This is a genomic window from Nocardia altamirensis NBRC 108246 (assembly GCF_001612685.1).
GTDB classification, from domain to species: Bacteria; Actinomycetota; Actinomycetes; order Mycobacteriales; family Mycobacteriaceae; genus Nocardia; species Nocardia altamirensis.
Window position 1 is genome coordinate 1 of record NZ_BDAY01000069.1, and the last position, 57,671, is coordinate 57,671.

Below are 57,671 nucleotides of genomic sequence, written 5' to 3' on the forward strand. Positions count from 1 at the left end.
GCCCGGCCGCCGCGCCGCCGCGCACGGGCAGTTCCCCGGTAGCCCAGGACATCGCGGGCACCCCCGCCGCGCGGACGCCGGACCGGCGCCCGCCCGCCGAGGACAGCAGGCGCACTCCGCCGCCCGCACGCGCCGAACAGGAGGCGGCCGAAGAGGTCACCGACATCCTGCCGCCGCTCGACGAGACCCCGCGTGCCAAGCGCAAGAAGGACAGCAAGGGCAGCGACGGTGCCGCACCACCCAAATCGGTCGGCGCTGTCCCCCTGTCCCGGCTGGCGGCCAGTAAACAGCGCAGGAACAAGCGCCTGCTCGTCATCGGACGCTCGACCCTGGTGATGTTCGCCGTGCTCTGTCTGCTGTCCACCGGTGGCGGCTGGAGCTATCTGCGCTACACCACCGACGGCTTCACTCAGGTGGAGGCGATCGACGGCAACGACGACGATGTCGTCGACTCGGGCGCGCAGCTCGGTGACGAGAACTTCCTGCTGGTCGGCACCGACACCAGGGTCGGCGCCAACGGCCAGCTCGGCGCAGGCACGCTCGACGACGCCGAAGGTTCGCGCGCGGACACGGTCATGCTGGTGAACATCCCGAAGAACCGCTCGCGGGTCGTCGTCGTCTCCTTCCCCCGCGACCTCGATGTCACCCGCCCGGTGTGCAACGGCTGGGACAACGAAAAGGTCCAGTACACCACCGAATCCTTCCCGTCGGCCATCGGCGACAAGCTCAACGCCGTCTACGCGCTCGGCGGACCGAAGTGCCTGGTGAACGTGATCAAGAAGATGACAGGCCTGACCATCGGGCACTTCATCAGCATCGACTTCGCCGGGTTCGAGCGGATGGTCGATCAGGTCGGCGGCGTTGATATCTGCACGACCAAGCCGATCGTCGACGATGTCCTCGGCACGGTCCTGGAAACCACGGGCCAGCAACACATCTCCGGCGAGACCGCGCTCAACTACGTCCGTGCCAGGCACGTCAAGGGCGAAGAGCGCAGCGACTACGACCGCATCAACCGCCAGCAGCGGTTCCTGGCGTCGCTGCTGCGCGGTGCGCTGTCCGGCAGGGTGCTGTTCGATCCAGGCAAGTTGAATGGCTTCATCGCTGCGTTCACCGAGCACACCTGGGTGGACAAGGTGGATGCGAAAGCACTGCTGACCCTCGGCCGTTCGCTGCAGAAGGTCGACGCGGGCGCGGTGACCTTCCTGACCATCCCGACCGCGGGCACCACCTCCTACGGCAACGAGATCCCGCGCGAGACCGACATCAAGGCCCTCTTCCGCGCGATCATCGACGACCGGCCGCTGCCCGGCGAGAAGAAGGCGCCGCCTGCGCCCGAGTCGAGCACGGCACCGCCGCCCGCCCCGCCGAAGCTGACCGCGGTCAACCCGGGCAGCGTCCCGCTGCTGGTCTCCAACGGCACCGGGACGGCGGGCATGGCGGCGACCGCGGCCACCAAGCTGGCCAACCAGGGTTTCCAGATCAACAGCACCGGCAACTTCTCGGAGGGGTCCTCGAAGACCACCAAGATCCGTTACTCCAGCGGGCACGAGGCCGAGGCGGCGACGGTCGCCACCTCGATCGCCGGAGCAACGTTGGAGATGGCCAACGAGCTCGGCGCCACCGTCGAGGTCGTGCTCGGCGAGAACTACGGCGGGGTGATCAAGCCGCCGACCCCGTTCGGCGACCCGATCACGAACGTGTCGACCACGCCCGCCGCGGACGCGACGCCGGTCGTGCTGCCCTCCGATCTGGAGCACATGAACGCCGCCGACGACACCTGCAAGTAGATACCGCCCCCACCTGCGGCAACACCACCGCTAACCATCGGCACCGGGCATTCACCCTCCGTTGGTGACACCGTCAGCGCCGGGAACTAATGTCTGATTTCATGCGTGTCATCTACAACGAGCAAATGGCCGATCTCGCCCACCTGTTGGGCGAGATGGCCGGCCTGGCGGGGGCGGCCATGGATCGGGCCACCCAGTCATTGCTCCAAGCCGACCTCGCTCTGGCAGAGCAGGTGATCACCGAGTCCGACCGGATCGCCGAGCTGATCCAGGACGCCGAGGAGAAAGCGTTCGCGCTGCTTGCGTTGCAGGCACCGGTCGCTGGCGACCTGCGGCAAGTGGTGAGCGCGATCCAGATCGTTGCCGACGTGAACCGCATGGGCGCACTGGCACTGCACGTCGCCAAGGTGGCGCGCAGGCGGCACCCCAATCACGCGCTACCCGAGGCGGTCAACGGCTACTTCGCCGAGATGGGCCGCATCGCCGTCAACATGGGCGCAGGCGCCAAAGAGGTGCTGGAGACCCGTGATCCGGAGCGCGCCGCGCAGCTCAACGAGGACGACGAGGCGATGGACGATCTGCACCGTCACCTCTTCAGCCTGCTGATGGACCGGGACTGGAAGTACGGCGTCGCCGCTGCGGTCGACGTCACGCTGCTCGGCCGCTACTACGAGCGCTTCGCCGACCACGCCGTCGAAATCGGCCGCCGCGTCATCTTCCTCGTCACCGGCGTGCTTCCGCCGGACCCGGACGTCGAGGCTTGAGAAAGCCTGGTCTTCCCCGAATAGGTTGATACCCAACCTATTCGGTATGCCTTACCCAAAACCTCCGGCAGCGCCCGACATCCCGGCTGCGCTGCCGCCGCCCGAACGCCATAGACGACACACTCGCTCCGGCTGACACACGCAGAAAAGGCCCGCACCTATCCGGTGTGGGCCTTTCTGGTCTTGCGGCGCGGTACTTTTAGCCGAAGCGACCGGAGATGTAGTCTTCCGTCGCCTTCTGGCCGGGGTTGGAGAAGATCTTCTCGGTGTCGTCGATCTCGATCAGCCGACCCGGCTTGCCCTGAGCCTCCAGGTTGAAGAAGCCGGTCTGGTCACTCACACGCGCAGCCTGCTGCATGTTGTGGGTGACGATGACGATCGTGAATTCCTTCTTCAGCTCGGTGATCAGGTCCTCGATCGCGAGCGTGGAGATCGGGTCGAGCGCCGAACACGGCTCGTCCATCAGCAGCACGTCCGGGGACACCGCGATCGCACGGGCGATGCACAGTCGCTGCTGCTGACCGCCGGACAGGCCGCCACCCGGCTTGTCGAGCCGATCCTTGACCTCGTTCCACAGGTTCGCGCCGCGCAGCGAGCGCTCGGCGACCTCGTCGAGCTCCTTCTTGTTGCGCACGCCCTGCAGCTTGAGCCCGGCCACCACATTGTCGCGAATCGACATGGTGGGGAACGGGTTCGGGCGCTGGAACACCATGCCGATGGTGCGCCGCACGCCGACCGGGTCGACAGTCGCACCGTAGATGTCTTCGCCGTCCAGCAGCACCGCACCTTCGACGCGGGCGCCGGGAATCACCTCGTGCATGCGGTTGAGCGAGCGCAGCACCGTGGACTTACCGCAACCCGACGGTCCGATGAAGGCGGTCACACTGCGCGGCAACACGTTCAGCTTCACGTCGGCGACCGCGTGGAACTTGCCGTAGTAGATGTTCAGGTCTTTGACGTCGATCCGCTTGGCCATCTGAGTTTCCTATCGGTTCCGCGTAAGCAGCTTGTTGACGACCGCGGCCGCCGCGTACAGCAGCGCGATGAGCAGGATCAGCGTCAGTGCCGCGCCCCACACGCGCTCCCTGCCTGCGGCCTCCGGGTTCGCCAGCTCTTGGTAGATCAGCAGCGGCAGCGAGGCCATGTTGCCGTCGAAGAGGTTGGTGTTGATCGACTTGGCGTAACCCACGAGGACCAGCACCGGCGCGGTCTCGCCCATGACGCGGGCGAGGGCGAGCAGGATGCCGCTGATCATGCCCGGGGCCGCGGTCGGTACGACGATCCGCACGATCGTCTTCCACTTCGGAATCCCCAATGCGTAGGACGCCTCACGCAACTCGTTCGGAACGAGCTTCAGCATTTCCTCGGTGCTGCGTACCACCACCGGCAGCATCAGCAGCACCAGAGCCAACGACACGGCGAAGGAACTCTGCGGAGCTCCGAAGGTAGCGATCCACAGCGCGAAGATGAACAGCGCCGCGACGATGGACGGCACACCCGCCAGGATGTCCACCATGAACGTTGTGGTCTTCGCGAGCCAGCCGCGTCCGTACTCGACCAGGTAGACGGCGGCCATGATGCCGAGCGGCACCGCGATCACCGCGGCGACGGCCGACTGCACGATGGTGCCGTAGATCGCGTGGTAGACACCGCCTCCGGACTGTTCGGGCAGGATGCCCTTCTGCGACTTCTGCCACCAGTCCAGCGACGCGATCGCGTCGAAGCCCTTGCTCACCACCATGATGAGCACCCAGGCCAGCGGAATCAGCGCGATCGCGAAGCACACCCAGACCACGCCGGTCGCGACGTTGTTGCGGATCCGCCTGCTTGTGCTCACATGCCGGAACGTCGGCGCCTTGATCGGCTTGTCGAGCGTCGTTGTCATCAGTTCACCCTTCCGCCTGCCGCGAGCCGTGCCAGCGCGTTGACGACGAATGTCAGCGCGAATAGCACGAAGCCTGCGGCAATGTAAGCGCCTGTCGGCAGCGGAGAACTGAATTCCGAAGCCGCGGAGGCGATTTTGGAGGCGAACGTGTAGCCGCCGTCGAACACCGACCAGTGCCCCGCCTGCGCCGAAGTACGCAGCACCACCAGTACCGCGATCGTCTCACCGAGCGCACGACCGAGGCCGAGCATGGAGCCGGCGATCACACCGCTGCGACCGTAGGGCAGCACAGTCATCCGCACCATCTCCCACTTCGTAGCGCCCAACGCGTGGGCGGCCTCGATGTGTTCGGCCGGAGTCAGGTTGAAGACCTCACGGGAAACCGAGGTGATGATCGGCAGGATCATCACCGCGAGGACGATGCCCGCCGTGAAGATCGTGCCGCCGCCGCCGATCGACACATTGCCGTCAGAGAACAGGAAGAACCAGCCGAGGTTGTCGTTCAGGAAGGTCTGTACCGGTTCCAGCTGGGGCGCGAGCACCAGGAAGCCCCAGAGACCGAACACGATCGACGGTACCGCGGCCAGCAGGTCGACGAGCATCGCGAACGGACGCGCCAGTATCTTCGGCGAGTAGTGGGTGAGGAACAACGCGATACCCACCCCGATGGGTACCGCGATCACCAGCGCGAAGATCGAACTCAGCACCGTGACCATGAACAGGTCCCTGATACCGAACCGTAGGTGGTCGGCATCGCCGGTGCTGAATTCGGTGCTGGTGACGAAGTTTGCTTCGTTCGCCATGACCGAGGGCACTGCGCGAATCAGCAGGAATATCGCGATCAATGCGATGGCGGCGACAATAGTCGCACCGGCTGCCGTCGCCAATGACCGGAAGATGATCTCGGCGCGCTGGCTGTGGAACTGACGGCCCTTGGCTTTGGCCGGTTCGGTGCTAGGTGTGCTCGGCATTTGCGAAGTATCTCCAGCCGCATGCGGGCCCATCGAGTCCGACGAGCCCGCAGCGGCCACCTCAGGGTGCACGGTCATGGCGATGCGATCAGGAGATGGCGTTGATCGCGGTGTTGAGGCGTGTCTTGAACTTGTCCGGGATCGGGATGTAACCGGCCTCGTCAAGGCCCTTCTGGCCGTTGGTGGTGGCCGAGTTCAGGAACGCCTTGACTGCCTTGGCGGTTTCCGCGTCCTTGTACTTGGAGCACACGATCTCGTAGGTGGCCAGCACGATCGGGTACGCCCCCGCCTCGGTCGGCTTGTAGAACGAGCTGGTGTCGAGCACCAGGTCGTTACCCTCACCCTTGATCTTCACACCGTCGATGGCCTTGCCCGCGGACGCGGTGTCCAGCTTCACCGGGGTCTTGGCGGCCGAGGTGATGATCTGCGCGATGGACAGGTTCTGCGACTTCGCGAACGACCACTCGTTGTAGGTGATGGCGTTCTTGGTGTTCTTGATCGCGGCCGAGGTGCCCTCGTTGCCCTTCGCGCCCTCGCCGACACCGCCGGTGAAGGCCTTGCCCGCGCCCTTGCCCCACGCGCCGTCGGAGGCCGCGTCCAGGTAGAGCTGGAAGTTGTCGGTGGTGCCGGACTCATCGCTGCGGAAGATCACAGCGATCTTGTCGGACGGCAGCTTGGCGTTCGGGTTCAGTGCCTTGATCTCGGGGGCATCCCAGGTGGCGATGGCGCCGTTGAAGACCTTGGCTGCGGTCGGGCCGTCCAGCACCAGATCGGTCACGCCGTCGATGTTGTAGGTGATCGCGATCGGGCCGAACACGGTGGGCAGGTTCCACGCCGGTGCGCCGCATCGCTCCTGCGCCTTGGCAGGCTCTTCCTTCTTCGAGCTCAGCGGTGAGTCGGAGCCACCGAAATCGGTCTGGCCGCCGATGAATTCGTTGACGCCCGCGCCCGAGCCGCTCGAGGTGTAGTTGAGCGTGTAGCCGTCACAGTTCGCCTCGTAGGCGGCGACGAAGCGGTCCATGGCGTTCTTCTGCGCCGTCGCACCGCTGGCCTTGAGCGCCTTCTTACCGCCACAGGCGACGCTGCTGTTGGCTGCGTTCGCGGGGTCCGACGGCGTGTTTTCATCACTGCCGCACGCGACGAGCGTCATGGCACCGACGGCCAGCACACCCGCAAGGGCGCTGCTGCGCTTGAGATTCACTATTCCTCCGTGAAGGCGTCCTACTCGCCCGGTCCCTCACCGGCCCGGACGGGTGATGTGGTGCAGTTCGCGAGAAGCTTGCGCACCAGGCAGCCGTGGGCTCCCCACCAATCAACGTAAAGTCACGTGGTTGACAGCTGGACCGACCTGAGTGAACGGCGGGTGAACAGGCAAGCGCGATTGAGCCCGTTATGTGTGACATTAGCCGCAGTTTTACTCAGGCACCCCCGGAGCGGCCCCTGCTATTCAGTTTCGGCCGCCGAATACGCGACATCGATATGCGCGGGAGCGAACCCGAGTCGGGTGTAAGTGTGTACGGCAGCGGCGTTGTCGGCCTCGGTGTAGAGCAGCACCTCGGCGAGGCCGCGATCGCGCAGGTAGTGCAGACCGGCGAGGGTGAGCAGGCGGCCGAGCCCGCGCCCTTGCGCGGCCGGATCGATGCCGACCACGTACACCTCACCGGTCGGCGGTTTTTCGTCGTAATGCACCTTGGTCCAATGGAATCCGAGGACCCGCTCCGGGTGCGCGGTGTCGGTCGCGAGGAACAGACCTTTCGGGTCGAACCACGGCTCGGCGTGCCGTGCCTCGATGTCGCGTTCGGACCAGCCGCCCTGTTCTGGATGCCACGCGAAGGCGGCGTTGTTCACGCGCAGCAATTCGGCGTTGTCGGCAGGTCCGGAGTAAGTGCGGAGAGTCACTCCACTTCGAACGGGAAGAGCAGGTAGCTCTGGCGTTGCCAGCGCCCTGCGCATTTGCCACAACTCACGCGCGGTATGTAGACCGAGACGAGCCGCGACGGCTTTGGCGGCGGGCCGATCGCCGTGCGCCCAGACCCTGGCACCTGGCCCGCCCTCGGCGAGCGCGGCCGTGACCAGGCCGGTGCCGATGCCATTGCCGCGCGCGGGCGGGTCGACCGCGACCTCGGCCATGGCGGGATGTTCACCATGCGCGGGAACAAGATTCGCGTATCCGGCAATCCGGCCGTCCTGCTCGGCGAGCAGGTGCCTCACCTCGGGTTCGTCGGCCGTCGCCAGCGAAAGAACGGCTTGTTCGGAGATCGGAGCAACCCCGTCGGCGGCGGTCGCCCGGTCGAGCAACTGCCGGACCTCGGCGGCCGCTTCCGCGCCGATGCGCTCGGTCCACCGTGTTGCCGCGCCGGTCATCGGACTCCATTCGTCGCCGGATGTCGGGTCCCCGAGCGGGTTCCCCACCCGGACAACGTCATTCCGTCGCTCAACATTTCGCGGCCGGTCGGCGGCACCAATCGGACGCTTGAACGTCATGCGAACGCATAATGACGCGCCGGTATTTCGGATTATCCGGCGCGGGCGCCGAGCTCACTGCGCAGAGCCGTTGACCGGAGCGAGCGGCACGTCGTCGGTCCCCTCCTGCTCGTCGTCCGCGACAGGCACCGCCTCGCCCTTCGCGGTCCGCGACGGCCGCACCGCCTTGTAGCCGACATTGCGCACGGTGCCGATCAGCGACTCGTACTCGCTGCCGAGCTTGGCGCGCAGCCGTCGGACGTGCACATCGACCGTGCGGGTGCCGCCGAAGAAGTCGTAGCCCCAGACCTCCTGCAGCAGCTGGGCCCTGGTGAACACCCGGCCTGCGTGCTGCGCAAGATACTTGAGCAGTTCGAATTCCTTGTAGGTGAGATCGAGCGGACGCCCGCGCAACCGCGCGGTGTAGGTGCCCTCGTCGATCACCAGCTCACCGAGGGTGATCTTGCCGCTGTTCTCCGGGCTGGCGACGCCGCCGTTGCGGCCGACGAGCAGCCGCAGCCTGGCGTCCAGCTCGGCAGGCCCGGTGCCTGGCAGCAAGATGTCGTCGAGGCCCCAGTCCGCGTTCACCGCGACCAGGCCGCCCTCGGTCAGCACCGCGACGACCGGCACCGACGAACCGGTGCTGCCGAGCAGGCGGCACAGGCCGCGCGCGGCGGCGAGATCGGTGCGCGCGTCGACAAGTGCGACATCCGCGGATCCCGCCTCGAGCAGCGACGAGACCTCGGTGGGCGCCGGACGCACGTTGTGCGCCAGCAAGGCCAACGAGGGCAGCACCGACTCGGGGTTGGGGTCAGAGGTCAGCAGGAGCAGCTCCACAAGCTTCTCCTCCCATCTCGTAGCTCCGAGGACAACAGCCACACTGCCGGGGGCCACGTCGCTGATCACAGGTAATTCGGATGCAAGATTAGCCTGTGAACCCCGATGACCTCGCCATCCGGGTTGCCGACGCACCCCAAGTGATATGTCTGATACCAGAAATGCACCGTAGGCACGGTGCCGATAAGGTTCAGCAATGCGCAAGCTCATCATCGGGCTGCTGATTCTCGCGGGACTGGCAGTGGTCATCGATTTCGGCGTCGCGGCCTATTCGGAATATCGAGTCTCGCGCGCGCTACGCACGGGCGCCGACCTCGCCGCCGACCCCGAGGTGTCCATCGGCAGCTTTCCGTTCCTTGTCGAAGCCGCCAACGGCCGCTACGACAAGGTGCTGATGCGGGCCTACGGCAAGCGCCCCGATATTCCGGGTGAGCTCCCGCTCGAGGCGACGCTGACCGGCGTGCGGCTGCCGATGCGCGAGCTGGTCGACGGCAGCCTGCGCAACGTCCCGGTGGAGCAGATCGACAGCTCGCTGCGGATCAAGCCGACCGAGCTCGGCAGGCTGTTCAACATCCCGAACCTGCAGGTGCACGGCGCCGAGGCAGATAAATCCGACGGCACCGGCGGCTCCGGCGGATCGGGGATGACCACCACCGACGGCAAGCTGTGCCTCACCGGCACCATGCCCGAGCAGTCGGGCGCCCAGTTCGCCGGCGAGAACGTGGCCGTGCAGGCCGACCTGTTCCTCGACGGCGGTCAGGTCAAGATCGTGGCGACCGGCTCGTGCAAGGGCGCGGACGCCACCACCGTCCCGGTCGCGATGCTGCCCGAGCAGCAACGCCCAGCGGTGCTCGCGGCGTTCACCCGTACTATCGACATCAAGGAATTGCCGTTCGGTGTCCAGCCCATGAAAGTCCGTGCAGACGGCGGACAAATCGTGGTGCAGGGCAAGGGCGTGAACGTCACGATCGACCTCGACCGATTGCAGCAACCATGATTGAAATCACAATTCTGGCAGTGATGTTGCTCGCCGCGGTGGCGGTGGGGATCGTGCTGCGCCGCAGGGACGGCAAGGTCCGGGTCGCCGACGTCATCGAAACCCGGTCCGCGCGCGCCGATCTGCTCGCCACCGTCGGCGTCACCGGAACCGGCCCCGCCGTGCTGCACTTCTCCGCCGACTGGTGCGGGCCGTGCGCCGCGGTCCGGCGCGTGGTCGCCGATGTCACCGGCCAGCTGGCCGAGTCGCCGCAGCCGCCGCTGGACATCGAGGTCGACATCGACGCCGAGCCCGCGCTGGCCAAGGAGCTCAACGTGCTCTCGCTGCCGACCACGTTCGTCTTCGATAGTGAAGGCCGCGAACGCTTTCGGATCTCCGGCGTGCCGAAGGTGACCGATCTGCGCACGGCGCTCGAGCCGCTGACCGTGGCCGCGTAGCGCACGAACGCGCCACCCGCATAGCCGCCTTGACAGACCCAATTCGGAACTGTCTGCAACCCGGGCTCCAATTACCCCGCCCAATTGGGTAAACTGCATTCGTGCTTTCCAACCACGAGCTGATGCTCACCCGACGCCGCACAGTGGATCTGTGTCGCCTCGGTGGTTGTTGCTGCCTGTGCCGCTGAGCGGTCGGCCCTCTCAGATTTCCTGACGCCGACCTTTGTTCGCCGCGCGAGTGATCTCTTGATCCCCCGGCGAACTGGCAATTTTCCCGCCACCAGTCGCATCAAGCTCAGGAGTACGCATAATGTCCACTGAGATCCGTAATACTTCGCAGAATCAGCCAAATGCCAACGGACAGGCAGCATCTGATGCGCCGCTCCCGGGTCCCTCCGTGGTGACGCAAGCTACCGCCTCCGGGCCTGCCGCTCACGTCGATGTTCGCGGCCCACGCTTCGCCGCGTGGATCACCACCGCCGTCCTGGTCCTGGTGCTGATCGCCGCCATCTTCTCCCCCGTCGCCGCCGCGGTGCTCATCGCCATCCAAGCCGTCGTCTTCGCGATCGGCGCCGCCTACGGACCGCGCAAGCATCCGTACGGCCGCATCTACGCGAAGTTCGTCGCGCCGCGCGTGGCACCGACCACCGAGACCGAACCCGTGCCGCCGCTGAAGTTCGCGCAGCTGCTCGGCCTCGTCTTCGCGGTGGCCAGCCTGCTGGGCTTCGTGCTCGGCTCCACAGTTGTCGGCGTGGTGTTCGCCGGCTTTGCCCTGTTCGCAGCGTTTTTGAACGCGGCGTTCGGGATTTGCCTGGGCTGCCAGATCTATCCACTGGTCGCCCGCTTCCGTCGGGCCACCCCGTCCCCGGCACCGAACTGACCCTTGCAAGTCATCTGAAAGGAACAACATGGCTCGCTCCGATGTCCTGGTCTCCGTGGACTGGGCCGAAGAGAACCTCAACGCCCCCGGCGTCGTATTCGTCGAGGTCGACGAGGACACCTCCGCCTACGACGGTGGCCACATCGAGGGCGCCGTCCGGCTCGACTGGAAGAAGGACCTGCAGGATCAGGTTCGTCGTGACTTCGTGAACCAGGAGCAGTTCTCCGATCTGCTCTCGGCGCGCGGCATTTCGAACGACGACGAGGTTGTGCTGTACGGCGGCAACAACAACTGGTTCGCCGCCTACGCCTACTGGTACTTCAAGCTGTACGGCCACAACAACGTCAAGCTGCTCGACGGCGGCCGCAAGAAGTGGGAGCTCGACGGCCGTCCGCTGTCCACCGACGGCGTCAGCCGCCCGGCCACCACCTACAAGGCGGCCGCCCCCGACGTGTCGATCCGCGCCTTCCGCGACGAGGTCATCGCCGCGATCGGCACCAAGAACCTGGTCGACGTCCGTTCGCCCGACGAGTTCTCCGGCAAGATCCTGGCCCCCGCGCACCTGCCGCAGGAACAGAGCCAGCGCCCCGGCCACATCCCCGGTGCCATCAACGTGCCGTGGAGCAAGGCCGCGAACGAAGACGGCACCTTCAAGTCCGACGGCGAGCTCGCCGAGCTCTACAAGGAAGCGGGCCTGGACGGCGAGAAGCAGACCATCGCCTACTGCCGGATCGGCGAGCGTTCCTCGCACACCTGGTTCGTGCTGCAGGAGTTGCTCGGCCACAGCAATGTCAAGAACTACGACGGGAGCTGGACCGAGTACGGCTCCCTCGTCGGTGCACCGATCGAGTTGGGAGCATAACCATGTGCGCAGCACCTACCCAGGGTCAGGCCATCCCCGCAGGCGTCGACGTGGAGAAGGAGACGGTCATCACCGGCCGCGTCCTGAGCACCGACGGGCAGCCGGTCGGCGGCGCGTTCGTGCGCCTGCTCGACGGCAACGGTGACTTCACCGCCGAGGTCGTCGCCTCGGGCACCGGCGACTTCCGCTTCTTCGCGGCACCGGGCGCATGGACCGTGCGTGCGCTCTCCTCGGCGGGCAACGGCTCCGCGGAGATCCGTCCCGACGGTGCGGGCATTCACCCCGTCGACGTCGCGGTCGCCAAGTAAAACGGATGTAAGAAACCTCACGCAGCTAACGGCCCCGGGCTTCCCCACTATGACGGGAAGCACCGGGGTCGTTTGTGTACCGGCTCGCTGTTGTCGTTAGACTCCAAATGTGGTCGTCTTCTTCGAGATTCTGCTGGTGGCCGTCGCCATCCTGATCGGCTGGTTCGGTCTGTACGTCTTCTATCGGCTGTTCACCGAGTCATGAGCGAACTCGCGAGCGAAGGTTCCAGCCCAGCCGAGCGAGCGAGTGAACAACTGAACGGCAACGCTGCGGCCGACGTACCCGGCCGTCGCAGCGGCGATCAAGCCGTGTCAGAGGCCGCTGAGCGCGCCAAGGCCACCGGAGCCCGCAACATTCCGGCGCTACCCGATCTGCCGCTGCCCGTCGATACCGCCAATCTGCGCCTCGGGCCGGATCTCAGCGCGTCCATGCTCGCGCTGTTGCCGATGGTCGGCGTGTGGCGTGGTGAGGGCGAAGGCAACAACCCCGACCGTGGCGACTACCGGTTCGGGCAGCAGATCGTCGTCTCGCACGATGGTGGCGACTACCTGTCGTGGGAATCCCGGTCCTGGGTGATCGACGCCAAGGGCGAGTACGGCGGCCCCGATCTGCGTGAGAGCGGATTCTGGCGGGTCGGCATCGACGGCAACGACGAGGTGATCGAGCTGCTGCTCACGCACAGCACCGGCATCGTCGAACTCTTCTACGGCCAGGCACTCACCCAGTCGTCCTGGGAACTCGCCACCGACGTGGTGATCCGCAGCCAGTCCGGCATCGTGGTCGGCGGCGCGAAGCGGTTGTACGGCATCGTCGAAGGCGGCGACCTCGCCTACGTCGAGGAGCGCGTGGTGGCCGACGGCCCGCTGGCCCCCCGCCTATCCGCCCGCCTACAGCGCTACATCGGCTGACTTACCGCTCATCTCTTTCCGTACCGGGACAACAGATCTCGCGAGAACATGGGTAACTCGGAGGGGCGGACGAGAACGACCCCCGAGCCCTACCGGTGCGCGGTTGGGGCGCACGGGTCCTGGTCGGACTCAACCAGGGGCTCGGGGGTCGGGTGACTGCGTGGTTTTCGTCAGCGCTCGCGCGGGCGAATCACCTGCAGCGGTGGCGCTAGCGCGCAGCCACCTCACGTGTCCTTTGAATAACCATTCTTGGAACCACCTCCTTCCTCGCGTACTGATGAATTTAGCGAGGAGTCAGCGGGTCGGCAACGGAATTTCTCCACGGGCGGAAGAGGTCATCGAATGATCGAGAAAATCGACCGTCACCTGCGATGATGCGTCGACTCGCACGATGACGTCCGCGCGGTGGTCCGACGATAATTGATGTGTGACGACCACCACAGTTCGATCAGGCGCCACGAGCCCGCTGTCGGCATCGAGCAACTCGCGCAACAGCTGTGCGCCGGCCTCGGACTCCATGTGCTCGGTGGGCTCGTCGAGCAGCAACACCTGGGCGGGCGCGACAAGAGCACGCGCCAACAGAATTCGGCGACGCTGACCACCCGACACCGCGGCGGCGCCGCCGATCAGATCGGTGTGCACGCCCTCCGGTAGTGCCGCCAGCCAGTCGCCGAGACCCGCTGTGCGCAAAGCGGTTTCCGCCTCGTCCGCGGTGAGGTCACCGCGGGCCACCCGCAGGTTCTCGAGGATCGAGGTACCGAACAGGTGGGCATCCTCCGCGAAGAAGGTGACCCCGGGACGTGGGGTGCCGAACAGCCCGGCCCACACCATCAGCAGCGTGGTCTTCCCAGCCCCGCTCGGCCCGACCACGGCGATGCGACGGCCGCTCGGGAGCTCCGGGAGTTGTTGTGCCGCTACTCGGTCCGCACTCGCACCGTCCCTCGACGCGGAGTGCTCGGCCGCGGTCAGGCGATGCAGTGCTGCGCGTGCGGTGGCGAGCGCCTGCGCTGCGGCAGGCAGGGGGCCGACCGCCTCGAATGCCGACAGCGGGAGCAGGACCAGCACGGCGAGCGCCATGGGTGTCATCGCACCCGGTGCGCCGCCGGACGGACCATAGAGCGTGACGCCGATCAGCAAGGCGCCAAGCACACTTGCACCGATGGCGAGCGGAGTTGCCGCGGCGGACCAGGCGCTGCGCGCGGCGGCCGCATCTTCCGCGGTCACCGCGCGCCGAGATGCCTCGGCGGCAGCGTCGAGTGCCGCATCGAGCCGGCCAGCGACCCGAAGCTCCGCCGCGTGATCGAGCACCGTGAGTGCCTGCGCGGTGAACTCCGCCCGATCCACCCGCACCGCGCGCTCGGCTTCCTGCGCCGCCCGCGCGGACAACCACGGCGCCACTATTCCCGAAAGCGCCAGTGCACCAGCCAGAATCGCGGCGGCGGCGACCGAGATGGCGGCAAGCAGTCCGATCGCAACCGTCGCGAGGACGACCGCGACCGCGACCGGAACGAAGACGCGCACCACGACCGCGCCGAGATCGTCTATGTCGCTGCCGATTCGGACGAGCAGATCCCCGCGCCGCAAGGGGGCGTTACCGCTGGCCCGCGCCGAATCACCAGCACGCCCGGCAACGGTAACAACCCGATCCGCGCGCGCAACCTCCCCGGCCCGATCCGCGCCTGCCGTTGCTCGCAGCCCGGCGCCGGGCCTGCGTAGCCAGACGTCGGACCGCGCCAACGTCCGATAGACCGTCGTCCGTGCCGTCCCCATCGCCCGCAGCGCAACATCGTGCGTAGCAAGCCGTTCCAGATACCGGCACAGCCCCCGGGAAATCCCGAGCGCCCGCACGGTGACCACCGCAATGCTCAGATCCAGCACCGGCGGCATCTCCCACGCCCGAGCGATCAACCACGCGGCCAGCGCCGCAAGCCCGAGGCCGCTGCCGAGCGCGAGCACCCCCCACCCGACCGCAACCACGACCCGCCACCGAGACAACTCGAGCAATGTCCACATGCGTCGCAGATCCCCGACCAGCCCGCCGTCTGCGCTGCGAACTGCCGATCCCGTAGCCCCGCTCATCGGCGGATCACCCCTGACACCCTCGGTCGATCAGCGCCGGTCGGCACGTCGAATCTGCTGTCGCCGAACCGAAATATCCCGTCAACGACCTCGCGCATCGGCCGGTCACCCCCGTATCTCGGTGAGCTCGCCGGTCGTGGCATGCACCTCCACGATGTGGTCGGCGGCGGCGAGAACTGTTGGGCGGTGGCCGATCACGAGGACGGTGGCGCCTGCCCTGGCCCGTTGCGCCAATGCGACGAGTACCGTCGCTTCGCTGTCGGCGTCGAGGTGGGCGGTGGGTTCGTCGAGGAGCAGGATCGGGCGGTCGGTGGCGAGGACTCTGGTGAGGGCCAAGCGCTGGCACTGACCGAGGGAAAGCCCGACACCGCCGGGGCCGACGATGGTGTCCCAGCGGTCGGGCAGCTCGTCCAGGACGGCATCGAATCCGGTAGCCAGACAGGCGGCTTCGAGTTCGTCGACGATTCGGGCCGGTCCTGGTGCGGGGGAAGCACTGGTGTGCGCGCCGAAGAGTTCGAGGTTTTCGCGCAGCGTGCCCGGCACCAGGACCGGTCGCTGCGGCAACCAAGCGACCCGTGCCCACCATTCGTCAGTGGGTAGCGCCCATACGTCGATTCCGTCCACCGTCACCGAGCCGCCGTCGGGCTCGAGCAAACCCAGGATTGCTTGCACTGCCGTCGATTTGCCGCTGCCGTTGGGTCCGGCGAGCACCGTGAGCTCGCCGGGCAGCACCCGCGCCGACAGGTCGGCGGGCGCGAACCCGTCCCGTGCCCGAACGGAAAGTGCACGCAGCTCGAGGACACCCGCGAAGTGGGCAGGCACCGACTCCCTTTCGAGCGCCAGAATGCCGTCGCGGTCGGGATCGGCTGGGGCGGGACTGGATTCGAGCACAGCGAAGGCTCGGTCGGCGGCCGCCATACCGTCCTGTGCGGCATGGAATCGCTCGCCGACCATACGGAGCGGCAGATACACCTCCGGAGCCAGCACGAGGGCAACCAGGCCCGCGTAAAGGCTCATCTCGCCGAAGACGAGGCGCAGGCCGATGGAGACGGCGATCAAAGCGACGCTGAGGGTCGCGAGCATCTCGAGCACCATCGAGGACAGGAACGCGATCCGCAACGCCCGCATGGTTCGCTGCCGCAAGGCATCTCCGAGATCGCGTACCCGATCGGCCATGGTGCTCGGTGCAACGGCCTCGGCCGCCGGCGGATTCGCGCCGGATTCGCGGCCGAGCGCCCGCAGCGTCGGCATGCCTGCGAACAGGTCGAGGAGCTGATCCGAAAGCCGGGTGGTGGCAACGAGGGTCGCCTCGGCACGCCCCTGGGTCAGCAGACCGATCAGGATCATGAAGATCGGGATCAGCGGCAGCGTGACCACCACGATCAGACCGGAGATCGGATCGTGGATCGCGATGACCGCCAACACGATCGGCGGGACCAGGACGGTAAGCAGCAGCGCGGGCAGGTATCCCGTGAGATAGCCGCGCAGCCCGGACAGGCCGGTGCCGACGATGACCGCGAGTTCGGTTCGCCGAGTTTCGAGTTCGCGCGGTGCGAGGCGAGCACCCGCGCCGAGCACCGCGGTTTCCAGCTCCGCGACCACGCTCGCGCCCGCCCGGTGCGCAAGCCGCGATTGCGCCAAGGTGACCAGCACCCGGCAGGCGATGGCCACCGTGAGCACGAGCAGTTCGGTCGTCCACCCGCCGAGCGTGCGCGCGCCGGGATCGGTGACGACCCCGGCGAGCACCCGGCCGAGCATGACCGCCGCGACCACGATCGATCCGGTGATCGCCAGTGACAGTGCGACACTCAGCGCCAGGTAGCGGCGAGCCGAGCGGGCGTACCGCCACAGGCGCGGGTCGACGGGCGGGCGGGCCATAGCTCAGTCCTTCGCCGTACCGAGCGGTAGACCAACGGGCGCGGGGATCTGGTCGACGGTGATCCGCTTACGGAATATCCAATACGTCCAGCCCTGATAGATCAGCACCACCGGCGTGACGATCAGCGCCGCCCAGCTCATCACCTTCAGCGTGTACGGCGTGGACGAGGCGTTGTGGATCGTGAGGTTGAATGCCGCATCGATGGTGGAGGGCAACACATTCGGGAAGAGCGACCCGAACAGGAGCGCGGTGGCCGCCGCCACGGTGAGGGCGGTCCCGGTGAACGCCCATCCGTCACGGTCGGCGTACACCGCGATGCCAGCGCCTGCCAGGCCGATCACCGCAAGCCCCAACGGAATCCAGGTCCATCCGGTGCCGTACGCCAGCTGCGTCCATAGGCCGAAGGCACCGACCACCAGGACGGTGGGCGCCAGCAGCAGCCGCGCCGTGCGTTGCGCGTCGGCACGCACCTCGCCGCCGGTCTTCAGCCCGAGGAAGACCGCGCCGTGCAGCGCGAACAGCAGCCCGGTGGTGAGCCCACCCAGCAAGGCGTAGGGCCCCAACAGCTCCCACGCCGAACCGGCGAACTGCTTCTTCTCGTTCAGCGGCACCCCGCGCACGATGTTCGCGAAGACCCAGCCCCAAGCCAGCGCCGGTATCCAGGAACCGATGCCGATGCCGATATCGCAGCGGGCCCGCCAGCGCGGGTCGTCGATCTTGCCGCGGTATTCGATGGCGCAGATGCGCAGGATCAGCGCGACGAGCAGCACCAGCAGCGCCAGGTAGAAGCCGGAGAACATGCTGGCGTACCACTCGGGAAAGGCCGCGAACATGGCGCCGCCCGCGGTGATCACCCACACCTCGTTGCCGTCCCACACCGGTCCGATGGTGTTGAGCACCACCCGGCGGCGCGTGTCGGAGCCCTTGCCGAGGATCGGCATCAGCATCCCGACGCCGAAGTCGAAACCCTCCAGCACGAAGTACCCGGTGAACAGCACCCCGATCAGCACGAACCAGAACTCTTGCAAACTCATCGCCGGCTCCTAATACGCGAAGGAAAGCTGTTCGACGGCAGGCTCTTCGGCGCTCGCCCGGCCGGGCGGCCCGCCGGTGCCGTCGGGACCGGTGTCGGTCGGCGGCGGCGCGGCTCGGTCGGGACCGTGTATCACGTAGCGCCGCATCAGGTAGAACCACACGATCGCCAGCGCGCCGTACAGCAGCGTGAAGGTGACCAGCGAGATCACCACCGTGGTGACCGAATGGTTGGACACGCCTTCCTGCACGGTCAGCCGCAGATTCGGGTCGCCCGTCGGATTCGGCACGACAACCCAAGGCTGGCGGCCCATTTCGGTGAACACCCAGCCTGCGCTGTTGGCCAGGAACGGCGTCGGAATGGCGAGCAGGCTGAGCCAGGAGAACCACCGCTGGTCCGGCACCCTGCCGCGACGCGTCAGCCAAAGTCCTGCCAGCGCCAGCAATCCGGAGCCCGCCGCGAGCCCGATCATCGCCCGGAAGGACCAGTAGGTGACGAACAGGTTCGGCCGGTAGTCGCCGACGCCGTACTTCGCGTTGTATTCCTGTTGCAGGTCGACGACGCCGGGCAGGGTGACGTCGCTGAACTTGCCCTTGGCCAGGTAGGGCAGCACGCCAGGCACGTCGAGCACGTGGGTCACGCTGTCGCAGTTGTTGTGCGTGCCGACCGTCAGGATCGAGAAGTCGGGGTCGGTCTTGGTGTGGCACAACGATTCCGCCGAGGCCATCTTCATCGGCTGCTGCTCGAACATCAGCTTGCCCTGGGTGTCGCCGGTGAAGAACAGCGCGACCAGCGAGACCAGCATCACCCAGCTGCCCGCGATCGCCGCAGGCCGCCACATGGTGCGCGCCTCAGCGAGCTGGGCGGCATCGCCGCTGCGCGCCTTGCGCACCATCCACCAACCCGCGATGCCTGCCACGAAAGTGCCTGCTGTCACGAAGGATCCGGCGACGACATGCGGAAAGGCCGCCAGCAGTGTGTTGTTGGTGAGCACCGCGACGATGCTGTCGAGCTCGGCGCGGCCGGTCTCCGGATTGAACCGTGCCCCGACCGGATGCTGCATGAACGAGTTCGCGGCGACGATGAAATACGCCGACGCGTTCACGCCGATGGCGACCATCCACATCGCGCCGAGGTGGACGAGTTTCGGCAATCGAGTCCAGCCGAAGATCCACAGCCCGAGGAAGGTCGACTCCATGAAGAAGGCGATCAGGCCTTCCAAGGCGAGCGGCGCCCCGAACACGTCACCGACGAAGCGGGAGTATTCGCTCCAGTTCATCCCGAACTGGAACTCCTGCACGATGCCGGTGGCGACACCGAGCGCGAAGTTGATCAGGAACAGCTTGCCGAAGAACTTGGTCAGTCGCAGCCAGTGGTCTTTGCCGGTGATCACCCACGCGGTCTGCATGGCGGCGACCAACGGCGCGAGTCCGATGGTCAGCGGCACCAGCAGAAAGTGATAGACCGTCGTGATGCCGAACTGCCACCGTGAGACGTCAAGGGCACTCAACGCCGACCTCCTCCTACGTCTACGACGGGACGTAGTAATACTACGTCGGAGGCAGGCTCGAACAATGAGGCCTAGGACACGACACGCCTAGATATTTGGCCGCCACCAGCGCTTTCACCGCGTCCCATCGGCAGCCATGGGACTTAGATCACGCAGCTACAACCGATTTCACGCTCACCAATCGCCGATGGCCCCTGCTCGCTCGATGCCGCGGTCGACCAAGTCGATGATCTCCTCCGCGTTGTCCGGCGCCATCATCCGCAGCCCGTCCAGCGAGTTCACCCTGGCGGCGAGCGAAACGCTCGACAGCATCCAAATGCTGTCGCAGGTAAGGAGATCAGCGGTGAACAGCGACTTGTAGGTACATTCCCAGCCTGCCTTCGCCGCCTCGACGAACAGCGCGCGCTGGGTGACACCGGGCAGAATGCCGTTCTTCGCGGGCGGGGTGATCAGCTGCTTGTCCCGCACGATCACCACCGACGAGCGCGGTCCCTCGAGCACCCGGTTCTCGGTGCTGGTGAAGATCACATCGTCGGCGCCCATCCGCGCCGCGAACCGCAGCGCCGCCATGTTGGAGGCGTAGGACAGTGTCTTGGCGCCGAGCAGCTGCCACGGCGCGGCCTGCGCCAGGTCGATCGAGATGCCGCGGGAAAGGGTCACCACGGCAACGCCTTCGGTGCGCGCCTTCTGCACCCGATCGGGCACGGGTAGCACAAGGACATAGGCGGTCGGCACCGGAACGGCGGCCGCCAGATCACCGGTCGTCACCTTCTCGGTCACCCCGGAGAGCTCCGAATCGCGGCCGCGGGTGAGCACCAGCCGCATCACGCCTTCGCGATCACTCCCCCACTCTTTCGCGGCCCGCTCGACCGCGGTTCGCCATCGCCCCAGCTCGGGCTCCGGCAGATCCAGCGCCTGCGCCGAGCGACGCAGTCTGCCTAGATGAAATTCGATCGCGCATGCGTTGCCCGCACGCACCAGAACCGTTTCGAAAATTCCGTCGCCGCGCAATACGCCGATATCGTCCGCAAACAGCAACGGCGCGTCCGCGTCCCTGACCGCGCCGTCGAGTGAGACAAGAACCCGATCTACCATGCGTCGAGACTAGGCGGTGTTGGTTCGCCGCGCCCATGTCACGACAGACTTCATGACCTTTTTGTGCAACCTGCCGCCGAAGATTCACTCAGACGTTGGTCGGACGCCGCGCGCCAGACGTTCAGTGCGCCTCTCGCTAGGTCGGTTCGCGGCACCCGAGAGCCCCGGTTCTGACACCCGATGCCGACCCCGCCTACAGTGGAAATGTGTCCGTGGTCGTTGCGCCCAGCCCTATCCTCGCTGTTTCGGGAGCCGTCGCGGGAGCGCCGGGTTCGCCCGATGCCGCCGTCGCGTGGCACTACGGTGATCCACTCGGCGAACAGCGCGCCGCTGTGCAGCGTGCGGCAGTCATCGATCGTTCGCACCGTTTCGTCATCACCATCACCGGCGCCGAACGGCTGACCTGGCTGCACACCATCACCAGCCAGCACATCGCTGGCCTCGGCAACGGGGAGTCGGCGGAGAACCTCGATCTCGATCTGAACGGCCGGGTGCTGCACCATTTCGTGCTCACCGAGCTGGACGGCACCGTGTATATAGATGCCGAAGGCGATCGCGGTCCCGCGCTGCTGGAGTTCCTGCGGAAGATGGTCTTCTGGGCCGACGCGCAGCCGGCCGCGGCCGACTACGCGGTGCTGAGCTTGCTCGGCCCGAAGGTCGCCGAGCTGACCGAGGCCATCGGTGTCGCGAGCCTGCCGGGCACCTACGCGGCGGTGCCGCTGCCCGACGGCGGCTTCCTGCGGCGGATGCCGTGGCCCACCGCCGACTCGTTCGATCTGGTGATTCCCCGCGCCCAGCTGTCGGATTGGTGGACCCGCCTCACCGAGGCAGGCGCCGAACCCGCAGGCCTGTGGACCTTCGAGGCCTTGCGGGTCGCCGCGGTGCGGCCGCGAATCGGGCTGGACACCGACGAGCGCACCATCCCGCACGAGGCGCGCTGGATCGGCGGGGTCGCCGAGTACGGCGCGGTGCATTTGGACAAGGGCTGCTACCGCGGCCAGGAGACCGTGGCGCGGGTGCACAACTTGGGCAAGCCACCGCGACATCTGGTGCTGCTGCACCTGGACGGTTCCGCCGACGAGCGCCCCTCGGCCGGCGACGATGTCACCGCGGGCGGCCGCACGGTCGGCCGACTCGGCACCGTCATCGACCACTACGAACTCGGTCCGATCGCGCTCGCGCTGATCAAACGCACCGTGCCCGCCGACACCGCGCTGACCGCAGGCCCGAGCGCCGCCGCCATCGATCCCGATTCGGTGCCCTCGGACGACGGACCGCAGGCAGGCAGGCTCGCGGTCGATCGGCTCCGCGGCCGCTGACGCGCCCATGCGCCTCGAATCCCGAAGGAGCACAAGCTCCCTGCCCCGCGGCCGGGCAGCGCGGTGACCTCTCATCACCCGCGGCGCGCTGTCGCCGAATTCCCGCGCGCCGCCGCCTCGCCCACCGATATCCGACTACCCGACGAGAGGAGCAGCACCGATGCGAACCGGTGACACCGGCCGAGTGCTGGCCGTCTGCGTCGTGCACGCCGAGCTCGAAGTGCCTGGCCGGGTCGGCCGGACCGCGATCGACAAACGCCCGCAGCCGGGCCGGGTGCCGGTGCGCACGCTCGGGCTCGACGGCGACCACGTCTGTGACACCGCGCACCACGGCGGCGCCCATCAGGCGGTCTACGCGTATGCGGACGAGGACGCCAAGCGCTGGGGCGGCGAACTCGATCGCGAGTTGCCCGCGGGGTGGTTCGGCGAGAACCTGCGCATCACCGGGCTCGCGGTCAGCGACGCAGTAATCGGCGCACGCTTGGCGATCGGCGACACCCTGCTCGAGGTGAGCGCGCCGCGCGTGCCGTGCGCCACCTTTCAGCATTGGAGCGGAGAAGCCCAGTGGGTCAAGCGCTTCACGCTGCGCAGTGACACCGGCGCCTACCTGCGGGTACTGACCGAGGGCACGATCGGCGCAGGCGACGAGGTTGCGGTGGTGCACGTTCCCGACCACGGCATCACCGTGCGCGATCTGTTCGTCGGCGACGACCCCGACCTGCTCGCAATCCTGCTCGCCGCGGAGCCGACGCTGTCCGACGACGTGCGGAGGCAGATCGATCGCCACGCCCGCAGGCACGCGAACGCCGAGCGGGCCGCCGCGCGAAAAGCGGTCAGCACCACCGACAACGGCGCGACCGACCGGCGCGCCGCCGAACTCGACACGGGAGCCCAACTGTGAGTGTGGAACTGGTTGAAGTCGTTCGCTCCGGCTTCCGTGAATGCGTGCACCGCGGCTCGGCGGTCATCCTCGATCCCGCGGGCGAGCCGACCCTCGCGCTCGGCGAGGTGCATCTGCCGATCTTCCCGCGCTCGACCAACAAGCCGATGCAGGCGATCACCTTGCTGCGGCACGGGTTCGAGCCGGTCGACGACGCCGAGCTCGCGATCGCGACCGCCTCGCATTACGGCGAGCCCGACCATGTCGCGCTGGTGCGCAGGCTCCTCGACCGCTTCGGCTTCGACGAGAAGTCGCTGGCCTGCCCGCCGGATCTGCCGGTCGACGACACAGCGCGCGCGGCCGTCCTTTCCGGTTCGCACGAACCGCGCCGCATCTACATGAACTGCTCGGGCAAGCACGCCGCGATGCTGGCGACCTGCAAGATCAACGACTGGCCCACCGATGGCTACCTCGACCAGGCACATCCGTTGCAGCAGGCGATCATCGCGACCGTGGCCGACCTCACCGGCGAGATCGAGACCGATCTCGGCATCGATGGTTGTGGCCTGCCGATCATTCCGGTCTCGCTGGTGAATCTGGCCCGCGTGTTCGCGACCATGGCGACCGCGGCTCCCGACGCACCGGAGCGCCGCGTCGCCGACGCCATTCGCGCGCATCCGCGAGTGATTTCGGGCACCAACGCACCCGATCTGCTGGCCATGCAAGCCACTCCCGGACTGGTTTGCAAGATCGGCGCCGATGGTGTGCACGCAGGCGCGCTGCCCGACGGAACAGCTTTCGCCTACAAGATCGATGACGGACACGACCGTGCCCGAATGCCCCTGACGCTGGCCATTTTGCACCGCATCGGCATCGATTGGTCCGACGCGCACACGGAACTCGCTGCGCCTCCGGTGCTCGGCGGCGCTGCTCGGGTCGGCGTGATTCGCGCGATCCCCGGGGTGCTGTAGGCCCCCCGGTCGAGGGCGACAACCGGGCAAACGGAACCTCTTCCGGAGTTCTTCACCCACTCCTGGAAGCGGGACGGCCAGACACGCGCTAAAGTGTCTGTCAGGAAGAGTATTAATTCGAACGGGGCCGCCAACCAAACCCCAGGCCGCCCCGCAGTGACGCGAGGGGGTCAGCCATGGGCCGTGGCCGGGCTAAGGCAAAGCAGACCAAGGTCGCACGCGAGCTGAAGTACAGCAGCCCGCCGAGCGACTTCGCGAGCCTTCAGCGCGAGCTTTCGGGAAGCCCCAACTCCCAACGGAGTGGTGTGCTGTCCGATGAGCACGACGCGGACAAGTCCTCATCCCAGTGGGAAGAGGACGACTACGACGACTGGCGCCGCTGACTCGGAGCACTGTCTGAAGGGGGAGGTCGACGTGCCTCCCCCTTCAGCCGTTGCTGCGTGTTGACGGCTTGCTCCGAACCAAGTCGGCGCCGAAAACGCTTATAACGCACCAGCGTCCCGCATCTGATGATGCGGGACGCTGACGTGTGTTCGGGTGTAGTTGTGGCGGGCCGCCAGGCAGGCTCAGAACCGCGGGTGCTCGCCGACCAGGATGGCGCGCACAGCCTCGGCGTCCTTGGCCTTCTTGACGGTGCCGAGCGTCCAGCATTCGATGTGCCGTGCGGTCAGCACGGCGAGCGCGCGATCGACGTCCTCCGGCGCGACAACGGCGACCATGCCGACGCCCATGTTGAACGTCTTCTCCATCTCGACCCGCTCGACCCGGCCGCGCTGCGCGATCATCTTGAAGACCGGCGCCGGGTTCCATGTCCCGCGATCCAGCTCGGCCACCATGCCCGCAGGCAGCACGCGGCCCAGGTTGGCGGCCAGCCCGCCACCGGTGACATGCGCGAAGGTGCGCACATCGGTCTCGGCGATCAGCGCGAGGCAATCCTTGGCGTAGATCCGGGTCGGCTCGAGCAACTCCTCGCCGAGGGTGCGCCCGAACTCCTCGACATGCCCGGTGAGCGACATCCGATCGATGTCGAGCAGCACCTTGCGGGCCAAGCTGTAGCCGTTCGAGTGCAGGCCGGAGGAACCCATCGCGATCACCACGTCACCGGGACGCACCCGGTCCGGGCCGAGCACCGCGTCGGCTTCGACCACGCCGACGCCGGTCGCGGACAGGTCGTAGTCGTCCGGGTCCATCAGGCCGGGGTGCTCAGCGGTTTCGCCGCCGAGCAACGCGCAACCCGCCCGCACGCAGCCCTCGGCGATGCCGGAGACCAGCTCGGCGACCTTCTCCGGGACGACCTTGCCGATGGCGATGTAATCCTGCAGGAACAGCGGCTCGGCGCCGCAGACGACGAGATCGTCGACGACCATCGCGACGAGGTCGAGCCCGACGGTGTCGTGCTTGTCCATCGCCTGCGCGACCGCGATCTTGGTGCCGACCCCGTCGGTGGAGGCGGCGAGCAGCGGTTCGCGGTAGCCACCCTTCAGCGCGAACAGTCCGGCGAACCCGCCGAGGCCGCCCTGGACCTCGGGTCGGCTCGCCTTCTTCGCCAATGGCCCGAACAACTCGACTGCGCGGTCACCTGCCTCGATATCCACGCCTGCCGCGGCGTACGAGGCACCACCACTGGGGGTCTGTTCAGTCATTTTCGGGGAAAGCTCCAAACCGAATCGGCGGATAGATGCCTGCTCACGCTACCGGAGAGCTGTCACTACGTTGCAGCTGTCCCGCCTACCCGTGCCTTTTTGCCGGACCTGGGTGCCGCGAGACTTGTCAACCGGGCTGACCACGTGTCGGCCGAAAAGCGCTCGGCGTACTCGACAAGTGACCCCTGCGCCTGCGCGACCAGTTGTCACGGTATCCGGCCGAGGACACCATGCGGCGTTCGATTCGTCTCGATTGCACTACGTACGAACGCCGCATGGTGTTGGTCACTAACTCCGCTCGGTCGCGAACAGGTCGGCGGTCGCCGCGCGTCGCCTGCGCTGCTCGACCGGATCGGGCACCGGCACCGCCGCGACCAACCGCTGCGTGTACTCCTCCTGCGGCGCGCGCAGGATGCGATCACGATCACCCTGCTCGACCACAGCGCCGTTGCGCAGCACCACGATTCGGTCGGCCAGCTGATCGACCACCGCCAGGTCGTGGCTGATGAACAGACAGGCCCAACCACATTCGCGCTGCAGCTGCCCGAACAGCTCGAGCACCGCGGCCTGCACGGAGACGTCGAGCGCGCTGGTCGGCTCGTCGGCAACCAGCAGATCCGGGTCGAGGACCAGGGCCCGTGCCAGGCTCGCGCGCTGGCGCTGGCCGCCGGACAGCTCGTGCGGATACCTGCGCTCGGTGCCCGCGGGCAGCTGAACGTCGTCGAGCAGTTTGCGCACCCGCGCCTTGATCTCCGCGGAGCTGCCCTTCTTGTGCACCAGCAGCGGCTCGGCCACGCACTCACCGACGGTGAGCCGTGGATTCAGCGAGCTCGCCGGGTCCTGGAACACGAAGCCGAAGCGCTTGCGGATCGGGCGCAGCTTGCTGCCGGACAGGCCAGCGATGTCCTGTCCACGGATCTTCACCACGCCCGAGGTCGGCCGTTGCAGCGCGGCGACACAGCGGCCGATGGTCGACTTGCCCGAGCCGGATTCGCCGACCAGGCCAAGGGTTTCGCCGGGCCCGATGCACAGGTTCACATCGTCGACCGCGCGGAACGGCGGCCGCCCGAACGAACCGGGGAACTCGACAACCAGATCGCAGACCTCGAGCACCGGCTCGGCGCTCGCGGCCACCTCTTCGGCAGGGCCGTGTGCGAGTTGCTCGGTGCCGAGATGCGGGACCGCGGCGAGCAGCGCCCGCGTGTAGTCCGCCTTCGGGCTGGCGAACAGCTCGTCCACCGGTGCCTGCTCGACCACCTCGCCGTTGCGCATCACCACGACCCGGTCGGCCAGGTCGGCGACCACACCCATGTTGTGGGTGATCAACACGATGGCGCTGCCGATCCGGTCGCGCAGGTCACGCAGCAGCTCGAGGATCTCCGCCTGCACCGTCACGTCCAATGCCGTGGTCGGCTCGTCGGCGATGATCACCTTCGGCTCGCAGGCGATGGCGATGGCGATCACCACGCGCTGCTTCTGCCCGCCGGAGAGCTGGTGCGGGTAGTAGTCGACGCGGTGCTCGGGATCGGGCAGGCCGACCATGCGCAGCAATTCGATCGCGCGCGCCTTCGCGGCCTTCTTGGTCATGTCCGAATGCGCGCGCAGCGCCTCGCAGATCTGGAAGCCGACGGTGAACAGCGGGTCGAGCGCGAGGCCCGGCTCCTGGAACACCATCGAGATCGCACCGCCGCGCAGAGCGGTGAGCTGCCGCTCGTTCATCGAGGTGATGGTCTCGGTGCCGAGGGTGACCAGACCGCGCACCCGCGCGGTCAGCGGCAGCAAGCCCATCGCGGTGCGTGAACTCACCGACTTGCCCGACCCGGACTCCCCGACGATGGCGAGCACCTCACCGGGGAACACCTCGTAGGAGACGTCGGTGACCGCGTAGACGGGACCCGCGTCGGTCGCGAAGGTGACCGACAGCGATTCGATCGACAGCGCAGGACGCTTCTTGTCGGTCGCCGTGGTTGGCGTTGTCATGTTGTCTCCTTCCCGGTAGCAGTGCTGTCCTTCACCAGTGCGTCGCCGGCAGGCTCGGCTTCGGTGGTGTCACCATCGAGCTCGCTCGGGGCGGCCACCTCGATGCCTGCGACGGTGATGGCGTCGCCCGGCGCCGCGGCGACCGCGCGACGGGTACGCAGGATCGGGTTGAGCACCTCGTTGAGGCTCTCGCCGACCAGCGTCATACCGAGCACGACGAGCACGATGGCGAAGCCGGGGAAGATGCCGGTCCACCAGATGCCGTTGGAGACATCGGACAGTGCCTTGTTGAGGTCGTAGCCCCATTCGGCGGCCTGGGTCGGCTCGATGCCGAATCCGAGGAAGCCGAGGCCTGCCAGCGTGAGAATGGCCTCCGACCCGTTCAGGGTGACGATCACCGGCAGCGACTGCGTGACGTTGGCGAAGATGTGCCGGAACAGGATTCGCGCGGTGGACGCGCCGGTGACCCGGGCGGCATCCACATACGGTTCGTTCTTCACCGCGACCGTCGCGTTGCGCACCACCCGGAAGTACTGCGGCACAAAGACGGCCGTGATCGCCACCGCGGCGGACAGCACACCACCGAAGCTGGTGGAGCGACCACCCGCGACCACGATGGACACCACGATCGCGAGCAGCAGCGTCGGGAAGGCGTACATCGCGTCCATGAACAGCACGAGCACCCGGTCGACCCAGCGGCCGAGGTAGCCCGAAAGCAGGCCGAGCGGCACGCCGACGAACAGCGAAAGCACCAGCGAGATCGCGATGACGAAGAGTGCGGTGCGCGCACCCCAGATCACCCGGGAGAACACGTCCTCGCCACGCACCGATGTCCCGAACCAGTGCTCGGCCGACGGTGCCTGCTGGCGGACGAAATCGACACCGTCGGAAGCACTTTGCGCGAAACCGTAAGGCGCGATCAGCGGTGCGAAGATGGCCGCGAACACGAAGATGCCGACCAGGCTCAGCCCGAGGATCAACGTCGCGCGTTGCAGGCCGGCGGTCATCGAGAACAGCTTCAGACCGGGGATTCCGCGACGCACCGACGGCGGCACCGGTGGCGGCACCATCGGTTCGTTCAACAATTCCGGTGCGGTCATCAGAACCTCACCCTCGGATCAATCATGGCCACAAGGGCATCCACCGCAAAGCTCATCACCGCGACGACCACCGCGATGAACGCGACGATGCCCTGCACGGCGACGAAGTCGCGGGCCGACAGATACGTCGCGAGCTGATACCCGAGGCCCTTCCACTCGAAGGTGGTCTCGGTCAGCACCGCGCCGCCGAGCATCATGGCGATCTGCATACCCATCACGGTGACGATCGGAATCATCGCGTTGCGGAACGCATGTCGCCCGGTGACCACCCGTTGGGACAGGCCGCGCGCCCGCGCGGCATCCACGTAATCGGAGCGCAGGGTCTGGATCAGGTTGATCCGCACCAGCCGCAGGAAGATGCCCGCGGTCAGCAACCCGAGCGCGATCGCAGGCAGCACCGCGTGTTCGAGCACGTCGACGATGTAGCCGGGGTCGCCGTACAGGATCCCGTCGATCAACATGATGTTGGTCTTCGGCGACACATGCTGCAGCTGCAGTTCGACATTCGTGCTTGCCCTGCCTGCCACCGGCAGCCAGCCGAGCTTCACCGCGAAGATCAGCTTGAGCAGCAGACCGACGAAGAACACCGGTGCCGCGTACGCCAGGATCGCGAACAACCGCAGGCCGGTGTCCTGCACCGAATCACGGTGTGTCGCTGCGTATCTGCCCAGCGGGATGCCGATCGCGAAGGCCACGATGAGTGCCCAGAACATCAGCTCGAGCGAGGCGGCGCCGTAGGTGGTCACCACCTCGCTGATCTGCCGATTGTCTTGCGAGCGACCGAAATCCCCGGTCGCGAGACCGGAGATGTAATCCCAGTACTGCGACAGGATCGGCCGGTTCAGCCCGGCCGCCTCCTTGCGGATCTCGATCTGCTCCTGGGTCATTCGGCCACCCATGGCCGCGCTGATCGGGTCACCGGCCACGCGCATCAGGAAGAACACGACGGTGACCAGAATCCATGCGGTCACCGGGATCAACAGCAGGCGCACGCCCAGGTAACGGAGCAGCGCCAGCTGACGAGAATCGCTCCCGCCCTTCCTTATTCGTGGCACGCCGAAGCGCCGGGCCCGGACCGGCGCTGGCTTCGTTTCTGGCGCAGCAATCGTTCCGGGCCCGGCTTTGCCGGATGTCACTTGCTCAGCACCGTGTAGCGGAACTTGAAGGACGCGTCCAAGGTCTGCTCGACGCCCTGCACGCCCTTACCGGAGACGGCAATCTGCTTGCCCGCCAACAGCGGAACGATCGGCAGGAAGTTCTGCGCGAGGTCCTTCTGCACGCCCTTGATGATCTCGAGCCGCTTGGTCTTGTCACCCTCGGTGGCCTCGGCGACCAGTTGTGCGTTGATGCCGGGGTTTTCGAAGTGCGACTGCAGGAAGTTGTTCGGCCCGAAGAACGGGGTCAGGTAGTTGTCCGGGTCCGGAAAGTCCGGGAACCAACCGAATTGGTACAGCGGGTAGGAGTCACGTGCGCGTTCCCGCTGGTAGCTCACCCATTCGGTGGACTGCAGGTTCACCCGGAACAGGCCGCTGGCCTCCAGCTGCGACTTGATCGCCGCGTATTCCTCGGAGCTGCTCGAACCGTAGTGGTCCGGGTTGTACTGCAGGTTCAGCTCGACCGGGGTGGCAACGCCAGCGTCGGAGAGGAACTTGGCGGCCTTGTCCTTGCTCGGGTCGGCGCCGTAGATCTCCTTGAACGGCTCCGCCGCGCCCGGAACACCCTGCGGGACAGACGAGTACGCCGGGGTGTAGGTGCCCTTGTAGACGCTCTTGGCCAGCGCGGCCCGGTCGACCGTCGACGCGAGCGCCTTGCGCACCGCAAGCTTCTGCTCCGGCGTGCCGCCGGGCATGGTGTTCATGTTGAAGACGATGTAGCGCAGCTCGCCACCGGGGCCCTCGTGCACGGTGACCTTGCTGTCACCACGCAGGGATTCGATGTCGGTGGGGGTCAGCGACCGGTAGGCGACGTCGAGCGAACCGTTCTGCAGGTCCAGCTTCATGTTGTCGGTGGTCGCGTAGTACTTCGTCGACACCGTCTCGGTCTTCGGCTTGCCGAGGATGCCGTTGTAGTCCGGGAACGCCTTGTACTCGACCAGCTTGTTCTTGTCGTAGCTCGCGATCGTGTACGGGCCCGAGTAACCCTTGTTCTTGACGACTTCCTCGTCGGCCATCACCTTGTCCGGCGAGTACACCTTCTCGTCGACGATCGGACCGGCCTGGGTCGGCAGGATCGCCGGGAAAGTCTGGTCGTTGGCGACCTTCAGCGTGAACTGCACCGTCTTGTCGTCGGGTGCGTCCGTCTTCTCGAGGTTGCCGAGCAGCGAAGCGGGACCGTTGGGGTCGTTGATCTTGACCATCCGGTCGAAGGAGAACTTCACGCTCTTGGCGGTCAGCGGATTGCCGTTGGCGAACTTGAGGCCCGGCTTCACCGTGCAGGTGTACACCGTCGGCGAGGTGAACTCGCACTTCTCCGCGGCGTCCGGCTTCGGCGTCGCGTCGCCCGGCGCGAAGTTCAGTAGGTACTGGTAGAACTGCGTTTCCGCGACCAGCGAGCCATTGTCGTAGGCAGCCGCCGGGTCGAGCGAAAAGATCTTGTCTGTGGTGCCGGCCAACAATCCGCCACCAGTACCACCATCACCGGTTCGGCCGGAACCACAACCAGCCAATGCCGACGCCACCAGCGTCGCCAGGCCGACGGCCGCGATAGCTCGCGTCCCGGTCCGGCCCCCAGGTGCTCTTGAAACCAACATCAGGGCCCCACTACTTCTCGAGCGCCGCACCGCGTTCGCCTGGATCGCAGGCGTGGTGCGGACACAATGAACTTCCGATCTGACGGGCACCGTACCCACGAACCATTTCCGGCACGTTGCGTTTTCAGAGAAAAAAACTTCACGGTGCGCCCAGACGTTGCAAATGGTGCAGCACCAAGGCCTGATCACCGGACGAATGTCCAGTAAGGCACTAGCTGGCACCGTGTGGTGTCTCGAGGAAGCCATGGCACAGACGAAGACATTAACCTCGACACTCCCAAACAATGAGAAGTCGCCATGCCGTGTCGCCCCGCAGACGACAGCAGAATCGGACCTATCCGACGAATGCGACAGCCAACAACCGGATCCCCACCAAGATCAGCCGGGAGCTCCTCCGGCGTGGCCGGGCTCTTCGCTCTTCCCGGCACGGCCGGGCCCTCTGACTACCCCGTCCCAGGCCGCACAGCTTTGCTTTGCTCGTCAACTTCCCCGAACAGGAAGGCGCAACCCCCTACGGACGACTCAACGCGCTCGCGTTCGCATTGTCCGCCAACAAAATAGCCTCCGACTTACCCGTAAGCATGCCCTCGAGCACGTTCTTACCAATCGCAGCTTCCGTAGGCAGCGCGATCGGGTACTCCCCGTCGAAGCACGCACAGCACAGCCGCGACCGCGGCTGCTCGGTGGCGGCGATCATGCCTTCGGTGGAGATATAACCGAGCGTGTCGGCGCCGATCGAGCGCCGCACCCCCTCGACCATCTCGTCGAAGCTGCCTTCCGCACCGGAACCGTTGGCGATCAACTCGGCGGGCGAGGCGAAGTCGATGCCGTAGAAGCACGGCCACTTCACCGGCGGCGAGGCGATCCGGACGTGGATCTCCAAGGCGCCTGCTTCGCGGAGCATCCGGATCAGGGCGCGCTGGGTGTTGCCGCGAACGATGGAGTCGTCGACGACGATGAGCCGCTTGCCGCGGATGACCTCGCGCAGCGGGTTGAGCTTCAGTCGAATACCCAACTGGCGGATGGTCTGGCTCGGCTGAATGAAGGTGCGGCCCACGTAGGCGTTCTTCATCAGACCCTGGCCGTACGGCACACCTGAGCCTTGCGCGTAGCCGACCGCGGCGGGGGTGCCGGATTCGGGCACCGGGATGACCAGGTCCGCGTCCACCGGATGCTCCTTGGCCAAGCGGCGGCCGATCTCCACCCGGGTTGCGTGCACCGAGCGACCGGAGATGGTGCTGTCCGGCCTGGCCAGATAGACGTATTCGAAGACGCAGCCCTTGGGCTCGGGGTTGGCGAAGCGCATCGACCGCACGCCGTCGGCGTCGATCGCCAGCAGTTCGCCGGGTTCGATCTCGCGGACGAAGGCGGCGCCGACGATGTCCAGCGCTGCGGTTTCGCTGGCAACAACCCAGCCACGGTCCAGCCTGCCGAGGCAGAGCGGGCGCACGCCGTGCGGATCACGCGCGGCGTAGAGGGTGTGCTCGTCCATGAAGGTGAGGCAGAACGCGCCGCGCAGCGTCGGGAGCAACTCCATCGCGGCCTGCTCGATGCTCGAGTCGGCGGAGGCGTGTGCGAGCAGCGCGGTGATCACATCGGAGTCGGAGGTCGCGGCGATCGGCTGCGGGCGGCCGTTGGCCACCGTCGCGCCGATGAGCCCGAGTTCCCGTGCCCGGCCCGCCAATTCGGCGGTGTTCACCAGATTGCCGTTGTGCCCCAAGGCAAGTCCGGAGCCGACCGAGGTGGTACGGAAGATGGGCTGTGCGTTTTCCCAGGTCACGCCACCGGTCGTGGAGTAGCGGCAGTGGCCGACGGCGATGTGGCCCGGCATGGCGGCCAAGGTCTGCTCGTCGAATACCTGACTGACCAACCCGAGGTCCTTGAAGACCAAGATCTGCGAACCGTCGGAAACCGCGATGCCCGCCGCCTCCTGGCCGCGGTGCTGCAGCGCGTACAAGCCGTAGTACGTGAGCTTCGCCACGTCCTCGCTCGGCGCCCAGACTCCGAACACGCCGCACTCTTCGCGCGGCTCGTTCTCGACCTGATCGGTGGTGGCGGATGTGCTTTCGACCGGCAGTTCGGCGTTGGTCACCGTTTGCTCCCTGTTCGGGCGGGCTGGGGGCAGGTCTCATTCTACGGGTGAATGTTCGATCGCGATCACCGCACCGCATACGAGTAGCAATCCGGCGCGGCGCGAGTCCGGCGAATTCGGCATCGGTAGCTGTTACCGTGCGAAGCCGTGACGACTACCGACAGCGCGGATCACGGCAGCGGAGCGGGATCGAACACGGAGGGAACGGCGCCACAGCGCAGGCCATGGGCTCGTATGCTGCTGTTTCCCATCGCGGTGCTGACGCTGCTCACCGCGCTGCTCGGCATCATGTATCTGGATTACGTCGTCGATCCGGAGAAGAATCTGCACGACTTTCCGATCGCGCTGGTGAACCAAGATGTGGGCGATGTCATTGCCACCGGCGGTCAGCAGCGGCAGGTGAACTTCGGTAACCAGATCACCGAGGCGCTCGAAAAGGGCGTGCCTGCGGACAAAGTCGATCTGCGGGTGATCAGCATCAGCGAGGCCGAGCGGCAGCTGCAGTCCGGCGCGGTGTACGGCGCGATCGTCATCCCCAGCGATTTCAGCAAGCGGCTCGGCATCCTCGGCGTCGGCAGCGTGATTCCCGGCGAGATGGAACGCCCGATCATCACCTTGCAGACCAATCCGCGCACCGGCGCGTTCGGCACCCAGATCGTGCTTCGGGTCGGCGATCAGGCGCTCACCGAGGTGAACAAGCAGGTCGGCAAGCAGCTCACCGATCAGGTGGCCGAGCAGCTGAAGCCGCAGCCGGGCGGGCCGCCCGCGCCCGAGCTGTCCGGCGCGACCAGGGTCACGCTCGCCGATCCGGTGAATGTGGTGGTGCAGCAGTATCACCCGCTGCCCGACGGCACCGGGCAAGGACTCAGCGCCTTCTTCTACGCGCTGTTGCTGCTGCTGGCCGGTGTGGTCGGCGCGATGGTCATCCACACCATGATCGATGCCCAGCTCGGCTTCGTGCCCACCGAGTACGGGCCGTGGTACGTGCACTACCCGCCGACGCCGATCTCCCGGTTCAGCACCTTGCTGATCAAATGGGGCGTCATGGTGGTGACCGCGAACATCGTCTCCGCGGTCTATCTCAGCGTTGCCACGCTGCTCGACATGCCGATCGACCATCCGCTCGCGCTCTTCCTCTACAGCGCGCTCGCCATCATCGCCGTCGGCATCACCTGTCTGTCCACGCTGGCCGCGATCGGCTCGGCGGGCCTGCTGGTCAATCTGATCCTCTTCATCGTCCTCGGCTTGCCCTCCTCCGGCGGCACCGTGCCGATCGAGGCCACCCCGAAATACTTCGGCTGGCTTGCCTCCTTCGAGCCGATGCACCAGGTCTTCCTCGGCATCCGCGCCATCCTCTATTTCGACGCCAGCTTCGAGGCGGGCCTGGCTCGCGGCGTCTGGATGGCGGTCGTCGGCGTGGCGATCGGCCTGGTTGTCGGCGCCGTCGTCTCCCGCTTCTACGACTACAAAGGACTGCACCGGACCAACCGAGTCGCAGCCTGATCAGTGCACAACCGGCAGTGACCGCGATGATGGTCTGGTGACTTCGTGGATCGAGAGCGCGCAACGATTGGCCGAGGAGGTGCTCGCACCGCAGGCGAGCGCCGTCGACAGCAGCGGTGACATACCCAGGGAGCATTTCGATCAGCTCGCCGAGGCCGGTTTCTACGGCGCCGCGATGGGCGACGACATCGATCTGGCCGCCTTCACCGAGGTCGGCGAGATTCTCATCGCAGGCTGCCTGGCCACCTCCTTCGTCTGGGCACAGCACCACGGTGTCGCCAGGCGGGTCGCCACTTCGCCGAATCATGAACTGCGCGAGCGGTTCACCGAGGATCTGCGCACTGGGCGGGTGCGGTCGGGCGTCTCGTACGCGGGCGCCGCTGATCAGCCCGCGCTGATCGCCCGGCGGACCGACGGCGGCTACGTGCTCGAGGGCACAGCGCCGTTCATCACCGGATGGGGTCTGGTCGACATCGTCGGCGTGATGGCACGGGATGCCGACGACGACGGGTCGCTGATCAGCGTGATCGTGCCCGCGGAGGAGAGCGCGGCGCTCCGGGTTCGGCCGATACCGCTGACTGCCGCCGACGCGAGCCGGACCGTCACCGCGACCTTCGACGGAGTGCGGGTCGCCGACGCGGAGGTGGACAACCGGGTTTCGATGAAGTCGTTCCACGCGTCCTACATCATCGCGGCATGGCGCAACGGCTCGCTTGCGCTCGGCATCGTGCGCCGCTGCATCGCCGAACTGGGCAGATTGGGTGTCGACCCCGCCGCGCTCGCCGACGAATCCGCCGCGATCCGTAAGGAATTGGACGCCGCACTGCTCGGACAGTCCGATGTCTACCTCGCGCGGGCCCGCGCCGCCGAGCTGGCGATGCGCGCCGCCTCCGCACTGGTCACCGCCACCGGCAGCGCCGCGATCACCCGCGGCACCCTCGCCGAACGGTCGCTGCGCGAGGCCGCGTTCACGCTCGTGTTCGGCTCACGTCCGACAATCAAGAGCGCCCTACTCGACCGGCTGGCAGGCCCTGCCGTCAGTCCGTGACCGGGCGGGCGATGGGGAGCCAGTGGGCTACTTCGGCGGCGCGACTGCCGGAGGCGGTGAGCGCGCCGGAGTCCAACGCGCCGGCGAAGTCGAGGAGCCCGGTGGCCAGCAGCAGCCAGGTGCGCGGGTCGGTCTCCACCACATTGGGCGGGGTGCCTCGGGTGTGGCGCGGGCCCTCGATGCATTGGACCGCGACGAACGGCGGCACCCGTACCTCCACCGAGTGCCCCGGAGCCGAGGCGGCCAGGGCGCGGGCGGTGGCGCGGACCGCTGCCGCGAGCTCGGTGCGGCCGGGAGCCGGCAGCGACTCGTCGCCCAACCACGCGCTGACCGCGTCGACCGCCGATCGGAGTTCGGCCGCACTCACCGATTGTCGTGCCACCTCGGCGAGGTTACCGGGGTGGTCGGACAGGGTTATTCGCCGACGGCCCGGCCGGTGTCCGCAAGGGGTTCGCCGAGGCGCATGGCGTAGACACGCTCCAGGAAGTCGCGGTGTGCGCGCAGGGTGCTGTCGAGGAGTTCGCGCCAGGTGCGCCGATCGATGCGGCCGTCGCTGACCAGGGAGGACAGCGAGGCCGGGCCGAGTTTGTCGATGTGGTCGACGATGAAGGTGAGCCTGCGGCGCGGGAATTGTTCGCCGATGCGCAGGTTTTCGTTGAGGAAGCGGTCGAGCGCGTAGAGGTAGTTGATCGCGCGGTTGTATTCCTCGTCGGTGAGGTGGTAGTCCATCCGCTTGATCTCGACGATCCACAGCTCGCCCGCATCGTGCAGCAGCACGAAATCGGGCTCGCGGCGTTCGCTCCCGATGGCGGTGGTGAGCAGGTTGACGCCGAATTTCTGTGCGTACCACCGTTCGAAGCTCACCCGGACCCGTTTCAGCGATTCGTTCATGCCGAGCGGCGTCCATTCGGGCGCGAGCAACCATGGTGCGCGTTCGATCAGCTCCTGGAAGGGACGTTCGAGCGAGCGGCGGTCATCGATCAGCGACTGCAGCCGATTCACCACGGCCACCCGTTCCGAAGCGATCTGGCCGAGCGAATAGATCTCGGCGACCCTGGCCGCCTCGAACAGCGCAACCACCACGTCGAGCCGGTTCTCGGTGTCCTCGGCGACCTCCTTCAAGGTCTCCAGCAGACTGCGTTGCGGTCCCAGCGAAAGGGCAAGGCGCACAATGCTTTCAATATGAACCCGGTCTTCTAGCGCCGCTCTGTCCTTGTTGTTCACCAGGATTCGCGCGGCGTCCATCACCGACTTGCGGAACAGCCGGTCGTTCGGCGCCACCGCCTGCAGGGTGGCCAGAATGCCCGACTTCTCGACGAACTCCTCCCACACGCGCCGCTTCACCGAACTCTCGCCGAGCCTGCCGAGCTCACGGACGAGATTGCGACCCCACGCCGAAAGCGCTTCGCCCCGTTCGGAATTCCACATGATGTCCTGACGGTCGGACCGCACGAGGTCTTCCTCGTCGTCGAGCCAGTTCACATGGATGGCGCCGACCAGATACGACCGCAGCTTGTATTCGCCGGTGAAACCCGACGAGATGCCGAAGTCCCTGGTCTGGGCGACCAACTTGCCGCGCGCGTAGATGCGCACACCCGCCATCGCCTCGTCGCGATACGGAATCTTGGAATAGGCGGCCCACCCGGTCACCGGGAGGAACCGATTACCAACGCGCACCGGGCTTTTCCCGACATCGATCTTGGTCTCGTCCATCAGGTCGATCGGCAGATCGCTCAGCATGAACATCTCCGACTCGGCCGCGGCCATGGTGTTGCGCACCACCACTTGCCAATCGGTGCGCTCCAGCCCGAACCTGGCCGCCAGCTGCCTGCTCAGCTCGGGTCCGGTATTCACCCGCTTGCGGAAGAAGTCCCGCAGAATCACCGTCGTGCCACGTTCGGTGCTGAAGGTGCCGTCCAGGTCGCCGAGACGGGGGTAGTAGTCGCGCTCAGTATCGGAGAGCATGTCGTCGAGATTCATGATGATGTTGGCGACCGGCCAGCCGTCGGCGGCGCGCTCCGCGTCGGTGCCGCCGACCGAGATCACCTCGATGGTCCGGCAGATGCCGAACGGCGCGAGTTTGCCGATTCCCTTGCGGCCCATGACCGGCCGGTCCAGACCGCGGGACAGGTCGGAACCGGTGCGGATCCTGCGGTCGGAGCCGACCATCAGATAGTGTGCGTTCACCTCGTCCGAGGTCATGCCGTGTCCGTTGTCCCGCACCAGGATTTCGTACGGTTCGCGCCCTGCCGCGTGCACGGTGCCTGCGAGGGTCACGCCCCACGGCAACGACACTTCGACGCGGGTGGCGTCTGCGTCATAGGAATTCGCGATGAGCTCGGCGAGTACCGCGGAAACCCGGTCATACAGTCGAATGCCGAGCTTGTCGATGGTCAGTCGGCTGATGCGCATCGTGTACTTGTGCGCGGTGCCGTCGCTGGTGTCGTGCATTGCCGGGCCCCCAATCCGCCCGAAGGTGTTGCTTGCCGATCTTGTCGGCACACCCCATCCTCGTCCGCCCGGTTGGCCGTGGCCTGAACAATTCAAGACCAATTCATAACGGACAGTACGTTCTACTACGCTGCGGTCTCGGTTTCAGCAACCGTTGGGTAACGGCAGGCGAGAACGACGTTCGCTGCGCGAGTCGCGCAGAAACGCCGAGAGGACCGAGTTGTCGCTCGGCCCTGTCGTTTCGCAGGCAATCAGTGGGCGGCCACCGGCTGCTTCGGCGTGGTTCGCATGCCGACATAGCAGGCTTGGGTGCCGTCGGTGAGGGTGGTGAAGACCACGGGCATGTAGTCCTCACTGAAGGACGGGCCCGCGCCGGAGGCGGCGAAGACGGTGTCGGACATCGGAGTCAGGTCCATGCTGAGCGGCGGGGACATGTCTTTCATCTCGTCGACGAATTCGTAGAGCATGTGGGCGGAGCCGTCGTCGCGCTTGCTGACGGTGATGACGACGCCCGCGCGACGGTAGGTGCCGACGAACGGGGCGATGTCGACCTCGATGGGCGGATCGGCAGGGGCGAAAGCCTCCGGCATGCGCACGCCTGCCAGCTCGGCGAGCAGTTCGCGGAACAGCGCCGCGTAAAGCTGGCGGGCACCACCACCATTGGTGAGCAGCGCGACCGCCACTCCGGCCTCGGGAATGGCGCGCAAGTAGGCGTACTGCCCGATGGCGGCCCCGTCGTGGCCGAAGCCCTTGATGCCGTCCCAGTTGTACAAGGTCCAGCCGAGACCCCAGCCGTCGCCGCTGACGGTCCACTTGTCGGGCACCTCGATCTCCTGATGCTGCATCGCCGCAACGGTTTCCGCGGACAGCACCGCGGTGCCGTCGGCGGCGCGGCCGCCATCGAGGTGCATCTTGGCGAAGCGAACCATGTCGCCCGCGGTGCTGATGACCCTGGCCGCTGGCGCGACCGCGCGCGGCATGATGTCCCAGGCCGGCGCCGGGTCCGGATACTGGCCGGGATCGCCGAGGTGGCTCATCGCGACCCGGAACCGCAGCGCCTGTTCCGGCAGCGTCACGAGCTGGTCGAGACCGAGCGGGGTGGCGAGCAGGTCCTGCACGGCCTGGTCCCACGTCGTGCCGGTCACCACCTCGATGAGGCGGCCGAGTACCACGAAGCCGAGACCGCCGTACGACGTGCCCGTTCCCGGCTTGCAGTCCAGCGCGACTTCCCTTGCCGCCTTGACGAATTCGGCGAGGCAGTCGTCACCGCGGCCGCCGTCGTAGTTGAAGTCGTTGGTCACGCCGCCGGTGTGGCTGAGCAGCTGCCGGACGGTGATCTGCGCGGTGGCTTCCGGATCCGGCGTGGCGAACTCGGGCAGCATGTCCACAACGGCGCCGTCGAGGTCGATCTTGCCCTGGTCGACGAGCCGCATGACCATCGTCGCGGTGTAGACCTTGGCGATCGAGCCGCACAGGAACACCGAATCGGTGGTGACCGCGACCCCGGTGCCGCGATGCAGTACGCCACTGGCGATTTCGTACACCTGACCGTCGACCAGGATCGCCAGCGCCGCCCCCGGCACGTGGTAGGTCGCACGGAGCTCATCGAGCCGCTGCTGCCACTTGGCGACGGAGAACGTCCGGCCCGGCGTAGCACTGCCCCACTCCCCCTGCGCCTTCCACTCGCCGTTGGCGTCCCAGTTCACGTTGTTCGACATCTCGTTCTCCCGCTGCAGATCCGTTGGCGCGTACGCCGTTCTCGTTATGCGAACACTGTACTCATATGGGAACAGCGTGCGCAAATGCGCGATTGAAACTACTGTTTTGCCTGGAAGAGATGGCTTTAGCGCGCTGCGGAGCTACCGCGAGGTGGAAATGCGGCGGGCCAGCCGGGGCGCGATGGCCCCGCCCGCATTGATGGCCAGGTGGAGCAGGGCCGGGGCGGTGGCGCTCGCGGTGCGGCGGCGGAGCCAGCCGAGCGCGAAGCCGCCCGCGGTGGTGGCGGCGACCGCCACCGGAACACTGTCCCCTACCGAGCGGGCCGGGGTGATGTGCCAGAGGCCGAAGGTGACGGCACCGAGCAGGGCGCCCGCGCGGGGGCCGAAGGCGTTGTCCAGCAAGGGTTCCATGGTGGCGCGGAAGATCAACTCTTCGCTGTACACGGTGCCGACCGGGATATGGACCGCGACCCACTCGGCGGTAGCGACGTCAGGACCGCGGTCGGTGTAGTCCTGCAGGCTGTTACGAACGGAGGGGATCGCCAAGGCCGCGGCATATCCGGCGACAACGATCGTGGCGGACCCGATGCCGTAGCGAAATCCCTTTGCGGAGAACCAATTCGGCGTAGCTCGGAAGGTGAAGCCGTAGACCGTCGCGAATCCCGCATTGACGACGGTTCTGCCGCGGACACCGAGGCCGAGCGCGGGCAGCGCCCAATTGCTCCATACCAGCGGGATACCAATGGCGGCAACGACTTGCGGAACTCGGCTCACTTGATCGTCCGTTCGAAATCCTCGGCCGTCTCGACCTCGGCACGGATCCGGTCGGACATGCCCGCCGTCCAGTCCGGCGGCGCGGCGATGGCGGCCCAGCCGTCGAGCACCAGACTGCCGTAGCGGTGTCCGTGCCCGTCGGTGACCGCTTGGGCATTGGTGAGATCGGCGGCGACCTGCCAGAAGGTGACGAACGGCCACCAGCGCATCTGCGAGGACACGTCGGCGCCGCGCGGCTCGGACAGCCAATCCGGTTGCGAGAAGATGAGATCGGTCGACCACCAGACGATCGGATCCGACGCGTGCTGCAGGTAGGCGATCCGCGGCGGCCGCCACTCGGTGGAGGGACGCGCGAGATCGGCACTGTCCGAAGCGAATCGCACCACCAGGCCGTCGGCATAGACCGGCGCGACCTCCCGCGAGCCGGGGTCGCGACGCGAAACGAACTGCTCCCATAGTCGATTCGAGTTCGGCGGGCCGACCCACAGCGCGCCGTCTATCTTGGTGCGCAGGTCGGCGAGCCCGTCGAAGGCCGCCTCGGAACCCTGCGAGCCGAGGCTCTCCCCGTACACCAGCAGCTTCGGCCGCTGATCCCGCGGCCGCACGCTCCAGTGCCGATACACCGCGTCGAACAGGTTGCGCCCCGCGGTCGTCGCCTTGCCGCGGTCCGCCAGGAACGACAGCACGCTCGGCAGATACGAGTACTGCGAGGCGACGATCGCGCTGTCGCCCCCGTACATGTACTCGATCGCCCCGGCGGCCATCGCATTCACCCAGCCGGTGCCGGTGGTGGTCATCACCACAAGCACCTTCCGATCGAAGGCTCCGGTGCGCTCGAGCTCGGCCGCCGCGAGTTCGGCCGGGTCCTGTTCCCCTTCAGTCGATTCCAGGCCGACGTACGCGCGGATCGGCTCCTTGGCAGGCTTGCCGGTCACCTCGCCGATCTTGCTCGCGGTTGGCCCGTGCGAAACGAACCACCGCCCTTCGTAACCGAGCGTCTCCCACTTCGCCAGCGACGCGGGACTGCCGGACCGCTCCGGCTGCACCGGCTGGACCGCGTTCATCGATGTGTGATCGTTGCGCACGCTGAACGCCGAGTTGGCGACAGCGAAGAAGGCCCGCGAGGCCACACCGTTGAAGACCGTCACGGTCAGCACGATGAGCACGAGCAGTCCGGCGGCGGGCGCCAGCTCCCTCGGCACCCGCACCCAGCGGTTGAGCAGCCTGGCCAGGAACAGAATGATCTCGCGCACCGTCCGATACGAGGCGACCACTGCCGCGCCGACCGCCATGCTCAGCAGCCCGGTGCGCAGGTACGCCGGGGTGGTGGTGCCTGCCATGCCCATCAGCGCGGTGATCTCGCGCTGCCAGCGCGCCGACTGCACCAGCATCAACGCCGCACTCACCGCGGCGGTGAGCAGGATCGCGGACTTCACCGAGTAGCGCACCCAGGTCGGCGGCGGCGCGATCTTCAGCCGCGGCCGCACCCACAGCCGGAACAGCCATTCGAGCACACAGCCGACCCCGTAGCCGAGCGCGGCGTTGATCCCGCTGATCAGTCCTTGGAACAGCCAGTCACGCGGCAGCAGCGACGGCGTCACCGACAGCGCGAAGAACACGGTCGCGACAACCAGGCCGACATAGTTCAGATCGATGATGTCTTCCACGCGCCGCACGAGGACGACGCCGCGCGCACGCAGCTTCGTCAGGGTGGATGCGGTGTCGAACACGAGAGCTCAGCGCGCGCGTGGTTCGGGCGCTGGCGGCGGGTCGGTGATCATCACCCGAACAGTATGGCGGTTGTGGTCGTTTTCCAGCGCCCTGCGCCATGCGTGTTCGCGGTCACCGACCCGCGCGGCGACCCGGGCCGAAACCCGCATCGGCGGCGTCGGCAACTACCCACGGCGCTCGAGTAGTTGTACGCGGTTGCCCGCGAACGGATGTCAGCAGAATTTATGCCATGAGCACAACCAACGGCCAGTCGAAGACCACGTCGGCCTTCATGGCGCAGTCGGCGATCGCGTTCGGCGCCAGCTTCATCGGGACCGGCATCGGCCTCTGCTATCTGCCACTGGACATCTGGCAGCGCGGCTTTCTCGCGATGTCCCTGCTCTTCCTGGTAACCAGCACCTTCACCCTGGCGAAGGTGGTGCGTGACCAGCACGAGGCCGCGACCGTACACGGTCGCATCGATCAGGCACGGATGGAAAAGCTGCTCGCCGAGCACGATCCGTTCAACACCGTCGCCTGACGCCGACTGGGCGGGCCTGGTGCACGAGGGGTCCCGGCCCGCTCAGTTCGGCATTCACTTGAGTGAGCGTTCACGAATCGCCGACTCCGCCAAGTAGTTTCGGATTCGATCCGAGAGATCGGCGGACCACTCCGGTGGCTCGGCGAGCGCGGCCCATGCATCGAGCACCAGCGTGCCGTACCGATGCCCGTGCCCGTCGTTGACGCCCTGCGCGTTCGGCAGATCCGCGGCGACCTGCCAGAACGTGACGATCGGATACCACGCCATGGTCGGCGACACATCGGCGCCGCGCCGCTCCCGCAGCCAATCCGGTTCGCTGAAAAGCAGATCCGGCGACCACCAGACCACCGGGTCGGACGCGTGCTGCAGATACGCGATGCGCGGGGTGAGCCAGGTACTGCCCGGCTGCCACAGGTCGCCGCGGCTGTCGGCGAAACGAACAACCAGCCCGTCGGCGTAGGTCGGCAGCACCTCGGGGGAGCCGGGATCGCGGCGGGCGGTGAACTCGCCCCACAGCCGATTCGAGTTGGGCGGCCCGACCCACAGCACCCCGTCGGATTTCGCCCGCAGATCGGCCAGCCCGGTGAACGCACCCTCGGAGCCCTGCGAGCCGAGGCTCTCGCCGTAGACGAGCAGCTTCGGGCGGGCCTCGGCGGGGCGCGCCGACCAGTGCTCGTACACCTTGTCGAACACCAGCTTCCCCATCCGGGTCGCCTTCGCCTTGTCCGAAAGGAACGAAAGCACGCTGGGCAGATACGAATACTGGGTGGCGACGATCGCGGTGTCGCCGCCGTACATCATCTCGACGGATTCGGCGCTGGTGGAATCGACCCAGCCGGTGCCGGTCGTCGTCACCACGACCAACGCCTTGCGCTCGAAGGCGCCGGTGCGCTCCAGTTCCGCGACGGCGAGCTCAGCCTGGGCTTCCGGGCTGTCCGCCGATTCCAGCCCGGTGTACACCCGGATCGGCTCGCGCGCGGGTTTGCCGGTGACTCTTTCGATGTCGGCGGCGCTCGGCACGTAGGAGACGAACCAGCGGCCTTCCGAACCGAGCGTCTCCCACTTGGCCAGCGAGGCAGGGCTGCCTGAGCGTTCCGGCAGTTGCGGCTGGGCGGCATTGGGCGAGGTGTGGCTGTTGCGCACGCTGAACGCCGAGTTCGCCACGGCGAAAAAGCCTTTGGCCAGGACACCGTTGAACAGGGTTACGGCGACGACGGCGACGACGAGGAAGCCGATCGGCAAGGCGAATCGACGCGGGATGTGCACCCACTCGGTGAGTTCCCCTGCGACCCACCGGACCAGCCATCGGACGCCGCGAAACACGCCGACCACCAAGGCGATCACGGCGACACTGAGCGCACCGGTGCGCAGGAAGCCGGAGGTGGTGATGTCGTCCATCCCCATCAACGCGGTGATCTCGCGCTGCCACCGCGCCGACTGCACCAGCATGACGAGCACCGTGACCACGCAGCCGATCAGCACGGCGACCTTGCCCGCGCCGGGCAGCCAGCGTGGCAGCTCGGCGAATACCTTTGCGGCACCGGCGGGAACCGGTATCCGCGGCCGAATCCACTTGCGGAACAACCACTCGAACAGGCAGCCGACGCCATAGCCGATCGCGGCGTTGACGCCGCCGATGAGGCCCTCGAACAACCAATCCCGCGGCAGCAGCGAGGGAGTCAGCGACAACGCGAAGAACAGCGTCGCGACGACCACCCCGACATAGTTCGGGCGAAAGAAACGCTCGACGGCGCCGACCACCCGGCCGGCGCCCTCGCGGACTGAGACCTGCTGCGCCTCAGTGCCCGTCACGCCACACTTGCCCCGAACAACTTCGGCAGCGTGCCCTCGTGTGCGGCACGCAGCTCGTCCATGGGGACGGAGAACTGCCCTTGCACCTCAATGGAATCCGCACCCTGGTCGACCACGCCGATGCGCGTCCACGGCAGTTCGCGCGCGGTGCACATCTTGGTGAACCGGGTCTCCTCCGAGCGCGGCACCGCGACGAGCACGCGACCCGCCGACTCGGAGAACAACGCGACGAACGGATCGACGCCCTCGGGAAGCAGCACGCGACACCCGGTTTCGCCGGCCAGCGCGGCCTCGACAACGGCCTGGATCAGCCCGCCCTCCGAAAGGTCGTGTGCGGCACTGATCATGCCGTCGCGCGATCCTGCGGTGAGCACCTCGGCGAGCAGCTGCTCGCGCGCGAAGTCGACCTTCGGCGGTACGCCGCCGAGGTGCTCGTGCACGACCTGGGACCAGATGGAGCCGTCGAACTCGTCGGCGGTGTCGCCGAGCAGGATCAGCGTCTCGCCCGGCTCGAGGCCGAGGCCGGTCGGGATGCGCCGGTGCACGTCGTCGATGACGCCGAGCACGCCGACCACCGGGGTCGGCAGGATGGCGGTCTGCCCGGTCTGGTTGTAGAAGCTCACGTTGCCGCCGGTGACCGGGATGCCAAGGGCGACACAGCCGTCCGCGAGGCCGCGGACGGCCTGCTGGAACTGCCACATCACGCCGGGATCCTCGGGGGAACCGAAGTTCAGGCAGTTGGTGACGGCCTTCGGGGTGGCGCCGGTGGTGGCGACATTGCGGTAGGCCTCGGCCAGCGCCAGTTGCGCGCCGGTGTACGGATCCAGCTTGGTGTAGCGGCCGGACGCGTCGGTGGCCAGCGCGATGCCGCGGCCGGTCTGCTCGTCGATCCGGATGACGCCCGCGTCGGCGTGCTCGGCGAGCACGGTGTTGCCGCGCACGTAGCGGTCGTACTGCTCGGTGATCCACCTGCGGCTGCACAGCTGCGGGCTCGCCAGCATCTGCAGCAGGGTCGCGCGCAGTTCGTCGCCGGTCTTCGGGCGGGTCAACGCGGCTGTGCTGGCGGCGATCAGCGCGTCCTGCTCGTCCGGACGCCGCACCGGGCGCTCGTACACCGGGCCCTCGTGCGCGACGGTGCGCGGCGGCACGTCGACGACGGTCTCGCCGTGCCAGGTGATGACCAGCCGGTCGCCGTCGGTGACCTCACCGATGTCGGTGGCGATCACATCCCACTTGCGGCAGACCGCCATGAACGCGTCCACGTTCTCCGGGGTGACGACCGCGCACATGCGCTCCTGCGATTCGCTGGAGAGCACCTCGGCCGGGGTCATGCCCTCGGCGCGCAGCGGAACCCGGTCGAGCGCGATGTGCATGCCGCCGTCGCCCGCGGCCGCCAGTTCCGAAGTGGCGCAGGACAGCCCGGCACCGCCGAGGTCCTGGATGCCGACCACCAGCTTGGCCGCGTACAGCTCGAGACAGCACTCGATGAGCACCTTCTCGGTGAACGGGTCGCCGACCTGCACGCTCGGCAGCTTCTTGCGCCCGGTGCCCGACTCGTCGCCGGAGAAGGTGTCCGAGGCGAGCACGGAGACGCCGCCGATGCCGTCGAGGCCGGTGCGCGCGCCGAACAGGATGATCTTGTTGCCGGTGCCGGAGGCGAAGGCGAGATGCAGATCCTCCACCCGCATCACACCGGCACACAGCGCGTTCACCAACGGGTTGCCCTGGTAGGACGCGTCGAACACGGTCTCGCCACCGATATTCGGCAGGCCGAGCGAGTTGCCGTACCCGCCGACACCGCGCACAACGCCGTCCACCACGCGCCGGGTATCCGCCGCGTCCGCCGCGCCGAAGCGCAGCTGGTCCATCACCGCGATCGGCCTCGCGCCCATCGCCATGATGTCGCGCACGATGCCGCCGACGCCAGTGGCCGCACCCTGGTAGGGCTCCACATAGGACGGGTGGTTGTGGCTCTCGACCTTGAAGGTGACCGCCCAGCCGTCGCCGACGTCGACGACGCCCGCGTTCTCGCCGATGCCTGCGAGCATCGAGGCCCGCATCTCCTCGGTGGTGGTCTGCCCGAAGTAGCGCAGGTGCACCTTCGACGACTTGTAGGAGCAGTGCTCGCTCCACATCACCGAGTACATCGCCAGTTCGGCGTCGGTCGGGCGGCGGCCGAGGATTTCCTTGATGCGCGCGTACTCGTCGTCCTTCAGACCCAGCTCTTTATAGGGTTGCGGCACGTCAGGAGATGCTGCGGCTGCGCTGACGGTGTCGACCTGCGGAGTCACGGGGTGCAGTGTCCTTTCGACATGATCGGGAGCGCTACGTGGTTACGCTGCGCCGCCGCCTCCACGCTCGACCCGATCGTGTCAGGGTCCTCTCGGGCCGGGAGCGCGAAGCTGGGGATTCGCCTGGAAGTTTAGCCGTGACCGTTGACGGTCACCGGGCCGCATCGGACTCACGCCCGGTTCGCCGGATTCCTGTGCCTCAGGTCACAAGCCGCGCGGGTGAGCACGCGCGCCGACGGCGGTCACACCACCGGTCACAGATACCCTGGGCCCGTGAACGAACGATCGGGGATTGCGGATTCCGCTGAGCCGGTTGTCTCGAAGGACGAGCGGCCCGCCGCGACCTCCGAGCCTGCCGCGCCGCCGCGCGTTCCGATGACGCGCGAACAGCTGCGCTGGCTGCTCGTCGCGATCGGCCTGTTCGCGGTGTCTGCGGTCGTCTCGCTACTCGCCCACTGGTGGTCGGGCTACATCGATCTCCAGGTGTACCGCAACGGCGCCCGCGTCTGGCTCGACGACGGTGAGCTGTACGGACCGATGCCGCCGGTCGCCGGGATCGGGCTGCCGTTCACCTATCCCCCGCTGGCCGCTTTGTTCTTCGCGCCGCTCGCGCTGATACCGCTGGCCGTCGCCGAGGTGCTGGTGCTGGTGACCTCGCTGGTGAGCCTCGGCGTCACCCTGTGGCTGGTGCTGGCCAGGATCCGGCCCGAGCTGTCCCGAGTCAGCACCCTGACCATTGTCATCGGCGCGATCGCGGTGCTGCAGACTTTCGAGCCGCTGCGCCAGACCTTCGGCTTCGGCCAGATCAACCTGGTGCTGATGGCCGCGATCACCCTGGATTGCCTGGTGCGCAAGCCGTTCTGGCCGCGCGGCATGCTGATCGGCATCGCAGTGTCGGTGAAGCTGATTCCCGGCGGATATCTGCTGTACTTTCTGCTGCGCCGGGATTGGAAGGCAGCGGGCACGCTGATCGTGTCCGCGATCGCCGCGATCGGCCTCGGATTCCTGCTGTTTCCCAAGGATTCGGCCGAATACTGGTTCCACACGCTCGCCGACACCGGGCGGATCGGCCCGCCCTATTTCGCGGGCAACCAGTCGATCAAGGGCATGGTGTTCCGCCTCGGCCTCGACGACTCGCTGGCCACCCTGCTGTGGATCGCGCTGTCCCTGGTGGCCGTCGCGCTCGCGGCGGTGTGGATGCATCGGCTGATCGGCGCAGGCGCGACGGTGGCCGCGCTGATGGTGAATGCCGCGGCGGTGCTGCTGGTTTCGCCGATCTCCTGGTCGCACCACTGGGTGTGGATCGCACCCGCGCTTGTGGTGACGGCGGACGCGATCGTGCGCGGCAGACGTAACCCGCGACTGCTCTGGGCGGTCGGTGTGATGACGGTGATGTTCATCATCGGGCCGCAGTGGCTGCTGCCGCACGCCGGGGACAAAGAGCTCGACTGGGCGTGGTGGCAGCAGCTCATCGGCAGCAGCTATGTGCTCGCGACCCTCGCGGTGTTCGTCGTCGCTGTCGCGACCTATCGCCCGGCGACCGTAGGGGTGAGGAAGGCGGCCAGCGCCGCCGCGTAGGCAGGAACGTCTGCGGCGCCCATCATTTCGCGCGCCGAGTGCATGGCCAGCTGGGCCGCGCCCACGTCGACGGTCGTCATCCCGGTGCCTGCCGCGGTCATCGGGCCGATGGTCGATCCACAAGGCAGATCGGCGCGATGCACGTAGCGCTGCAACGGAACTCCGGCCTGCGCGCAGGCCAGCGCGAACGCGCCTGCCCCCGCCGCGTCGGTGGCGTAACGCAGGTTCTGGTTGACCTTGAGCACCGGTCCCGCGTTCACCGCGATGCGATGCGCAGGCTCGTGCCGGTCCGCGTAGTTGGGGTGCGTCGCATGCGCCATATCGCCGGACGCACAGACCGAACCGGACAGCGCGGCAAGGAATTCGGCGCGGCCGCCACCGCGTGCGAGCACGATCCGCTCCAGCACCGTCGACAACAGATCGGATTGGGCGCCGCGATCGGACTGGCTGCCGACCTCCTCGTGATCGAACATGGCGAGCACCGGAATGGCCGCACCTGGCTCGTCGATCGCGGCGAGGAAGGCCTGCAGGCCCGCGTAGCAGGTGCCCTGGTTGTCCAGTCGCGGCGCGCTGACCAGATCGCGGTCGCGCCCGACGATCCCGCTCGGCGTCAGATCATGGGTCATCAGTTCCCAGCCGAGCACGGCTGCTGGATCGACCTCGGCGTACTCGGCGACGAACCCCAGGAACGAGCGCGGTTCGCGGCCGACCCCCCACACCGCGTTGACGTGCCGCTGCGGATCCAGCGTGACGCCCTTGCGGTCGTCGGACAGGTGGATGGCCAGCTGCGGCACCCGCAGGATCGGCTCGTCGATGCGAACAAGCCGCTCGCCCACCGTGTCTCCGTCGCGCACGCTCAACCGGCCGGAGATGCCGAGCTCCCGGTCCAGCCAAGAGTTGAGCCAGGCGCCGCCGTATGGCTCGAGACCGACCAGCTGCCACCCGGCCGATGCCAGGTCGGGATGCTGCTTGACGCGCAGGTTCGGGCTGTCGGTGTGCGCGCCGACCACCCGGAACGGGGTCGGTCCCGTCGCATCCGCCGTCGCCCAGGCGATCAGCGAGCCGCCGCGCACCACATAGTGTTTGCTCGGGCCGTCCGACGGCCACTGCTGCCCCTCGGCGAGCTCGGTGAATCCGTGTGCCGCCAGCTCGCGTGCCACCGTCTGGCAGACGTGGAACGGCGAGGGCGACGCATCGATGAAGGCGCAGAGTCCGGCGGCGGTGGCGGCGGTAGCGGAGACGGGCATCCCTGAATCCTAGGCACCGACGGGTCCGGTGACCCGTCGGCGCGTGGTCACTTGGTGCGGAGGGTGAGGCCCGGATTGTCCCGCAGCACAGTGCTGATCGGCTGGCCGAGCAGCACGGGGAGGTGACCACAGCTGCCGTCCAGCGGCGTGATGTGCGTGATGATGGCGCTGTTGATCCCGACCGCCTTGGTGCCCGCCATGATCGGCCCGCCGCTGTCGCCCTGATGACCGCACAGGGTGGTGTAGAACATGTCCTCCACCCGGATGACTTCGGCGTCGTGGCCGGGGATGCCGCGCAGCATGGCGGTCTGGTTGGCGGCGATCACAATGCCGCAGGAGTACCCGGACCGGAATCCGGACTTGCAGATGGCGCTGCCCGCGATCGGTTCGGTCGTGCCATCGATGCGCACCACCTGTCGCCCGTCGGTCCCGACGCTGACCGGCGAGCGCGGCCTGCCGCTGCTGCCCGCCTCCAACTCCTCGTTGCTGCTTCCGGTGGCGACCGACGGGGTGGCAGGCGAGAGCTTGCCCGCCGAGACCAGGTTGTTCTGGAACCGCTTCGCGGACTCCTTGTTGATGCGCAGGATCCCGTAGTCGTGCGGGGCGAAGCTGGAACTGTCGAAATGACCGAGTTCGGCGCCGTGCTTGACCTTCTCGCCCTGCGGCAGCTTCATGCCGTCCTGCGCGGCGAAGGTGGCGAAAACCCGCTGGGGTTCCTTCGTCCGGTCGGCCTCATCGACGAGGTTGTTCGGATCGCAATGTCCCGCGGTGATGTTCACCGCGTTGCCGTCGGCATCGGTGCCGTTGAAACCGTAGGAGCAGCGATGGGTTTCGCTGCCGACCACGATGGCGTAGGACTGGCCGCCGACGATGTCGCTGCCGGTGAGGTCCTCGCCCGCGATGGCCTGCGCCGTGAGTGGCGTGTTGTCCGGCCTGGCTTCCAGCGGCAGCGCATTCACCGACCGGACCGGTCCCACCTCGGCCGGGAACTGCACGTCCTTGGCCAGGCGCACCGCGAGACTGTTGGCGGCTACGTCGATGCCGTACCCGGCAATCGATTGGACGGTGGTGGTGGACTGCCCGACCAGCCAGCGCTCGAAGGTGCTGCGGCGGTTCCGCAGGGTGGCCTCGCTGTCGGCCACCGACTCCACGGCGAATCCCGCCGCTTGCGCGGCCGCCCGTGCGTTCTCCGCGCTCACCCCATCGGTGAGCGAGACGACCGGACGGCCGCCGTCCATCCGGATTCCGGCGAAGGCGGCCGGGTGCGCGAGCCGGGCGGTCTTGGCGAACTCGGCAAGTCGATGCGTGATGTCGACCCGTTGCAGGTACTCGGCCGGGTCGATGCCGAGGTCCCGTTTCACGGCGTCGATCAGCCCCTGTGGCAGCGCGGCCGAATCGGGTTCCGGGACCGCCGCAGCGGGGTACCCGACCGATCCGGCCACGGCTAGTGCGACACAGCAACCCAGCGCCGCACGGCGCGCACGGGTACCGAACTTCATTCGAGCTGCCTCCTGACGAACACGACAGTGGGACAGCCGCTGATGCTATAGTCACACCAGTCACAAAACGGACCAAACGGTCCCGTCGCGTGTCGGCGGAACCGGTGGCTGTTATGCGGGGGCGGCCAGCGCGGTGCGCAACGACACCCGGCCGCCGGTGAGCAGCACGGCATTGCCGTAGATCCGGCCGGCGAGCCGCGCGACCAGTGCGATGGTCAGCACCATCAGACCGAACGCGCACAGCATCTGCCAGCCGGGCACCTCGTAGGCCGCCCGCATCGGCATCAGCACCGGAGAGAACAGCGGAATCATCGACAGCACCGTCAGCGACGTGCCGTGCGGATCCGCCGGAACCATCGTCTGCCCGACCAGATACGCCGCGATCACCAACACCGACACCGGAACCGCCACCGCCGCGAGATCCTCCTGCCGCGACACCAGCGACGCGGCCGCCGCGATCACCAGGGCATACAGGAAGTAGCCGAGCAGGTACCAGAGCACCGCCCAGCCGACAACACCGCCGATCACCGTCGCCGAAAGATCAAGCACGCCAGTGGCGAAGGCGGTACCGAGACCGACCGCCGCGAGCACCGCGACCTGGATGATGGTCACGATCCCGATGCCGAGCACCTTGCCCGCCAACAGTTCCCACGGCCGGATCGTCGCAAGCAACAGCTCCACAATGCGATTGGCCTTCTCCTCCACCACGCCCTGTCCGGTCAGCTGAATGCTGATCAGCAGCATCACGTAGGTGAGAATGCCGACCACCGCCGAAACGCCGACTCGCGCGCCCTGATGCTCCTCGCCCGATTCCAGCGGCTGCACGGCGACCTTCGCCTCGGCGATCGCCTGCTCGACCGTCGCCGGATCCCCACCGAGCCAACTGATTTCCTGATGCAACGCGGCCTGCCGCACGACCAGGCCGAACGCGGTCCGAAGCCCGTCCGGCAGCGACGATTTCACCACCACCTGCAGCTGCCCGTTCGACGTTCCGACGAGCAACGCCGCCAGATCGCCTGCGCGCACCTGCTGCTCACCGGCATCGCGGTCGATCACCACGGTCTCGATCGGCTGCCCAGACGCCTGGCCCGCGGCGGCGAGCAACGGCTGGAACTGCGCCGTATCCGCCGTCATCCCAACCTTTTCCGGCTCCGCGGCGTTGCCTTGGCCGAGGAAGTGGAACACCAGCACCGTGCCGACAACGGCGAGTACCAGCACCGCCGTGATCGCGGCAAAGGCTTTCGACCTGACCCTGGTGTTGATCTCCCGCGTTGCGACGATCTGGATCGCCTGCACCGACGAAACGTGATCACTGCTCATGCCGCCGCCTCCACCTTCGGGTCCGCCGTCGCGTCCCGGAACAAATCGGTCAAAGTGGGCACTACTCGGCCGAATTCGCGCACCGGCCCGGCGGCCATCGCGGTCGCGAGGATGTAGTCGTCTTCGGCGTGGTCATCGAGGCGAAGGATCCAGCGGGACGCCTCGCGGCCGTCCACAGAGACGCCGGGCATGCGGGTGATCAGGTCGTCGTCGAGGCCGGGTGCATCGATCACGACCCGCGCCGGGCCACGACTGCGCAGTTCGTCCACGGTCCCGCAGGCCACCATGGTGCCGTTGCGGACGATGCCGACGCGGTCGCAGATCCGTTCGACCAGATCGAGCTGATGCGACGAGAACAGCACGGGGCTACCGCGTTCCACGCTGCGTTCGCGCAGCACCGCGCTCATCACGTCCACCGCAACGGGATCCAGCCCGGAGAACGGCTCGTCCAGCACCAGGATGTCGGGATTGTGCACGAGCGCCGTCGCCAGTTGCACCCGTTGCTGATTGCCGAGGCTGAGTTTCAAAACATCGTCCTCGGCCCGCTTTTCGATGCCGAGCCGCATCATCCACAGCTCCGCGGCCGACGATGCCTCGAACTGCGAAAGACCATGCAGCCGAGCGAAGTACTGCAGTTGCGCGCCGACCTTCATCCTCGGGTACAGCCCGCGCTCCTCCGGCATGTAGCCGATGCGCCGCCGCGCGGCCAGATCCACGGGCTTGCCTTCCCACCTGACCTCTCCGGCATCGGCGGCCATCACGCCCATGATGAGGCGCATCGTTGTGGTCTTGCCCGCCCCGTTGGAGCCGACGAACCCGAAGAGCTCACCGGGGCGCACATCGAATGTCATGTCGGACAACGCGACAAAGTCTCCATACCGCTTGCTCAAACCTGCAATCTCCAACACGCGAACTTCGCTACCTTCCGTTCGTCGCACGATCGTCTTCGCGTCCACGCGGGCACGCCGTCGCCGTGAACTCCACCGGCGAGCGCCGCTGCGGGGCACGGCGACACCATGCCAGAAACAACGTATTCCGCCCGTTCAACACACCGAAATGCTCGGCCATCGCCGAATGTGAATCACCGCTCGTCACCTTATGGCGTTTGCAAGATTGCGCGGTCGAATACGTTTATACCGCACAACCTTCCGCCTAAATATCGGCCTGGTCGTTCGCAATCCGAGAACCAGCCGTACTCCGGAGAACCATTCTAATCGTCACGGTGACGACGACCGCTGCGGATTCGACGAACCGGCCGCATTCGGTCACGACGCAACGGCTTTCGCGACAACCCGGCTACAGATATGTGGGCTGTCTTCCCATACCGCAAGTGCTTTGTTGAGTACCATCACGCCGGGTCGCTGACCCACATAGTCGAACGAACTACATGAAGGGTGCTACATGACGATGCGCAAAACCAGGTACACCATCGCCGCACTGGCGATCGGCGGATTCTCAACGGCCGCCGCACTGTTCGGATCGGGTGCCGCTTCCGCCAGCCTGATCGACGACATGGCGCCGCTGCTGACGACGACATGCTCATTCAGTCAGATCGATGCCGCAATTCACGACGTGGCACCGGAGGCAGCGGCACGGCTCGATGCAGCGCCGATCCAGAAGGGCGCACTGCAAATGATGATCTCGCAGCCCGCCGAACAGCGCGCGGCAATGTACAAGACGCTGTCCGACAACCGGGAGCAGGTCGGCACGATGACCGGCTTCAATCCCGAGGCCGGTCCAGTTATGCGCCAGGCCGCAGCGACCTGCCACACCTTCTGACCTGCGCAGACACTGATGGTGCCGCGAGTAGGCACAATCGTTGCTATGCCCAGCTTTTCGAGATGCCGAGTACCGCAGAGATAGACGGTCGCAATAGCCATATCCACCCGATGCGAAAAAGTCAAATCAGCATTGGGGGCGGCGTCTTTCCATCGCTCCGACCCACGAAGGCGGCAATGGCGCCGACATTCAGGGCAATTGAGCAGATGACCAGAAAGTAAGTCGGCGCGAAATTTCCGACACGCCGCGACAGTTCAACGTCAACAACGCGACACTTGGCATGATCTCTCTTGCTAGACCACACTCAACTGACGAAAAGGAGTAACTCGTGCTTCTGTCTGTGACTCTCCCCCTCGGTCTCGGTGTCGCTGCTACCCTCGGCCTGGTTGTGGCCGCTCTCGGCCTGCTGTAACAGCCTCCGGGACTCGGGGTCAAGCGTCGGCAGGAGGGACGCTTGGCCCCGATTTCTGATTACTAGAATCTGGTTCGAATCCGATTCAGGTTCTGTTGCTACACCCACACTGATCGACCTACCAAAGGAGTAAATCGTGCTGCTGTCTGTGACTCTGCCCCTTGGCGCCGGCCTGGCTGCCGTTGTCGCTTTGGCTGTCACCGCGCTCGGCTTGCTGTAACCAAAGCCTTTTAACGAAAAAGCGGGTTCGAGCGTCTGCAGGCGCTCGAGCCCGCTTTTCGTATACCCGGAGTAAGTGCGGCTTGGGTCGCCGCTGTTTTACCGTAGGTCGAGCACGTCGCAACGACGAGATTTCCGGTAAATAGAAAACGGCGGCCGCGCCGATCGTTTCCGACCGGCAGGCCGCCGCGTGTGGTGTCGTTACGTTACGAGGGAGACAGGCGCAGCACGCCGCCCCACGGCCGCCCACCGGTGTTGCGCGGGTCCGGCTCGAGCAGCGGAGCAAGAGCTTTCAGATGCCACGGCAGGCGGTTGGCCTTGCGCGCGGTCATGTACACCGACTCCACATCCGTTGCGGTCCAACCACGTTCTTCGAAATGCGCGATCGGATCATCGGACACGAACCGGAACGGCGCGTTCGCGAAGAGGGTGCCGCAGCTCTTCTCCATGGCGTTCTGCATCGTCGCGTTCATGACGTCGACGATCCACCAGTTGACGTTCGCCTCGCGCAGCGCGCTGGACAACTCGCCGACCTGATCGTCGTCCAGATACTGGACGAGTCCTTCGGTGATGACCAACGTGTTCGCCGGGCTGGTGACCTCCGCGGCCAGGAACGACCGCATCGCCTCGGCGTCGGAGAGGTCGACCGTGTGCCGCTGCAGGCGGCAGGTCGGCACCTCATCGGCCAGCAGCCGCTCCTTCTCGGCAAGCAGCCGAGGCAGGTCGGCCTCGACCCAGACCAGCTCCGGCGACAGATCGAGCCGGTAGGGCCGCGTATCGAGGCCCGCCGCCAGGTTCAGCACCTTCCGGCACCCGTGCGCGAGCGCGTCCTGGATCAGGTCATCGATGATCTTGGTTCGAACGACGACACCCAATCCGGTTCGCATTTTGCGCGGAGCGGCGTTGATGATCTCGTAGCCGCTCGGGCCAGCCATTCGGTCGGCAAATGGATCACAGAATAGTGCGTCTTTTCGGGAAGATTCGATCGCCCGATATGCAGCTGCCCATCGCGCGGTGTCGGAAACATCGGTAATCAAGGGCTCTGTAGATACCATGCAGGCAGGATATACGGGCGCACAGCTCAGGTATGCCGATCAGCTCGGCGTGTCAGCGCAGGCAGCACGGGGTACAAATGTTGCCGGTGCCGAGTCGCATTACACGTACAGGAAATCGGCGTGCGTCGAAATACGCACGCCGCACCTGGAGTTGGTGCGTGGCCGACCGCTATACCTGTGCTAGCTATCGGCCACGCACCGGAAATTCCGGCTTCCCAGCTTTCTTGCGTTCGAACTACTTCTCCGACAATCCCATACCGCGTGCGAGCACCGGCCACGACCGCTTGAACTCGTCCTGCCAGTAACCCCAGGAGTGCGTACCCGAGGTGAAGTGGAAGGTCGCGGGGATACCCAGCGACTCCAGCTTCTGCTGCATATTGCGCGTGCAGTAGTTGGTGGCCGCCTCGATCAGGCCGCCGACGGCCATTTGTCCGGCAAGGGCTTCCGGCCCGATCTGATTGTCGTCGTTGTCGACCTGAGTCCGGTTTCCGCCGAGTTGCTCGTTGCGACCGTTGATCGTGTCGTACTTGCCGGGGCTACCGTCGCCCGACGAGAAGTACATTTCCAGCCCACGCAACTTGTCGGCGTGCACCAGCGCGTCATTGGCCGCCCATTCGGGCGAGCCCGTCGGGCCCCACATGTTGTCGGTGTTGCCACCGCCCATGCCGACCACTGCCCTGACAAAGGCGGTGCCGAGGTTGTCGCTGGTCTGGGCGCAACCGCTGTAGGCAGCGACGGCCTTGTAGAGGCCGGGCTTGGCGATCGGCATCGTCAGCACGGTGGTCCCCGCGGTGGAGATGCCCGCGATGCCGTTGGTGCCGTTGGTGTTGAATGCCGAGTCGATCAGCGGCGGCAGTTCCTCGGTGAGGTAGGTCTTCCATTTGTTGCGGCCGAGTACCGGATCGTCGTTGATCCAGTCGGCGTAGTAACTGAACGGCCCGCCGATCGGCATGACCAGGTTGACGTCCTTGTCCGCCATGAACTGACGAATGTCGGTCTGCACCTGCCACGAGGCGAGGCCCTCACCGCCGTCGGCGCCATTCAGCAGATAAAGGGCAGGACGCGGCTTCGAGGCATTCGCGGGGAGTTGCACCTCGACCGGGAAAGTCTTGTCCATCGCTGCGGAATGCACCTGCAGCCGGACATTACGGTCATCGATCTGTTCGACACTTTCGATTCGCGAGCCGTCCGCGGATACCGCATTGGTGGCGATATGCACGGGCGTGAGCGGCTCAGCAGAAACTGAAACAGTGCCGAATCCAGTCATAACACCGACAAGCA

47 protein-coding genes are annotated in these 57,671 nt (G+C 66.8%); 17 read left to right on the forward strand and 30 right to left on the reverse strand.

Going from position 1 to position 57,671, the window contains the following annotated elements; translation table 11 throughout:
* A partial coding sequence (locus tag NA11_RS31285; RefSeq protein WP_141717939.1) for an LCP family protein occupies positions 1 to 1,790 on the forward strand: 1,790 nt, incomplete at its 5' end.
* Positions 1,791 to 1,891: 101 nt separating this feature from the next.
* Positions 1,892 to 2,554, forward strand: a complete 663-nt coding sequence (gene phoU, locus NA11_RS31290) for a phosphate signaling complex protein PhoU (protein ID WP_069165695.1) — start codon at positions 1,892 to 1,894, stop codon at positions 2,552 to 2,554.
* A gap of 199 nt (positions 2,555 to 2,753) precedes the next feature.
* Here the strand turns inward: phoU and pstB are convergent, their stop codons facing one another.
* The 6 genes from pstB to NA11_RS31320 form a co-directional block, all read right to left on the reverse strand.
* Positions 2,754 to 3,530, reverse strand: a complete 777-nt coding sequence (pstB, locus tag NA11_RS31295) for a phosphate ABC transporter ATP-binding protein PstB (RefSeq protein ID WP_069165643.1) — start codon at positions 3,528 to 3,530, stop codon at positions 2,754 to 2,756.
* Between the two features lie 9 nt (positions 3,531 to 3,539).
* The gene (gene pstA, locus NA11_RS31300) at positions 3,540 to 4,439 is read right to left on the reverse strand and encodes a phosphate ABC transporter permease PstA (RefSeq protein WP_069165644.1); all 900 of its coding nucleotides are present in this window, start codon (positions 4,437 to 4,439) and stop codon (positions 3,540 to 3,542) included.
* On the reverse strand, positions 4,439 to 5,410 hold the full coding sequence (gene pstC, locus NA11_RS31305; RefSeq protein ID WP_069165645.1) for a phosphate ABC transporter permease subunit PstC: 972 nt from the start codon (positions 5,408 to 5,410) through the stop codon (positions 4,439 to 4,441). The genes pstA and pstC overlap by 1 nt, the downstream gene beginning before the upstream one ends.
* Before the next feature lie 88 nt (positions 5,411 to 5,498).
* Positions 5,499 to 6,611 carry a phosphate ABC transporter substrate-binding protein PstS gene (gene pstS / locus NA11_RS31310; RefSeq protein ID WP_141717940.1) on the reverse strand — a complete coding sequence of 371 codons (1,113 nt, stop codon included), beginning with the start codon at positions 6,609 to 6,611 and terminating at the stop codon, positions 5,499 to 5,501.
* A gap of 242 nt (positions 6,612 to 6,853) precedes the next feature.
* Positions 6,854 to 7,774: a mycothiol synthase gene (gene mshD, locus NA11_RS31315; protein WP_069165697.1), complete on the reverse strand. Its 921-nt coding sequence runs from the start codon at positions 7,772 to 7,774 to the stop codon at positions 6,854 to 6,856.
* Positions 7,775 to 7,948: 174 nt separating this feature from the next.
* On the reverse strand, positions 7,949 to 8,710 hold the full coding sequence (locus NA11_RS31320) for a winged helix-turn-helix transcriptional regulator (protein WP_069165646.1): 762 nt from the start codon (positions 8,708 to 8,710) through the stop codon (positions 7,949 to 7,951).
* Between the two features lie 196 nt (positions 8,711 to 8,906).
* On the opposite strand from NA11_RS31320, the gene NA11_RS31325 reads away from it, so the two are divergent.
* The 6 genes from NA11_RS31325 to NA11_RS31350 all read left to right on the forward strand — a co-directional run bounded on the left by NA11_RS31325 (position 8,907) and on the right by NA11_RS31350 (position 13,103).
* The gene (locus tag NA11_RS31325) at positions 8,907 to 9,707 is read left to right on the forward strand and encodes an LmeA family phospholipid-binding protein (protein WP_069165647.1); all 801 of its coding nucleotides are present in this window, start codon (positions 8,907 to 8,909) and stop codon (positions 9,705 to 9,707) included.
* The gene (locus tag NA11_RS31330; RefSeq protein ID WP_069165648.1) at positions 9,704 to 10,144 is read left to right on the forward strand and encodes a thioredoxin family protein; all 441 of its coding nucleotides are present in this window, start codon (positions 9,704 to 9,706) and stop codon (positions 10,142 to 10,144) included. Before NA11_RS31325 ends, NA11_RS31330 begins: the two co-directional genes overlap by 4 nt.
* A gap of 310 nt (positions 10,145 to 10,454) precedes the next feature.
* Complete coding sequence (locus NA11_RS31335; RefSeq protein ID WP_439957119.1) at positions 10,455 to 11,024, forward strand: DUF4395 domain-containing protein; 570 nt, start codon at positions 10,455 to 10,457, stop codon at positions 11,022 to 11,024.
* A 28-nt stretch (positions 11,025 to 11,052) separates the two neighbouring features.
* The gene (locus NA11_RS31340) at positions 11,053 to 11,886 is read left to right on the forward strand and encodes a sulfurtransferase (RefSeq protein WP_069165649.1); all 834 of its coding nucleotides are present in this window, start codon (positions 11,053 to 11,055) and stop codon (positions 11,884 to 11,886) included.
* A 2-nt stretch (positions 11,887 to 11,888) separates the two neighbouring features.
* Complete coding sequence (locus NA11_RS31345) at positions 11,889 to 12,194, forward strand: DUF1416 domain-containing protein (protein ID WP_014981486.1); 306 nt, start codon at positions 11,889 to 11,891, stop codon at positions 12,192 to 12,194.
* A gap of 201 nt (positions 12,195 to 12,395) precedes the next feature.
* Entirely contained in the window at positions 12,396 to 13,103 is a 708-nt protein-coding gene (locus NA11_RS31350; RefSeq protein ID WP_069165650.1) for a heme-binding beta-barrel domain-containing protein, read from the forward strand.
* Positions 13,104 to 13,397: 294 nt separating this feature from the next.
* Here the strand turns inward: NA11_RS31350 and NA11_RS31355 are convergent, their stop codons facing one another.
* The 5 genes from NA11_RS31355 to NA11_RS31375 form a co-directional block, all read right to left on the reverse strand.
* A complete protein-coding gene (locus NA11_RS31355) occupies positions 13,398 to 15,182 on the reverse strand; it encodes an ATP-binding cassette domain-containing protein (RefSeq protein ID WP_069165651.1) in 1,785 nt (594 codons plus the stop codon).
* A gap of 105 nt (positions 15,183 to 15,287) precedes the next feature.
* A complete protein-coding gene (gene cydD, locus NA11_RS31360; RefSeq protein WP_069165652.1) occupies positions 15,288 to 17,060 on the reverse strand; it encodes a thiol reductant ABC exporter subunit CydD in 1,773 nt (590 codons plus the stop codon).
* Between the two features lie 3 nt (positions 17,061 to 17,063).
* The gene (gene cydB, locus NA11_RS31365; RefSeq protein ID WP_069165653.1) at positions 17,064 to 18,095 is read right to left on the reverse strand and encodes a cytochrome d ubiquinol oxidase subunit II; all 1,032 of its coding nucleotides are present in this window, start codon (positions 18,093 to 18,095) and stop codon (positions 17,064 to 17,066) included.
* A 9-nt stretch (positions 18,096 to 18,104) separates the two neighbouring features.
* Entirely contained in the window at positions 18,105 to 19,604 is a 1,500-nt protein-coding gene (locus NA11_RS31370; RefSeq protein ID WP_069165654.1) for a cytochrome ubiquinol oxidase subunit I, read from the reverse strand.
* 174 nt (positions 19,605 to 19,778) lie between these two features.
* Positions 19,779 to 20,699, reverse strand: a complete 921-nt coding sequence (locus tag NA11_RS31375; protein WP_069165655.1) for an aminodeoxychorismate lyase — start codon at positions 20,697 to 20,699, stop codon at positions 19,779 to 19,781.
* 206 nt (positions 20,700 to 20,905) lie between these two features.
* Between NA11_RS31375 and ygfZ the strand changes: the two genes are divergently transcribed.
* From ygfZ to NA11_RS31395, 4 genes are all read left to right on the forward strand, one after another.
* Positions 20,906 to 22,018 carry a CAF17-like 4Fe-4S cluster assembly/insertion protein YgfZ gene (gene ygfZ, locus NA11_RS31380; RefSeq protein WP_069165656.1) on the forward strand — a complete coding sequence of 371 codons (1,113 nt, stop codon included), beginning with the start codon at positions 20,906 to 20,908 and terminating at the stop codon, positions 22,016 to 22,018.
* 160 nt (positions 22,019 to 22,178) lie between these two features.
* A complete protein-coding gene (locus tag NA11_RS31385) occupies positions 22,179 to 22,919 on the forward strand; it encodes an MOSC domain-containing protein (protein ID WP_069165657.1) in 741 nt (246 codons plus the stop codon).
* Positions 22,916 to 23,869: an asparaginase gene (locus tag NA11_RS31390; RefSeq protein ID WP_069165658.1), complete on the forward strand. Its 954-nt coding sequence runs from the start codon at positions 22,916 to 22,918 to the stop codon at positions 23,867 to 23,869. Before NA11_RS31385 ends, NA11_RS31390 begins: the two co-directional genes overlap by 4 nt.
* 176 nt (positions 23,870 to 24,045) lie before the next feature.
* On the forward strand, positions 24,046 to 24,252 hold the full coding sequence (locus tag NA11_RS31395) for a DUF3073 domain-containing protein (protein ID WP_069165659.1): 207 nt from the start codon (positions 24,046 to 24,048) through the stop codon (positions 24,250 to 24,252).
* Positions 24,253 to 24,435: 183 nt separating this feature from the next.
* Here the strand turns inward: NA11_RS31395 and purM are convergent, their stop codons facing one another.
* From purM to purF, 6 genes are all read right to left on the reverse strand, one after another.
* On the reverse strand, positions 24,436 to 25,512 hold the full coding sequence (purM, locus tag NA11_RS31400) for a phosphoribosylformylglycinamidine cyclo-ligase (RefSeq protein WP_069165660.1): 1,077 nt from the start codon (positions 25,510 to 25,512) through the stop codon (positions 24,436 to 24,438).
* 288 nt (positions 25,513 to 25,800) lie between these two features.
* On the reverse strand, positions 25,801 to 27,492 hold the full coding sequence (locus NA11_RS31405; RefSeq protein WP_069165661.1) for an ABC transporter ATP-binding protein: 1,692 nt from the start codon (positions 27,490 to 27,492) through the stop codon (positions 25,801 to 25,803).
* Positions 27,489 to 28,562: an ABC transporter permease gene (locus NA11_RS31410; protein ID WP_439957121.1), complete on the reverse strand. Its 1,074-nt coding sequence runs from the start codon at positions 28,560 to 28,562 to the stop codon at positions 27,489 to 27,491. Before NA11_RS31410 ends, NA11_RS31405 begins: the two co-directional genes overlap by 4 nt.
* Positions 28,563 to 28,591: 29 nt before the next feature.
* Entirely contained in the window at positions 28,592 to 29,602 is a 1,011-nt protein-coding gene (locus NA11_RS31415) for an ABC transporter permease (protein WP_245746300.1), read from the reverse strand.
* A 122-nt stretch (positions 29,603 to 29,724) separates the two neighbouring features.
* Positions 29,725 to 31,341, reverse strand: a complete 1,617-nt coding sequence (locus tag NA11_RS31420) for an ABC transporter substrate-binding protein (protein WP_084655222.1) — start codon at positions 31,339 to 31,341, stop codon at positions 29,725 to 29,727.
* Positions 31,342 to 31,852: 511 nt separating this feature from the next.
* Positions 31,853 to 33,433 (reverse strand): amidophosphoribosyltransferase, encoded by a 1,581-nt coding sequence (gene purF, locus NA11_RS31425; protein ID WP_069165664.1) that lies wholly within the window; start codon positions 33,431 to 33,433, stop codon positions 31,853 to 31,855.
* Positions 33,434 to 33,667: 234 nt separating this feature from the next.
* Between purF and NA11_RS31430 the strand changes: the two genes are divergently transcribed.
* Positions 33,668 to 34,936, forward strand: coding sequence for a YhgE/Pip domain-containing protein (locus NA11_RS31430; protein ID WP_069165665.1), 1,269 nt, complete (start codon positions 33,668 to 33,670; stop codon positions 34,934 to 34,936).
* Positions 34,937 to 34,973: 37 nt separating this feature from the next.
* Positions 34,974 to 35,984, forward strand: coding sequence for an acyl-CoA dehydrogenase family protein (locus NA11_RS31435; protein WP_069165666.1), 1,011 nt, complete (start codon positions 34,974 to 34,976; stop codon positions 35,982 to 35,984).
* Here NA11_RS31435 and NA11_RS31440 read toward each other — a convergent pair.
* The 5 genes from NA11_RS31440 to NA11_RS31460 all read right to left on the reverse strand — a co-directional run bounded on the left by NA11_RS31440 (position 35,974) and on the right by NA11_RS31460 (position 42,657).
* Positions 35,974 to 36,366: a sterol carrier family protein gene (locus tag NA11_RS31440; protein WP_069165667.1), complete on the reverse strand. Its 393-nt coding sequence runs from the start codon at positions 36,364 to 36,366 to the stop codon at positions 35,974 to 35,976. The two genes, NA11_RS31435 and NA11_RS31440, sit on opposite strands and share 11 nt — an antisense overlap.
* 32 nt (positions 36,367 to 36,398) lie before the next feature.
* A complete protein-coding gene (locus NA11_RS31445; protein ID WP_218023410.1) occupies positions 36,399 to 38,486 on the reverse strand; it encodes an ATP-binding protein in 2,088 nt (695 codons plus the stop codon).
* 200 nt (positions 38,487 to 38,686) lie between these two features.
* Positions 38,687 to 40,153 (reverse strand): serine hydrolase domain-containing protein, encoded by a 1,467-nt coding sequence (locus tag NA11_RS31450; protein WP_069165669.1) that lies wholly within the window; start codon positions 40,151 to 40,153, stop codon positions 38,687 to 38,689.
* 141 nt (positions 40,154 to 40,294) lie between these two features.
* Entirely contained in the window at positions 40,295 to 40,927 is a 633-nt protein-coding gene (locus tag NA11_RS31455) for a CPBP family intramembrane glutamic endopeptidase (protein ID WP_069165670.1), read from the reverse strand.
* A complete protein-coding gene (locus tag NA11_RS31460) occupies positions 40,924 to 42,657 on the reverse strand; it encodes an alpha/beta hydrolase (RefSeq protein WP_069165671.1) in 1,734 nt (577 codons plus the stop codon). Before NA11_RS31460 ends, NA11_RS31455 begins: the two co-directional genes overlap by 4 nt.
* 230 nt (positions 42,658 to 42,887) lie before the next feature.
* Between NA11_RS31460 and NA11_RS31465 the strand changes: the two genes are divergently transcribed.
* Positions 42,888 to 43,178 (forward strand): YiaA/YiaB family inner membrane protein, encoded by a 291-nt coding sequence (locus tag NA11_RS31465; RefSeq protein WP_069165672.1) that lies wholly within the window; start codon positions 42,888 to 42,890, stop codon positions 43,176 to 43,178.
* Positions 43,179 to 43,232: 54 nt separating this feature from the next.
* On the opposite strand, the gene NA11_RS31470 is transcribed toward NA11_RS31465, so the two are convergent.
* Both NA11_RS31470 and purL read right to left on the reverse strand, forming a co-directional pair.
* Positions 43,233 to 44,990 carry an alpha/beta hydrolase gene (locus NA11_RS31470; RefSeq protein ID WP_069165673.1) on the reverse strand — a complete coding sequence of 586 codons (1,758 nt, stop codon included), beginning with the start codon at positions 44,988 to 44,990 and terminating at the stop codon, positions 43,233 to 43,235.
* Positions 44,987 to 47,281, reverse strand: a complete 2,295-nt coding sequence (purL, locus tag NA11_RS31475; protein WP_069165674.1) for a phosphoribosylformylglycinamidine synthase subunit PurL — start codon at positions 47,279 to 47,281, stop codon at positions 44,987 to 44,989. Before purL ends, NA11_RS31470 begins: the two co-directional genes overlap by 4 nt.
* Before the next feature lie 273 nt (positions 47,282 to 47,554).
* On the opposite strand from purL, the gene NA11_RS31480 reads away from it, so the two are divergent.
* Positions 47,555 to 48,859: a glycosyltransferase 87 family protein gene (locus NA11_RS31480; RefSeq protein ID WP_069165675.1), complete on the forward strand. Its 1,305-nt coding sequence runs from the start codon at positions 47,555 to 47,557 to the stop codon at positions 48,857 to 48,859.
* Here the strand turns inward: NA11_RS31480 and NA11_RS31485 are convergent.
* The 4 genes from NA11_RS31485 to NA11_RS31500 form a co-directional block, all read right to left on the reverse strand.
* Positions 48,808 to 50,106 (reverse strand): M18 family aminopeptidase, encoded by a 1,299-nt coding sequence (locus NA11_RS31485; RefSeq protein ID WP_069165676.1) that lies wholly within the window; start codon positions 50,104 to 50,106, stop codon positions 48,808 to 48,810. The two genes, NA11_RS31480 and NA11_RS31485, sit on opposite strands and share 52 nt — an antisense overlap.
* Positions 50,107 to 50,153: 47 nt before the next feature.
* Positions 50,154 to 51,605: a S1 family peptidase gene (locus tag NA11_RS31490; protein ID WP_069165677.1), complete on the reverse strand. Its 1,452-nt coding sequence runs from the start codon at positions 51,603 to 51,605 to the stop codon at positions 50,154 to 50,156.
* A 111-nt stretch (positions 51,606 to 51,716) separates the two neighbouring features.
* Positions 51,717 to 52,925: an ABC transporter permease gene (locus NA11_RS31495; RefSeq protein WP_069165678.1), complete on the reverse strand. Its 1,209-nt coding sequence runs from the start codon at positions 52,923 to 52,925 to the stop codon at positions 51,717 to 51,719.
* A complete protein-coding gene (locus NA11_RS31500) occupies positions 52,922 to 53,776 on the reverse strand; it encodes an ABC transporter ATP-binding protein (protein ID WP_141717941.1) in 855 nt (284 codons plus the stop codon). The genes NA11_RS31495 and NA11_RS31500 overlap by 4 nt, the downstream gene beginning before the upstream one ends.
* 550 nt (positions 53,777 to 54,326) lie before the next feature.
* Between NA11_RS31500 and NA11_RS31505 the strand changes: the two genes are divergently transcribed.
* The gene (locus NA11_RS31505; RefSeq protein WP_069165679.1) at positions 54,327 to 54,704 is read left to right on the forward strand and encodes a hemophore-related protein; all 378 of its coding nucleotides are present in this window, start codon (positions 54,327 to 54,329) and stop codon (positions 54,702 to 54,704) included.
* A gap of 837 nt (positions 54,705 to 55,541) precedes the next feature.
* Here the strand turns inward: NA11_RS31505 and NA11_RS31515 are convergent.
* A complete protein-coding gene (locus tag NA11_RS31515) occupies positions 55,542 to 56,390 on the reverse strand; it encodes a class I SAM-dependent methyltransferase (protein WP_069165681.1) in 849 nt (282 codons plus the stop codon).
* A 235-nt stretch (positions 56,391 to 56,625) separates the two neighbouring features.
* Complete coding sequence (locus NA11_RS31520) at positions 56,626 to 57,657, reverse strand: alpha/beta hydrolase (RefSeq protein WP_069165701.1); 1,032 nt, start codon at positions 57,655 to 57,657, stop codon at positions 56,626 to 56,628.
* Positions 57,658 to 57,671: the final 14 nt, after the last annotated feature.

Bases quoted from the DNA above. Each gene is read 5' to 3' on its own strand.
- NA11_RS31495 (WP_069165678.1), bottom strand. From the start codon at position 52,925: ATGAGCAGTGATCACGTTTCGTCGGTGCAGGCGATCCAGATCGTCGCA.
- NA11_RS31505 (WP_069165679.1), top strand. From the start codon at position 54,327: ATGACGATGCGCAAAACCAGGTACACCATCGCCGCACTGGCGATCGGC.
- pstC (WP_069165645.1), bottom strand. From the start codon at position 5,410: ATGCCGAGCACACCTAGCACCGAACCGGCCAAAGCCAAGGGCCGTCAG.
- cydB (WP_069165653.1), bottom strand. From the start codon at position 18,095: ATGAGTTTGCAAGAGTTCTGGTTCGTGCTGATCGGGGTGCTGTTCACC.
- NA11_RS31335 (WP_439957119.1), top strand. From the start codon at position 10,455: ATGTCCACTGAGATCCGTAATACTTCGCAGAATCAGCCAAATGCCAAC.
- mshD (WP_069165697.1), bottom strand. From the start codon at position 7,774: ATGACCGGCGCGGCAACACGGTGGACCGAGCGCATCGGCGCGGAAGCG.
- NA11_RS31430 (WP_069165665.1), top strand. From the start codon at position 33,668: ATGCTGCTGTTTCCCATCGCGGTGCTGACGCTGCTCACCGCGCTGCTC.
- NA11_RS31355 (WP_069165651.1), bottom strand. From the start codon at position 15,182: ATGAGCGGGGCTACGGGATCGGCAGTTCGCAGCGCAGACGGCGGGCTG.
- NA11_RS31330 (WP_069165648.1), top strand. From the start codon at position 9,704: ATGATTGAAATCACAATTCTGGCAGTGATGTTGCTCGCCGCGGTGGCG.
- NA11_RS31325 (WP_069165647.1), top strand. From the start codon at position 8,907: ATGCGCAAGCTCATCATCGGGCTGCTGATTCTCGCGGGACTGGCAGTG.
- NA11_RS31500 (WP_141717941.1), bottom strand. From the start codon at position 53,776: ATGACATTCGATGTGCGCCCCGGTGAGCTCTTCGGGTTCGTCGGCTCC.
- NA11_RS31385 (WP_069165657.1), top strand. From the start codon at position 22,179: ATGCGAACCGGTGACACCGGCCGAGTGCTGGCCGTCTGCGTCGTGCAC.
- NA11_RS31515 (WP_069165681.1), bottom strand. From the start codon at position 56,390: ATGGTATCTACAGAGCCCTTGATTACCGATGTTTCCGACACCGCGCGA.
- pstA (WP_069165644.1), bottom strand. From the start codon at position 4,439: ATGACAACGACGCTCGACAAGCCGATCAAGGCGCCGACGTTCCGGCAT.
- phoU (WP_069165695.1), top strand. From the start codon at position 1,892: ATGCGTGTCATCTACAACGAGCAAATGGCCGATCTCGCCCACCTGTTG.
- NA11_RS31340 (WP_069165649.1), top strand. From the start codon at position 11,053: ATGGCTCGCTCCGATGTCCTGGTCTCCGTGGACTGGGCCGAAGAGAAC.
- NA11_RS31485 (WP_069165676.1), bottom strand. From the start codon at position 50,106: ATGCCCGTCTCCGCTACCGCCGCCACCGCCGCCGGACTCTGCGCCTTC.
- NA11_RS31490 (WP_069165677.1), bottom strand. From the start codon at position 51,605: ATGAAGTTCGGTACCCGTGCGCGCCGTGCGGCGCTGGGTTGCTGTGTC.
- NA11_RS31410 (WP_439957121.1), bottom strand. From the start codon at position 28,562: ATGGTGCCGCCACCGGTGCCGCCGTCGGTGCGTCGCGGAATCCCCGGT.
- NA11_RS31375 (WP_069165655.1), bottom strand. From the start codon at position 20,699: ATGGTAGATCGGGTTCTTGTCTCACTCGACGGCGCGGTCAGGGACGCG.
- NA11_RS31405 (WP_069165661.1), bottom strand. From the start codon at position 27,492: ATGACAACGCCAACCACGGCGACCGACAAGAAGCGTCCTGCGCTGTCG.
- purM (WP_069165660.1), bottom strand. From the start codon at position 25,512: ATGACTGAACAGACCCCCAGTGGTGGTGCCTCGTACGCCGCGGCAGGC.
- NA11_RS31520 (WP_069165701.1), bottom strand. From the start codon at position 57,657: ATGACTGGATTCGGCACTGTTTCAGTTTCTGCTGAGCCGCTCACGCCC.
- NA11_RS31465 (WP_069165672.1), top strand. From the start codon at position 42,888: ATGAGCACAACCAACGGCCAGTCGAAGACCACGTCGGCCTTCATGGCG.
- NA11_RS31395 (WP_069165659.1), top strand. From the start codon at position 24,046: ATGGGCCGTGGCCGGGCTAAGGCAAAGCAGACCAAGGTCGCACGCGAG.
- NA11_RS31350 (WP_069165650.1), top strand. From the start codon at position 12,396: ATGAGCGAACTCGCGAGCGAAGGTTCCAGCCCAGCCGAGCGAGCGAGT.
- cydD (WP_069165652.1), bottom strand. From the start codon at position 17,060: ATGGCCCGCCCGCCCGTCGACCCGCGCCTGTGGCGGTACGCCCGCTCG.
- NA11_RS31450 (WP_069165669.1), bottom strand. From the start codon at position 40,153: ATGTCGAACAACGTGAACTGGGACGCCAACGGCGAGTGGAAGGCGCAG.
- pstB (WP_069165643.1), bottom strand. From the start codon at position 3,530: ATGGCCAAGCGGATCGACGTCAAAGACCTGAACATCTACTACGGCAAG.
- NA11_RS31345 (WP_014981486.1), top strand. From the start codon at position 11,889: ATGTGCGCAGCACCTACCCAGGGTCAGGCCATCCCCGCAGGCGTCGAC.
- NA11_RS31420 (WP_084655222.1), bottom strand. From the start codon at position 31,341: ATGTTGGTTTCAAGAGCACCTGGGGGCCGGACCGGGACGCGAGCTATC.